73 protein-coding genes and 1 tRNA gene (2 of these 74 cut by a window edge) are annotated in these 54,025 nt (G+C 55.0%); 24 read left to right on the top strand and 50 right to left on the bottom strand.

Going from position 1 to position 54,025, the window contains the following annotated elements; all coding sequences use genetic code 11:
- Nucleotides 1-1,080: the 5' portion of an Asp-tRNA(Asn)/Glu-tRNA(Gln) amidotransferase subunit GatA gene (gene gatA, locus GCE01_RS09060; RefSeq protein ID WP_046901621.1), read on the bottom strand. 408 nt of this gene lie to the left of the window's left edge; only the first 1,080 of its 1,488 coding nucleotides appear in the window; its start codon is at nt 1,078-1,080; its stop codon lies beyond the left edge, outside the window.
- Nucleotides 1,080-1,367 carry an Asp-tRNA(Asn)/Glu-tRNA(Gln) amidotransferase subunit GatC gene (gene gatC, locus GCE01_RS09065; protein WP_064275348.1) on the bottom strand — a complete coding sequence of 96 codons (288 nt, stop codon included), beginning with the start codon at nt 1,365-1,367 and terminating at the stop codon, nt 1,080-1,082. Before gatC ends, gatA begins: the two co-directional genes overlap by 1 nt.
- Nucleotides 1,368-1,434: 67 nt before the next feature.
- On the opposite strand from gatC, the gene ruvX reads away from it, so the two are divergent.
- On the top strand, nt 1,435-1,920 hold the full coding sequence (gene ruvX, locus GCE01_RS09070; RefSeq protein ID WP_099212553.1) for a Holliday junction resolvase RuvX: 486 nt from the start codon (nt 1,435-1,437) through the stop codon (nt 1,918-1,920).
- Between the two features lie 23 nt (nt 1,921-1,943).
- Here ruvX and GCE01_RS16870 read toward each other — a convergent pair whose 3' ends face one another.
- The gene (locus GCE01_RS16870; protein WP_167386143.1) at nt 1,944-2,099 is read right to left on the bottom strand and encodes a hypothetical protein; all 156 of its coding nucleotides are present in this window, start codon (nt 2,097-2,099) and stop codon (nt 1,944-1,946) included.
- Between the two features lie 134 nt (nt 2,100-2,233).
- Complete coding sequence (locus tag GCE01_RS16680) at nt 2,234-2,455, bottom strand: hypothetical protein (RefSeq protein ID WP_145995783.1); 222 nt, start codon at nt 2,453-2,455, stop codon at nt 2,234-2,236.
- A 105-nt stretch (nt 2,456-2,560) separates the two neighbouring features.
- Here GCE01_RS16680 and GCE01_RS09075 point away from each other — a divergent pair, with 105 nt between their 5' ends.
- From GCE01_RS09075 to GCE01_RS09110, 7 genes are all read left to right on the top strand, one after another.
- Complete coding sequence (locus tag GCE01_RS09075; protein ID WP_099212554.1) at nt 2,561-2,803, top strand: hypothetical protein; 243 nt, start codon at nt 2,561-2,563, stop codon at nt 2,801-2,803.
- 142 nt (nt 2,804-2,945) lie between these two features.
- Complete coding sequence (locus GCE01_RS09080; protein ID WP_099212555.1) at nt 2,946-3,131, top strand: hypothetical protein; 186 nt, start codon at nt 2,946-2,948, stop codon at nt 3,129-3,131.
- A gap of 542 nt (nt 3,132-3,673) precedes the next feature.
- The gene (locus GCE01_RS09090; protein ID WP_086633162.1) at nt 3,674-4,216 is read left to right on the top strand and encodes an RrF2 family transcriptional regulator; all 543 of its coding nucleotides are present in this window, start codon (nt 3,674-3,676) and stop codon (nt 4,214-4,216) included.
- Between the two features lie 31 nt (nt 4,217-4,247).
- Complete coding sequence (locus GCE01_RS09095; RefSeq protein ID WP_099212557.1) at nt 4,248-4,637, top strand: cupin domain-containing protein; 390 nt, start codon at nt 4,248-4,250, stop codon at nt 4,635-4,637.
- A gap of 17 nt (nt 4,638-4,654) precedes the next feature.
- Nucleotides 4,655-5,569, top strand: coding sequence for an NAD-dependent epimerase/dehydratase family protein (locus tag GCE01_RS09100; RefSeq protein ID WP_099212558.1), 915 nt, complete (start codon nt 4,655-4,657; stop codon nt 5,567-5,569).
- A gap of 411 nt (nt 5,570-5,980) precedes the next feature.
- Nucleotides 5,981-6,145, top strand: a complete 165-nt coding sequence (locus GCE01_RS17410) for a transposase (RefSeq protein ID WP_369690488.1) — start codon at nt 5,981-5,983, stop codon at nt 6,143-6,145.
- Nucleotides 6,146-7,252: 1,107 nt separating this feature from the next.
- Nucleotides 7,253-9,073, top strand: a complete 1,821-nt coding sequence (locus tag GCE01_RS09110; protein ID WP_099212559.1) for an HAD-IIIC family phosphatase — start codon at nt 7,253-7,255, stop codon at nt 9,071-9,073.
- Between the two features lie 42 nt (nt 9,074-9,115).
- Here GCE01_RS09110 and GCE01_RS09115 read toward each other — a convergent pair whose 3' ends face one another.
- The 43 genes from GCE01_RS09115 to GCE01_RS09335 form a co-directional block, all read right to left on the bottom strand.
- Nucleotides 9,116-9,349 carry a hypothetical protein gene (locus tag GCE01_RS09115; protein WP_145995784.1) on the bottom strand — a complete coding sequence of 78 codons (234 nt, stop codon included), beginning with the start codon at nt 9,347-9,349 and terminating at the stop codon, nt 9,116-9,118.
- On the bottom strand, nt 9,324-9,554 hold the full coding sequence (locus GCE01_RS09120; protein WP_099212561.1) for a hypothetical protein: 231 nt from the start codon (nt 9,552-9,554) through the stop codon (nt 9,324-9,326). The genes GCE01_RS09115 and GCE01_RS09120 overlap by 26 nt, the downstream gene beginning before the upstream one ends.
- Nucleotides 9,551-9,820 (bottom strand): hypothetical protein, encoded by a 270-nt coding sequence (locus GCE01_RS09125; RefSeq protein ID WP_145995785.1) that lies wholly within the window; start codon nt 9,818-9,820, stop codon nt 9,551-9,553. Before GCE01_RS09125 ends, GCE01_RS09120 begins: the two co-directional genes overlap by 4 nt.
- Before the next feature lie 132 nt (nt 9,821-9,952).
- Nucleotides 9,953-10,276, bottom strand: a complete 324-nt coding sequence (locus GCE01_RS09130; protein WP_099212563.1) for a hypothetical protein — start codon at nt 10,274-10,276, stop codon at nt 9,953-9,955.
- A 73-nt stretch (nt 10,277-10,349) separates the two neighbouring features.
- A complete protein-coding gene (locus GCE01_RS09135) occupies nt 10,350-12,263 on the bottom strand; it encodes a hypothetical protein (protein ID WP_099212564.1) in 1,914 nt (637 codons plus the stop codon).
- A gap of 14 nt (nt 12,264-12,277) precedes the next feature.
- Nucleotides 12,278-12,748 (bottom strand): hypothetical protein, encoded by a 471-nt coding sequence (locus GCE01_RS09140; RefSeq protein WP_244591150.1) that lies wholly within the window; start codon nt 12,746-12,748, stop codon nt 12,278-12,280.
- 32 nt (nt 12,749-12,780) lie between these two features.
- Complete coding sequence (locus GCE01_RS09145; RefSeq protein ID WP_099212566.1) at nt 12,781-13,062, bottom strand: hypothetical protein; 282 nt, start codon at nt 13,060-13,062, stop codon at nt 12,781-12,783.
- Nucleotides 13,063-13,127: 65 nt separating this feature from the next.
- Entirely contained in the window at nt 13,128-13,901 is a 774-nt protein-coding gene (locus GCE01_RS09150) for a hypothetical protein (RefSeq protein WP_099212567.1), read from the bottom strand.
- Nucleotides 13,898-16,426 (bottom strand): SGNH/GDSL hydrolase family protein, encoded by a 2,529-nt coding sequence (locus GCE01_RS09155; protein WP_099212568.1) that lies wholly within the window; start codon nt 16,424-16,426, stop codon nt 13,898-13,900. The genes GCE01_RS09150 and GCE01_RS09155 overlap by 4 nt, the downstream gene beginning before the upstream one ends.
- Nucleotides 16,427-16,441: 15 nt before the next feature.
- On the bottom strand, nt 16,442-16,903 hold the full coding sequence (locus GCE01_RS09160) for a phage fiber-tail adaptor protein (RefSeq protein ID WP_099212569.1): 462 nt from the start codon (nt 16,901-16,903) through the stop codon (nt 16,442-16,444).
- A gap of 171 nt (nt 16,904-17,074) precedes the next feature.
- Complete coding sequence (locus GCE01_RS17470; protein WP_456303703.1) at nt 17,075-17,938, bottom strand: glycine-rich domain-containing protein; 864 nt, start codon at nt 17,936-17,938, stop codon at nt 17,075-17,077.
- Between the two features lie 11 nt (nt 17,939-17,949).
- On the bottom strand, nt 17,950-18,585 hold the full coding sequence (locus GCE01_RS09180; protein ID WP_099212572.1) for a YmfQ family protein: 636 nt from the start codon (nt 18,583-18,585) through the stop codon (nt 17,950-17,952).
- Between the two features lie 3 nt (nt 18,586-18,588).
- Nucleotides 18,589-19,704, bottom strand: coding sequence for a baseplate J/gp47 family protein (locus GCE01_RS09185; protein WP_099212573.1), 1,116 nt, complete (start codon nt 19,702-19,704; stop codon nt 18,589-18,591).
- Entirely contained in the window at nt 19,705-20,202 is a 498-nt protein-coding gene (locus GCE01_RS09190; protein ID WP_099212574.1) for a phage GP46 family protein, read from the bottom strand.
- Between the two features lie 8 nt (nt 20,203-20,210).
- The gene (locus GCE01_RS09195) at nt 20,211-20,726 is read right to left on the bottom strand and encodes a phage baseplate assembly protein domain-containing protein (RefSeq protein ID WP_099212575.1); all 516 of its coding nucleotides are present in this window, start codon (nt 20,724-20,726) and stop codon (nt 20,211-20,213) included.
- Nucleotides 20,727-20,732: 6 nt separating this feature from the next.
- Nucleotides 20,733-21,869 (bottom strand): phage baseplate assembly protein, encoded by a 1,137-nt coding sequence (locus GCE01_RS09200; protein WP_099212576.1) that lies wholly within the window; start codon nt 21,867-21,869, stop codon nt 20,733-20,735.
- Nucleotides 21,866-23,164 (bottom strand): DNA circularization protein, encoded by a 1,299-nt coding sequence (locus GCE01_RS09205; RefSeq protein ID WP_099212577.1) that lies wholly within the window; start codon nt 23,162-23,164, stop codon nt 21,866-21,868. The genes GCE01_RS09200 and GCE01_RS09205 overlap by 4 nt, the downstream gene beginning before the upstream one ends.
- Nucleotide 23,165: 1 nt before the next feature.
- Entirely contained in the window at nt 23,166-25,046 is a 1,881-nt protein-coding gene (locus GCE01_RS09210) for a phage tail tape measure protein (RefSeq protein ID WP_145995786.1), read from the bottom strand.
- 123 nt (nt 25,047-25,169) lie between these two features.
- Nucleotides 25,170-25,841 carry a phage tail assembly protein gene (locus GCE01_RS09215; protein ID WP_099212579.1) on the bottom strand — a complete coding sequence of 224 codons (672 nt, stop codon included), beginning with the start codon at nt 25,839-25,841 and terminating at the stop codon, nt 25,170-25,172.
- Nucleotides 25,838-26,221 carry a phage tail tube protein gene (locus GCE01_RS09220; protein WP_099212580.1) on the bottom strand — a complete coding sequence of 128 codons (384 nt, stop codon included), beginning with the start codon at nt 26,219-26,221 and terminating at the stop codon, nt 25,838-25,840. Before GCE01_RS09220 ends, GCE01_RS09215 begins: the two co-directional genes overlap by 4 nt.
- Nucleotides 26,222-26,230: 9 nt before the next feature.
- On the bottom strand, nt 26,231-27,709 hold the full coding sequence (locus tag GCE01_RS09225) for a phage tail sheath subtilisin-like domain-containing protein (RefSeq protein WP_099212581.1): 1,479 nt from the start codon (nt 27,707-27,709) through the stop codon (nt 26,231-26,233).
- Nucleotides 27,706-27,927, bottom strand: a complete 222-nt coding sequence (locus tag GCE01_RS09230; protein WP_099212582.1) for a DUF2635 domain-containing protein — start codon at nt 27,925-27,927, stop codon at nt 27,706-27,708. The genes GCE01_RS09225 and GCE01_RS09230 overlap by 4 nt, the downstream gene beginning before the upstream one ends.
- 5 nt (nt 27,928-27,932) lie before the next feature.
- Nucleotides 27,933-28,454, bottom strand: a complete 522-nt coding sequence (locus GCE01_RS09235) for a hypothetical protein (protein WP_145995787.1) — start codon at nt 28,452-28,454, stop codon at nt 27,933-27,935.
- Nucleotides 28,408-28,803, bottom strand: a complete 396-nt coding sequence (locus GCE01_RS09240) for a head-tail joining protein (RefSeq protein WP_099212584.1) — start codon at nt 28,801-28,803, stop codon at nt 28,408-28,410. Before GCE01_RS09240 ends, GCE01_RS09235 begins: the two co-directional genes overlap by 47 nt.
- A 24-nt stretch (nt 28,804-28,827) precedes the next feature.
- Nucleotides 28,828-29,139 carry a hypothetical protein gene (locus GCE01_RS09245; RefSeq protein WP_099212585.1) on the bottom strand — a complete coding sequence of 104 codons (312 nt, stop codon included), beginning with the start codon at nt 29,137-29,139 and terminating at the stop codon, nt 28,828-28,830.
- A 2-nt stretch (nt 29,140-29,141) separates the two neighbouring features.
- Nucleotides 29,142-30,221, bottom strand: coding sequence for a major capsid protein (locus tag GCE01_RS09250; protein ID WP_099212586.1), 1,080 nt, complete (start codon nt 30,219-30,221; stop codon nt 29,142-29,144).
- An 11-nt stretch (nt 30,222-30,232) separates the two neighbouring features.
- The gene (locus tag GCE01_RS09255; protein WP_048843726.1) at nt 30,233-30,655 is read right to left on the bottom strand and encodes a head decoration protein; all 423 of its coding nucleotides are present in this window, start codon (nt 30,653-30,655) and stop codon (nt 30,233-30,235) included.
- A 5-nt stretch (nt 30,656-30,660) separates the two neighbouring features.
- A complete protein-coding gene (locus GCE01_RS09260; RefSeq protein WP_244591152.1) occupies nt 30,661-31,332 on the bottom strand; it encodes a hypothetical protein in 672 nt (223 codons plus the stop codon).
- Nucleotides 31,333-31,383: 51 nt separating this feature from the next.
- Entirely contained in the window at nt 31,384-32,181 is a 798-nt protein-coding gene (locus GCE01_RS09265; protein ID WP_099212588.1) for a S49 family peptidase, read from the bottom strand.
- The gene (locus GCE01_RS09270) at nt 32,178-33,821 is read right to left on the bottom strand and encodes a phage portal protein (protein WP_244591153.1); all 1,644 of its coding nucleotides are present in this window, start codon (nt 33,819-33,821) and stop codon (nt 32,178-32,180) included. Before GCE01_RS09270 ends, GCE01_RS09265 begins: the two co-directional genes overlap by 4 nt.
- Before the next feature lie 41 nt (nt 33,822-33,862).
- Nucleotides 33,863-34,150: a gpW family head-tail joining protein gene (gene gpW, locus GCE01_RS09275; protein ID WP_099212590.1), complete on the bottom strand. Its 288-nt coding sequence runs from the start codon at nt 34,148-34,150 to the stop codon at nt 33,863-33,865.
- Nucleotides 34,147-34,899, bottom strand: a complete 753-nt coding sequence (locus GCE01_RS09280; protein WP_099212591.1) for a hypothetical protein — start codon at nt 34,897-34,899, stop codon at nt 34,147-34,149. The genes gpW and GCE01_RS09280 overlap by 4 nt, the downstream gene beginning before the upstream one ends.
- Before the next feature lie 10 nt (nt 34,900-34,909).
- On the bottom strand, nt 34,910-37,063 hold the full coding sequence (locus GCE01_RS09285; protein WP_099212592.1) for a phage terminase large subunit family protein: 2,154 nt from the start codon (nt 37,061-37,063) through the stop codon (nt 34,910-34,912).
- Nucleotides 37,038-37,640, bottom strand: a complete 603-nt coding sequence (locus GCE01_RS09290; protein WP_048843731.1) for a helix-turn-helix domain-containing protein — start codon at nt 37,638-37,640, stop codon at nt 37,038-37,040. Before GCE01_RS09290 ends, GCE01_RS09285 begins: the two co-directional genes overlap by 26 nt.
- Before the next feature lie 290 nt (nt 37,641-37,930).
- Nucleotides 37,931-38,410, bottom strand: a complete 480-nt coding sequence (locus GCE01_RS09295; RefSeq protein ID WP_099212593.1) for a DUF6362 family protein — start codon at nt 38,408-38,410, stop codon at nt 37,931-37,933.
- Nucleotides 38,407-39,348 (bottom strand): hypothetical protein, encoded by a 942-nt coding sequence (locus GCE01_RS09300; protein ID WP_099212594.1) that lies wholly within the window; start codon nt 39,346-39,348, stop codon nt 38,407-38,409. Before GCE01_RS09300 ends, GCE01_RS09295 begins: the two co-directional genes overlap by 4 nt.
- A 50-nt stretch (nt 39,349-39,398) precedes the next feature.
- Nucleotides 39,399-39,680 carry a hypothetical protein gene (locus GCE01_RS09305; protein ID WP_244591154.1) on the bottom strand — a complete coding sequence of 94 codons (282 nt, stop codon included), beginning with the start codon at nt 39,678-39,680 and terminating at the stop codon, nt 39,399-39,401.
- Nucleotides 39,680-41,224 (bottom strand): DnaB-like helicase C-terminal domain-containing protein, encoded by a 1,545-nt coding sequence (locus tag GCE01_RS09310; protein ID WP_099212596.1) that lies wholly within the window; start codon nt 41,222-41,224, stop codon nt 39,680-39,682. Before GCE01_RS09310 ends, GCE01_RS09305 begins: the two co-directional genes overlap by 1 nt.
- Entirely contained in the window at nt 41,221-41,658 is a 438-nt protein-coding gene (locus tag GCE01_RS09315; RefSeq protein WP_099212597.1) for a hypothetical protein, read from the bottom strand. The genes GCE01_RS09310 and GCE01_RS09315 overlap by 4 nt, the downstream gene beginning before the upstream one ends.
- Entirely contained in the window at nt 41,651-41,896 is a 246-nt protein-coding gene (locus GCE01_RS09320) for a hypothetical protein (protein ID WP_099212598.1), read from the bottom strand. Before GCE01_RS09320 ends, GCE01_RS09315 begins: the two co-directional genes overlap by 8 nt.
- On the bottom strand, nt 41,889-42,128 hold the full coding sequence (locus GCE01_RS09325) for a hypothetical protein (RefSeq protein ID WP_145995788.1): 240 nt from the start codon (nt 42,126-42,128) through the stop codon (nt 41,889-41,891). Before GCE01_RS09325 ends, GCE01_RS09320 begins: the two co-directional genes overlap by 8 nt.
- A gap of 7 nt (nt 42,129-42,135) precedes the next feature.
- The gene (locus GCE01_RS09330) at nt 42,136-42,327 is read right to left on the bottom strand and encodes a hypothetical protein (protein ID WP_099212600.1); all 192 of its coding nucleotides are present in this window, start codon (nt 42,325-42,327) and stop codon (nt 42,136-42,138) included.
- Complete coding sequence (locus GCE01_RS09335) at nt 42,324-42,659, bottom strand: hypothetical protein (protein ID WP_244591155.1); 336 nt, start codon at nt 42,657-42,659, stop codon at nt 42,324-42,326. The genes GCE01_RS09330 and GCE01_RS09335 overlap by 4 nt, the downstream gene beginning before the upstream one ends.
- A gap of 295 nt (nt 42,660-42,954) precedes the next feature.
- Here GCE01_RS09335 and GCE01_RS09345 point away from each other — a divergent pair, with 295 nt between their 5' ends.
- The 15 genes from GCE01_RS09345 (at nt 42,955) to GCE01_RS17135 (ending at nt 50,212) form a co-directional block, all read left to right on the top strand.
- Entirely contained in the window at nt 42,955-43,407 is a 453-nt protein-coding gene (locus GCE01_RS09345; protein WP_099212603.1) for a helix-turn-helix domain-containing protein, read from the top strand.
- A gap of 580 nt (nt 43,408-43,987) precedes the next feature.
- Nucleotides 43,988-44,281, top strand: a complete 294-nt coding sequence (locus GCE01_RS09355) for a hypothetical protein (RefSeq protein ID WP_099212605.1) — start codon at nt 43,988-43,990, stop codon at nt 44,279-44,281.
- A complete protein-coding gene (locus GCE01_RS09360; protein ID WP_145995789.1) occupies nt 44,278-44,697 on the top strand; it encodes a hypothetical protein in 420 nt (139 codons plus the stop codon). The genes GCE01_RS09355 and GCE01_RS09360 overlap by 4 nt, the downstream gene beginning before the upstream one ends.
- Nucleotides 44,694-44,960 (top strand): hypothetical protein, encoded by a 267-nt coding sequence (locus tag GCE01_RS09365; RefSeq protein ID WP_099212607.1) that lies wholly within the window; start codon nt 44,694-44,696, stop codon nt 44,958-44,960. Before GCE01_RS09360 ends, GCE01_RS09365 begins: the two co-directional genes overlap by 4 nt.
- Entirely contained in the window at nt 44,957-45,184 is a 228-nt protein-coding gene (locus GCE01_RS09370; RefSeq protein WP_099212608.1) for a hypothetical protein, read from the top strand. Before GCE01_RS09365 ends, GCE01_RS09370 begins: the two co-directional genes overlap by 4 nt.
- Nucleotides 45,181-45,396: a helix-turn-helix domain-containing protein gene (locus tag GCE01_RS09375; RefSeq protein ID WP_099212609.1), complete on the top strand. Its 216-nt coding sequence runs from the start codon at nt 45,181-45,183 to the stop codon at nt 45,394-45,396. Before GCE01_RS09370 ends, GCE01_RS09375 begins: the two co-directional genes overlap by 4 nt.
- Complete coding sequence (locus tag GCE01_RS09380) at nt 45,389-46,066, top strand: hypothetical protein (RefSeq protein ID WP_099212610.1); 678 nt, start codon at nt 45,389-45,391, stop codon at nt 46,064-46,066. The genes GCE01_RS09375 and GCE01_RS09380 overlap by 8 nt, the downstream gene beginning before the upstream one ends.
- On the top strand, nt 46,063-46,620 hold the full coding sequence (locus GCE01_RS09385) for a hypothetical protein (RefSeq protein ID WP_099212611.1): 558 nt from the start codon (nt 46,063-46,065) through the stop codon (nt 46,618-46,620). The genes GCE01_RS09380 and GCE01_RS09385 overlap by 4 nt, the downstream gene beginning before the upstream one ends.
- On the top strand, nt 46,617-46,826 hold the full coding sequence (locus GCE01_RS09390; RefSeq protein WP_099212612.1) for a hypothetical protein: 210 nt from the start codon (nt 46,617-46,619) through the stop codon (nt 46,824-46,826). Before GCE01_RS09385 ends, GCE01_RS09390 begins: the two co-directional genes overlap by 4 nt.
- The gene (locus tag GCE01_RS09395) at nt 46,823-47,449 is read left to right on the top strand and encodes a hypothetical protein (protein WP_099212613.1); all 627 of its coding nucleotides are present in this window, start codon (nt 46,823-46,825) and stop codon (nt 47,447-47,449) included. The genes GCE01_RS09390 and GCE01_RS09395 overlap by 4 nt, the downstream gene beginning before the upstream one ends.
- On the top strand, nt 47,449-47,634 hold the full coding sequence (locus tag GCE01_RS09400) for a hypothetical protein (protein ID WP_099212614.1): 186 nt from the start codon (nt 47,449-47,451) through the stop codon (nt 47,632-47,634). Before GCE01_RS09395 ends, GCE01_RS09400 begins: the two co-directional genes overlap by 1 nt.
- Nucleotides 47,631-47,951, top strand: coding sequence for a hypothetical protein (locus GCE01_RS09405; RefSeq protein WP_099212615.1), 321 nt, complete (start codon nt 47,631-47,633; stop codon nt 47,949-47,951). The genes GCE01_RS09400 and GCE01_RS09405 overlap by 4 nt, the downstream gene beginning before the upstream one ends.
- Complete coding sequence (locus GCE01_RS09410) at nt 47,948-48,760, top strand: hypothetical protein (RefSeq protein WP_099212616.1); 813 nt, start codon at nt 47,948-47,950, stop codon at nt 48,758-48,760. The genes GCE01_RS09405 and GCE01_RS09410 overlap by 4 nt, the downstream gene beginning before the upstream one ends.
- Nucleotides 48,757-48,918, top strand: a complete 162-nt coding sequence (locus GCE01_RS16875; protein ID WP_167386145.1) for a hypothetical protein — start codon at nt 48,757-48,759, stop codon at nt 48,916-48,918. Before GCE01_RS09410 ends, GCE01_RS16875 begins: the two co-directional genes overlap by 4 nt.
- 199 nt (nt 48,919-49,117) lie before the next feature.
- A complete protein-coding gene (locus GCE01_RS17135) occupies nt 49,118-50,212 on the top strand; it encodes a tyrosine-type recombinase/integrase (protein WP_099212617.1) in 1,095 nt (364 codons plus the stop codon).
- Between the two features lie 151 nt (nt 50,213-50,363).
- Here GCE01_RS17135 and GCE01_RS09420 read toward each other — a convergent pair.
- A tRNA-Val gene (locus tag GCE01_RS09420) sits at nt 50,364-50,438 on the bottom strand.
- Nucleotides 50,439-50,560: 122 nt separating this feature from the next.
- Here GCE01_RS09420 and GCE01_RS09425 point away from each other — a divergent pair.
- A complete protein-coding gene (locus tag GCE01_RS09425; protein ID WP_099212618.1) occupies nt 50,561-51,700 on the top strand; it encodes an acyltransferase family protein in 1,140 nt (379 codons plus the stop codon).
- A gap of 67 nt (nt 51,701-51,767) precedes the next feature.
- Here the strand turns inward: GCE01_RS09425 and GCE01_RS09430 are convergent, their stop codons facing one another.
- Complete coding sequence (locus tag GCE01_RS09430) at nt 51,768-52,724, bottom strand: glycosyltransferase family 2 protein (RefSeq protein WP_099212619.1); 957 nt, start codon at nt 52,722-52,724, stop codon at nt 51,768-51,770.
- 197 nt (nt 52,725-52,921) lie between these two features.
- Nucleotides 52,922-54,025, bottom strand: partial view of a hypothetical protein gene (locus GCE01_RS09435; protein WP_099212620.1) — the 3' portion only. 771 nt of this gene lie beyond the right edge of the window; the window shows 1,104 of its 1,875 coding nt (coding positions 772-1,875); the start codon falls outside the window, past its right edge; its stop codon occupies nt 52,922-52,924.

Consider the following 54,025-nt stretch of genomic DNA (forward strand, 5'->3'; position numbering starts at 1 on the left):
CTTCACTTCTTCACCAAAACCCGCGGCACGGGTGGCTTCGTACAGTGCATCAAGGGAATCCCCCTTCACACGTTCGCCGAAACGCACACCGTCATAGCGGGCAAGGTTTGAAGATGCTTCTGCGAGAGCTGCGATATAGTAAGTTGGAAGGCCGTACTTCGTGTGCGGAAGAGAAACTTCCACAACTTCAGCGCCAGCGGCCTTCAGCCAGTTGATACCCTGCTGCCAGAGGGCCTCGATTTCGGCTGGCATGCCCGGGGCATGATATTCCTTGGGAATACCAACGCGCAGGCCTTTGACGCCTCGCGTCAGCGCTGCTTCGTAATTCGGAACAGGCGTGTTGACGCTTGTGGAATCCCGCTCGTCAAACCCAGCCATGGATTCCAGCAGGATTGCGCAATCCTGAAGGTTGCGAGCCATCGGGCCAGCCTGATCCAGCGAGCTTGCGAAAGCGATCGTGCCGAAACGGGAGCAGCGGCCGTAGGTCGGCTTGATGCCAGCAATGCCGGTGAAGGCGGCCGGCTGGCGAATGGAGCCACCCGTATCTGTACCGGTAGCGCCCAGCACCAGACCTGCGGCTACGGCAGCGGCAGAGCCACCAGAAGAACCGCCCGGAACCAGCTTGGCGTCAGAGCCATTGCGCTTCCAGGGGTTTTCTACCGGGCCAAAGGCTGAGTTCAGATTGGCGGACCCCATAGCGAATTCATCGAGGTTCAGCTTGCCAAGGAACACGGCGCCGTCACGCAGAAGATTGGACGTCACCGTGCTTTCGTAAGGCGGGACGAAATTTCCGAGAATCTTGCTGGCGGCTGTCGTGCGGACACCGTTCGTGCAGAACAGATCCTTGATACCGAGCGGAATGCCGGTCAGTGCGCCGCCCTCACCTTTCGCCAGAATGTCGTCTGCAGCCTTCGCTGCTACGCGAGCCTGATCGGGCGTACGGGTGATGAAACTGTTGAGGCGACCATCCAGACGCTCGATGGCATCCAGGTGGGCGTTCGTCAGTTCAACCGCGGAAATCTTGCGAGCCTTGAGGGCATCCCGGGCGGAAGCCAGCGTAAAATCGTGCATGCCGGACATTATTCGACCACCTTCGGAACCGTGTAGAACGGACCTTCACGGTCCGGAGCGTTTGACAGCACGTCATCGCGGCGATTGCCGTCCGTGACGCGGTCTTCCCGCAGGCGTGGCGTGGCGAGGCCTGTGCCAATCATGGGAGGGACATCTGTGACGTCCACTTCGTTAAGCTGTTCCACCCAATCGATGATGGAACCCATGTCCTTCCCGAGAGAGTCTACCTCCCCCGGTTCGAGACCAATTCTCGCCAATCTGGCGATGCGCGTGACCGTTTTCGCGTCGAGCGACATGAACATTCCTGAAAAAGAGGAAATTATGGTAGCTTTTCAGCCGTCAGACAGATCATAACGCCGGGTTATGTCCCTGTTCAATCCACAAGACCTCCGTAATGTTCTTCAAACTGATCAGCGTATCCTTGGGCTGGACCCTGGATCGAAGACGATCGGCGTCGCCCTGACAGACGTTTCTCTCATGCTCGCCTCGCCATTTATGGGGTTAAAACGGCGGAAATTGGGGGAAAATGCCAAGGAATTGGCAGAGATCACGAAGCGCCAGAACGTTGGGGCGCTGGTGGTCGGCTTGCCCCTGTCATTGGATGGATCTTTTGGCCCCGCAGCACGCGCAGCGTCGGACTGGACAACAGCTCTTTCCGAGCGGTTGGGTATTCCTGCGTGTCTGTGGGATGAGCGGCTATCATCCAGTGCGGTCAACCGCTTCCTTATTCAGGACGCTGATATGACGCGTGGGCGACGCGCTGAAGTCGTCGATAAAATGGCGGCCGCCTATATGCTGCAAGGCTGGCTGGATGCGACGAAGGGCAAATCTGAAAAGACATTTTTGTGAAAAATGTCTCTGGTTGGTCCGAGTTATATGAAATTTAGGCCAACCAGAAGCACCAGAATGGCAATCCCAACAAAAATGCAAACCGGAAGCATAATGGTGGAGAGCAGAGATTCTCCCTCCTCCGTCGCTTCAAGAGCAATTTCGTCTTCGGTATCATCAATGTTTCTTTGGTCGGTCATACTCAAACAGTACGATATTGCCTCGTCCGAGGCGAGAAAATTATTTTATTGTTTGGGTAGGGGTTTATTTTCATAATTATTAAAAATAAATCTTCATATATAAGAAAATAATAGAAATAGCATAATAATTTTTCTTATAGGTAAATATTTTTTATCTTAATTATTTCTGCGGAAATATTTATCGTTGGAATTATATTTTGTGATGATTCTTTCCATGAAAAATTGACTTGTACTTGGCGTTTTTCTTGGAAAATCATCAGATCTGAATGTCGCGTACAGACTTCGAGCATTGCCGCATGACGGGAAATGCTTATCCGCTCATTCAGAGCATCTTTTCTCAATGAAGGGTCAGACATGAATTTGGTCCTTCCTTAATTTGGACCAAAATTATCCTATTTTTCGGGCTGTGGCAATTAATACTGTTTTCAAATAAGCTTTTCTCCTCACAGGAGGGCCCTAAAATGGCTGATGAAGAAATTGCTGGCTACCTAATTCGCCGTGAACTCGAAAACGGAGACGACGAATTCTGGAACCCCACAGAAAAGTGGGTTTCTGATCCGGGCGACTCAGAGCTCTATGAAGATGAGGACGAAGCAAACGCTGTCGCCGATCTGCTGAGCGAGAATGACTCATTGGTGATCACCGTTGAAGAAGTGTATTTCGACGACGGCGAAGAAGAAGATGAAGCCACCGACGGAGAATAAGCATCTCTCCTGAAGGAGACTGCGGCCGCGCGGCTTTTTGTAGCGCGGCCCTTTTCTTTGTTTTGTACGGCCGCTCTTAGAGCCGTCATTCGACATCTCTTGCTAACGCGCGTTAGTGCCTTACAAACCTGAGGGTTACGTCATGCAGCGGAACGATAACGACGAAGACGGTATCGGATCAGAAATCCACGAACTGATGAGTGAACTGCAAAGCGATGCGGAGCGCCTGAACATCGCAGCTGATAAATCTTCAACTCCTGATGATATCAAGCATATGATTGCTGCACTTGCTGATAAAATTGATGGACTTGCTTCCCTGGTCCGATAAGTCCTCGCAGAAACCTTATCTTCTGTGAGTAAAGATTTGTTTTTATGTTTTCGAGTATTTTTACCTACAAATTTAAAATAGACCTCTAATCATCATATAGTCTCCAGCGACTGCAATAAATATAAGTAGAAGAATGGCTGGTATGCAGAGGGTTAAAAATAGAAAACCGAAAATGACAGGTTTTTTCGGTCTGTTCGGATCTGGGTAAGGGCCGCCCAGAAGATTCATAATATATTTATAGATTATCCAGAGACCAAAATTCGCGGCCCAAATCACAGATAAAACGAAAATCATAAAGTAAAATTTCTTTTGGCTGTTTCGACGGGAGAAAGAGGAATGCGCTGTTTCACAGTATTTATGAGATGCTTCCACGTGAACCAATAGACAAAATATTTTTTCTGGTAAGGCTAATAAGCCTCATTTCCTCACGGCCTCGTGATACTTCTCCCCCTCTCTCCCAGCATATTACAATCCAAAAAATCCTAGGATTTTGGACTTAAGAAAATCTTGCGAATCAAAACGCGGATAGATATGGTCTGCGTATGTCATTTTACGGCGCTAGCACTGAATACGTCCTGCACAGCCTCCTGTGGCTTGTCGACAATCCTGAGCCTGTCAGCAGTCTCGATCTGGCGGAGCTTCAAAATATTCCGGCAGCATTTGTTGCGAAGCTTTTGCCCAAGCTGGAAAAGGCTGGTCTCCTCAATGCTGCTGAAGGGTTGAAGGGTGGCTACACGTTGGCAAAACCTGCCGACGAGATCACTGTTTTGGCCATTGTTGACGCAGTGGATGGTGAAAAGCGCCTCTTTAATTGTCAGGAAATCCGCGGACGCTGCGCCCTCTTTGACGAGAACCCACCTGGATGGGCGACGCAGGGGGTATGCGGAATTCATGCAGTTATGCTGCGAGCTGAAAAGGCGATGCGTCGGGAGTTAGCCCAAACATCCCTCGCCGATTTGGCCAAATCAGTTCGGGACAAGGCGCCCTCGCCTTTTCTTGGAGAGGCACAGACCTGGCTTGATGAGCGTGTTCAGACCCGCAGGACGAACAAGGTCCGGCAGAGGCGTCGTTCGGACAGTGCTTGAGCGGTTTCAGCTAACAAAAAGGAAATATCCCGTGCGTAAATTTACTGTCCTGGCAGTTTTAACTGCTGGCTTCTGGGCCTCTTCCCTTCACGCAGCGACAACAGTCACGCCTTTGATGAGCCATGAACTGCCAGGCCTTTCAGGAAAGGAAGGGGCCATGGTTACAGTGGACTACGGGCCAGGAGATTCCGACCCGATCCACAGGCATAACGCAGCTGTCTTCGTTTATGTTCTCAAGGGCAGCGTCATCATGCAGGTTAAGGGTGGGCAGCCAGTCACTTTGAAAGAGGGGCAAACCTTTTTTGAAGGCCCTAATGACGTGCATGTTGTAGGGCGGAATGCCAGTCAGACCGAACCGGCTAAATTCATTGCGTTTTTCGTCAAGGACAAAGCCGCCCCGTTCGTCTTTCCTGCACACTGAGCTACGGGATATTCGCTATGAAAATTTTTGTCGCCGGTGCGAGCGGAGCGCTGGGGCGCTGTCTGATTGCGCGCCTCAAAGAGGCTGGACATGACGTCTGGGGGATGGCTCATCGGGCGGAAAGCCTGACAGCTATCGAGATGTTGGGAGCTCATGCGGTCAAAGCTGATGCTCTCAATAGGGAGGCACTGTTTGCAATAATCGAGAAGCTCCGCCCTGACGTCGTGATTGATGAACTTACGTCTCTCCCGGCAAGTCCTTTTGATCTTCCAAAGCATCTCCCGATCGATCGAAAACTCCGTCTCGAAGGTGGTGGCAATCTTTTCGATGCGGCGCAAACATATGGCGTAAAGCGCTACATACAGCAGTCTTGCGGCTTTTATCTGGACGCTGGTCATGACCTGGCGACAGAAGCATCTTTTCTGAGAATTAGCGCGCCGGGGAATATCGGGGAAAGCGCTCGGATGTATGCAGCTCTGGAAGCGCGCGTCACTAGCGCTCCCACAATGGAGGGTGTCACGCTGCGATACGGCTTTTTCTACGGCCCAGGGACGTGGTACTGGCCGGATGGTGCATTTAGCGCGCATCTTGCTCGTGGTGAGGTCTCACTGATTGGTGCGGGCGCCAGCACATTCTCTTTTGTTCATGTAGATGATGCGGCACAGGCAACTGTATCAGCACTTACAGCCAAGCCTGGCGTTTACAATATCGTTGATAGTCAGCCTCTTCAGTTCGAGAATTGGCTGAAGGCGTATGCGCGATGGGTCGGGGCACCGGTGCCGCCGTGCATGACTGAAAAGGACGCTGTTCTGCTGATGGGCGAAGAAAGCGTCTATTACCAGAATAGCCTGACAGGCGCGTGCAATCGTAAGGCTATGGCTGCGCTCGGGTTTAGTCCACGAAAAGCCCCGTGGCTCAGTACTGTAGGCTAGAGCTGCCGCCGCATATTTGGATATGAGGGTACGGTATTTATCTGCGCCCGTTTGGGAAGAAAATGGGCCAGCCAATAGAACGATGCAGGCCATTCGCTCAAGTGGCGCAAACAACATCAAATATTTTCAAGGAGTTCGAATGGTGGGCGCGACAGGGATTGAACCTGTGACCCCTGCCGTGTGAAGGCAGTGCTACTCTTCGGTAAATAACTAGTTTGATTATACTTTTTTAGATGAAAGCCAAACACTTGCATGATTTTTGCAATTTAAGACTTCGATTCTAGAGCGCAGATGAACGTCGAGCATTTGTTGGGTTATGTTGACAAAAGGCTTGTCGGTTTGAGGCAAGATCTGATTCACTATTTTCCTCAGTGAAGGCAGCGCAGCAGCGCTATGGACCGAGTAGATCTGATGGATCGGGAATGGGCGATAATGATAATTGGTTCGCTTCTGCCGCCTGAACGCGGATGTTTGGTCCGACTAGACGGGGACAATCGCAGGTTTCTCAATGGCATACTGTATGTTCTGCACACTGGTTGTCCGTGGCGGGACATGCAAGAACGCTACGGCAAGTGAAACTCCGTCTATGTCAGGTTTCGCCGTTGGATATGCATGCGCAGATTATAAAAATATACGATATAGATCGGGGTTATCATTTTGTTTTTTAATTGTCTTTGGAATATAATAAGAGAATTCCCTTATTCCATTAGGGATGATTCAATATTATTAATAATAATATTATCTATAGTTTTTGTGTCTTATATTTCTTTCAATTTTATGAATGTATTGACTGATGGTTTTTTAAAGAATTCTGTCGTTATTTTTTTCATCATTATTCTTTACGTTATTTTATTTTATCTTGTTTACTGCATGGTTATATTCCTTGCGCCATATTAGGTTTTTCTTTCGGCTTGGTCGCCCGAATCTGAGTGTCAGTGAGTATTTTGCTATATCCGGTCTCTATCTCAATTTTGCCCGACCGATACCCGGCTCACGACGAGACAGGACGGAACAGAACAAGAATACTTGAGACAAAAGAATGGCGCAAAACGCTTGGAGAACCAAGTCTTTGAGACAAGATTAGATTGTATGAGAAGGAGACCTGGTGGACGAGAGTTTCTTTCATAAAATCCTATTAAGTTACTGATAGATTTATATTGTTTTCATATAGTTGATATTATCGTACCCGTGTTTATACCCGGGCTTTATCGGCATTTTCTCTAAGCAGCGTTCGTAAGCACACTTCCAGATGGAAGGCGATATTATGCAGTCACCGTCGCCCGAAGCATTGAAACACCCAAGAAAAATAGCCCCCTTATAACAATAATTTAGCCAAGAAACCAAAAATGGAATAACGATAAAATAACGATAAAATAATATCATATTGGAATCAGTACTGACTTGCGTCACTCAAAGAATCATCCGATGGTTATGCAAATGTTGAAGTCTCAAGGCCGCATTGAATGAACGTCGATATTGAATACGTAAAACAAGCACTCAAATGCCCGAATCACCACATCTCTTACGAAATAGACGACGACGGCACCTTTCTTATAAAAAATGCCTCTCATTTACCCGGCTTCAACTCACAGTCATTGGTTGATCTCGTCTTGAAAGGCTGGCTCTATAGCTACGAACATGATTCTCTTCTCAAGAGAGTTTAATGCGTTAAGGGCATAAACCATGACTGAACCTGTCCGGCTTGTTATTTGGGATCTAGATGAGACATTCTGGCCCGGCACTTTGACAGAGGGCGGTATCAACGAAGCCGAACATTTAGGGCATGTTGTAAGGGCATTAGCTGAGCGAGGAATCATTAGTTCCATCTGCTCAAAAAACGATTTTGAAGAGACAAAGTCAGTTCTGGAACGTCTAGGTGTATGGGACCTATTCGTTTTCCCAAGTATATCATGGGAGCCTAAGGGCCCTCGCGTTGCCCATATCGTCGAACAAGCCAAGCTGCGTGCGCCAACAATTATGTTCATCGACGATAATCCGATGAACTTAGCTGAAGTTTCAGGCGCGGTACCAGGGATACAGGTATCCGACGAAAAGCTTGCTCCATTCTTACTCGATAATCCTCTTTTCGTCGGTAAAGCCGATCCTGAGATGAAGCGATTGCATGATTATAAGCTTCTTGAAGTTAAGTCGGAGGCAAAGGCGAGTGCCGGTGATACCTGGCAATTCTTGCGCGAAAGCCGCATCACTGTTGAAATCTGCTATGACTTGGAGGCTAACCGCGATCGCGCGATTGAACTGATTAATAGAACAAACCAGTTAAATTTTACAAAAAAACGCCTTTCTGAAAACATTGACGAGGCGAGGAACCAATTTGACGAAATTGTTAATTCAGGAATTTTCCATCACTCAGGCTTAGTTCGCGTTCGTGATAAATACGGTGATTATGGATTTGTTGGTTTCTTCCATCAAACAAAACATAGTCAAGAAAACATTCTACACCACTTTTGTTTTTCTTGCCGTACACTAGGGATGTATGTCGAGACTTGGCTTTACAGGCAACTTGAGTGCCCAAGTATAGAAGTCGTTGGAGACGTTCTCACTAATCTGTTTGACGAAACAAATCCAGTAGACTGGATCTCTTATTATCGCGAAGAAGTCGAGGAAGGCGCCGAAGTGCACGATTATCCGAAGCTTCCTATCCAAATCTGCGGCGGCTGCGATATGGACTCCGTCCAGCATTATCTAGCGCCAGCCACAGACGATTTCAGATTATTCACTAACACTGTACGACAGCAAACCGAGATTCGACGCGACCATTCCAGCATGATCCGCCGTTCGATCGAAGGATCGACTGAAGAAGAATGGAAGATTTTGAGTGAGATCGGCTTTATTGATGCAGATTTTGATACAAAGCTTAAAGACATAAAAAGTGGATTTCTAATTTTTAGCTTCTGGGCAGATATATACTATTCAGATTATGAAATTGTCGGGTGCAAGGGACACACAACCTTTGCGATGAACCCGTTCAATTATCAAAACTTAGATAATGAGTATGAAGGAATTCTGAGGCATCAAGGGCGTTCAAAGGGCGAAATTGAGCAATTCAGAGCCGCAAAAGCAAATCTAAAATATTCTGGGAAAATGAACGAAGGTACTTTTAAGGATAATCTGAATTATATTTTCAGCAATATCTCTACAGACGTAGATATTATTCTAATAAATTCAACAACAAAATTCCACGAAACAAACCCTGAATGGGGATTGATGGACCGACATTTGAAATTAAATAAGTACCAACGAGAGATTAGCAACAACTATGATAATGTCTCAGTAGTGGAAATGGATGACTTCATCCTTTCTTCCAGTGACATCGTAAGCTCCACTCACTTTACACGCTCAACGTACCAGCGGCTTGGTACCGCCTTGAAGAAGCGAGCCGTGACGGGGATGCAAGACCGTGATAAAAATATTGAATATCTGAAGCGACGTATTTCTGAATTGCAGGCGGAGAACGATCGACTCAAATCTGGCGCAGTAGTTTGAGATAGCAATGTAAACCTGCGACACCATTTTCGTGCCGCAGGTTTACGCCTTTACGCGCCACACGCTTTCCTGACCTGTTCCATCTGGCGGGCCGCTTCGATAAGATTTGGGCAATTCTGCCGTTGCGCCCGGATCTCGGCCGCCATCCCCTTCTGGAAATCGGCCGTCCAAGGATGCAAGGCAGGACAAACCACCTTCAGTCGTGGCTGCGCACATCCGGCCAGTACCAAGCACAATAAAACAGCCCGCATTATCCTCTCCCCTTGTCGAGAGCATTCAAAAACTCATCCACAGTCTGCGGAGCCTCAGCGCCGCGCTGCTCCATTTCCTGTTGTTGCGCTACCTGGGATTGAGCGTCTTTGACGTCCTGTTCGGCCGTATCGGCTTTCTGCGATTTACCCCCGGCTTTATAGAGCCCGAGGGCCGACGCCACGCCCACAAGGAGCATGGCGCCAAGAATCGCCAGATTGGCGGTGCTCACTGGCTAGGCGCTTCCATCGCTGGCTGAACGGCCGGGCCGGCAGCGATGACACGCTCCAGTTCCGTGGCACCTTCCAGCGTTTTAGTCAGAGCAGCATCGAACGCCGTGATATCGACATGCTCGGCCAGCTTCGACATAGAGGCCGCCAGAACACCCTGGAGCACGAGACCGCCGACGCTGATGCCCTGCTGGACCGAGGGTGTATCAGCCTTGCCCAGAGACTGGTTCACAAGACCTTCAAGGGCGGTAACACTACTAAAAGCCATTGGTGTTTCTTCCATAAAAAAAGCCGCCTCGATGGGCGGCATTGCATCCGACGGTCTGACAGCGGGAGTGCTGCCTCCTTCGGAGATCTGAGGAATGAGGATAATCGAGCCGGGACCGGCTGAAGGGCTCAGTCAGGCATCAGGCTTCTTCCTGGTCAGAACATCGACACCCGCATTGGTGAGGATGTCTTTGGCGCTGTTCTTGTCCTCATAGGGCACCATCAGCCCGGTCCGGCCGCACTGAATACGATTGGCGGCTTTGCCAAAATTGGCTGCGCCATAGTTGATCGCCACGTACCAGGCCTTTTTCAGCCCATAGCGTGGCGTACCAGGCTTCGGCGGAAGCAAGCCGACTGCAATCAGATTGCACAGACCTGACAACGCCAGAAGGCCGAGAGCCACCCACAGAAGATATGCGGGAGGGACGACCAACAGCAGCAGGGAAACAGGGTCCACAGTTCAGTCTCCAGACATAAAAAAACCGCCTCAAGGGCGGTTTGCAATACGATGACGGGCATGTCGGCCCCATTCAGTACGTGAGCGGAGCACCATTCGCGAACCAGTGCTTCTGCATGGTGCAATAGGCTATCACGCCAGTTCCAGCCCCCGCAGCTTCACCTATATTCCGACCGTCCGTGACGAAAACCGACGATGCGGGAACGCAGGAGCCGTCCGGACGTAACATTGTGGAGGAGGTGTACTTGGCCAGCGAAAGCCCGCCGGACGATACAGCCAAATTCCCTTCAGTATCATTGACGAGATAGACCACCTGATTTGCACCAGCAGGATCATTTGCACCGAATGAAATGTAACTGGTACCAAACATATTTATGACACCAGGAGTCGTTGTATCATTTCCCGAAGAATCAACCGTATGACGCATGTGAATGTTTTGCTCTGAGCTTGAAATTTCTTTTGATACAGTTATTTCGTCCAGATTTTGATTGCCAAATCCAACACTCAACGTCTGATTGTTCCCGAGGCCAGACCACAGGTTATCACTCCCAAAAATCGGACCACCGGTCTCATTTTTATATCCACCAGAAGCCCAACATTTGTTATCTGAAATCAACATATTGTCTGTGACACCAGTTTTCGGGGACAGGTCAAAACAGGGTATGCTTGAACTTGGGGAAAGGCCGGTTATATTATTGCCAGTCGCGACGACGTCCCCGCCGAGTACGACTGGCGATGTCGTCTGTCCTCTCCCATACGAGTCAATCGTGTTACCAATGACCGTGCCACCAAATTGACCGAGCGCGTGGATTGCTGACCAGTTGGAAACGGCTCCGATTGATGGAGTGTCGAAGTTTGTGTTGATGATGTGGAACAGGCCAAGGTTATCCGCACTAATGCCGCCAAGATACCCTTCGAGATAGCTGTTTCGCACCTCTAAGGCTTCACTATAGTTCTGCGGGTTGCCGTTTCCGGATCCGATGGCCTGAACGCCCCATCCGCGAGCTTCCAGCGTTGAAAAATTATCCAGACGTGCGCCCTGGACTGCGTTCCCTATATAGGCGCCTGTACCATATATCACTGTCGTACCGGTTATTGTGTTATTTGCACTAAACTTGGATTGGGCCGCTGTCCAACCCGACTGCCATGTACCTTCGATATAAATACCGTATGACTTGGCGCCAGAGTCTATGGAACTATCAGCGTCGATATGCACATTGTTGATGCGCTGCTGAGACGTGTTGAGTAGGGCTATCCCAATATGGAACCCTGAAATACTGACGTTATCGATAATACCACGGAATTTTCCACCGTTGATGTTGATGGCCGTTCCAAGAAAATTATTGGCGGCTTTCATGATCGTCATATTCCGCATATCGAAACGGACACGCCCAAAATCCGTGTCAGACGGATTCTCGCCTACCAGCGTAAAGACGTCGCTATCTGCGGTATCGATAAACACTGTACTGTTTCCGATGAGGGTAAATGCCGCAGCAGAGGGCGGGACGACGATCGGTGCGGAAATCAGGCACTGGCCCCCATGAAAATTGATCGGAGATCCTAGTCGTGCTGCGACATTCACGGCCATCTGGATCGCGGCAGTGTCATCCGTTCCAGAAACAGCATGCGTTGTCGTATTCAGAGACGCATCACATTTAATTCCAAAGTCGTGACTGTTGACGATATCGGAAAAATGCTCGGCATTCGTCCGGGCCAGTGGCGCACCGTCAGCCTTAATGACAGAACCAGTCACGTCCAGTCCTGGCGCTGTACCTCCCTGGATTTCCGGATTTTGCATCTGCCCGTTGAGCGCATCCACTTTCCTGCCAATACTGGCCGCAACGTCAGGAGAGTGGACAATATCCGCCGGATTTCCGGTCTGAGTATAGGATCGCCAGTTCGGCACAAAATTGACGGGATCGGCCACTGCCTTCCCCATGCAAAGCAGCCATAAGGCAGAGACGAAAATTGTATCGGCGCGTTTCATGTCTCAGACTCTCCTCATGCCGCAATTGCTGCTTTGAAATGCAGGATATTGGCCCGTTCGTCGGCCTTGCCCCCTGCTGTATTATACACACGCTTGTGAAACGCGCTCATGCCCACCGGGTCGTTCCAGGCCGGAAGCGGCCCGCGATCACGCCAGCATTTAATGCGAGCCATGGCAAAGGCATAGGCATCATTGTTGATCATCAGATCTGCCTCCGGGGTCAGGTTACCGATGAACCCACGGATCACGTGCGCGACCTGCACTTGCTGCGAGAAATTTAGCCAGTTGGCCCAACAGTCGTCGTGCGTCGCGGGCTCCATCTGAGGTAGCCCGCGTGCTGGACCATATCCAGAGTTTGTCAGCTGCCTTTTGTAGCGCAGCTGGCTTTCTGCCATTGCAATCCCAAGCATGAGATTGATGGCGGCCAGACTTGCAAACTGGCTTCCCATGGCTGTCAGGGTGGGAATGACGGTGAAGTTTTTCACCTGTCCGGGATCTAGGCCGTAGCGGTTATCCATCACAGGTGCCCCAACATGTGGATGAGCGAGTAGATTCCAACCGCCACCCCACCACCAACACCTGAGCCCCCAGCAATAAACATAGCCCGCCTATTTCCGGCATCTGCAATTTGATTGGAAAGCCGCGTGAAACCATCAGTTACTGCCGTTTCTAAGCGTGTGACCCGATCAAATAGGGACTGAACCGTTTCCTGTCCGTGCTCCTGTTGTGTCTCCAAGCGCACAACACGCTCCAGAAGCTCTTTGATGTCGCCTTGGGTAGCGCAGTCGTCATCGGCCATCCGGCCCTCCAGATATAAAAAAACCGCCTCAAAGGGCGGTCGTCTCAGTCAAAATATTCCGGGGATCAGACGGTGATCGTCTCTGAAGCCAGATCAGCGCGGATCAGCGCAGCCATGGCATCGAGCTCTGCATCCGTCAGAGTAGTGTTCCAGAGGAATGCACGTTTGATTTCGATCGGCTGAGTTTCCCCGAACATCGGAAGATAATCAGCCCCCAGCATGATCGTCGGTGTCTCGGCAGTCTTGGAGTAAAGCGCTCCCGCCCAGTTCTGAACCTGTTCTGTTCCGGCTGTCAGCGCCTGAATAGTCGCTGCAATGCCAGTACCGCCGGACGAACTGATGCGAGCCGCGTAAAGGCCCCAAGCCCGCGCCTGGGCAGCCGTGAGGGCAGCGCCGCCATACTGCGTTGAGAGTGTGCCGTTCACGTCATTGCAGAGATAAAGCGAAGCCAGCCCTGAGCCGATGCCAAACGTCAGGCCATTCCATCCACTCAGGCTGGTGGAATTGTAGAAGTTCGCTCCCATGACGCCGATATTGCCGTTCCCGCCAACAGGCGCGTTTGGCAGTCGCGCGACAAACATCAAGGTCATATCAGCGCTTTGAGCAACAGGCGTCTGAATGGCCACAGGTGTCGGCAGACTGCGCCCCAGGGTCACCTGTCCCGCAGATGCGGCTGGAACCGACAGGAATGGAGCAGCAGAAGCGCCGCTTTCTGCCAGGTTCTCCAGCGCGGAGGAGAACCGGCTGGCATAGGCAGGCTGCTGGCTGGTCGGGAAAATGACGCCAAGCTTACCGCTGGCTGTCTGACCCGCAATGGTATGCGTCTGAACTTTGCTCATGCGTCGATATCCTGTGCGATGAATGCATTTACGGACGCCCCGGCAACCGACGCCAGCGTGCGACAAGTGGGCGGGAACGGATGGATGCTGTCTGGGTGCCAGAGCAGAGGATCATAATTCCCGGCCGCATTAACCGCGAGCGGAAGCCCGTTCAGGAACGGCGTCAGAAGCGTGATGTTCGGATGCTGGCCAGCCGGGAAATACTGCCAGAACCAGTCCATATCGCCTGTCTTGGCCTCGGAGATGACCCAGACGTGCTTGACGCCAGCCGCCAGAACAGCGGAGGCAATGGCCTGGACGTTCTGAAGCGTTGCGGCCTTGTCTTTGCCATGGCTGAAATCGTTGATCCCGAGCCAGATGGTCGCAAGGTCGTAGCCGCCTTTTCCAAGTTCCGTAATGAGACCCGGCTGCGTGTTGGGAATGAAGTCCGTCGTCTGCGACCCGGAAACAGCAAGGTTGAACACCTCCAGCGGCTGATCCAGATAGTCCCCGATCATCCCGGGCCAGTTCTGGCAGTCCGTATTGATGTAGCCAGCCGTGCGGCTGTCCCCAATGCAGAACAGGCGCGGCTTGACCTGCGGCGTGTAATTCCAGCGCAGCGTTGCCGATCGGTTCGCGCGCTGAATGTCGGTGGTCGTGGCGGCACGTTTGGCAAGAACCACACCGGTTAGAACGCCGTTGCAGGCATTTCCCAGCCCTGAAGAGCCAAGCGTAAAGCCTGCCATCGTGCCAAGCGCGGAAGCCGCGACCGTGACTGCGTTCGATGTCTCGCCAATCCACGTTGAAACCGACGTGCCACCGGCCGCACTGATGCCTACCATGGACGGATTGCACGGCTGATACTGGCTACCCTGAACGTAGGACGTGCCATCATAGACGCCGAGCTTGCCGTCTTCGTTGATGCCGCTGATTGTCGAGACGGACCCGACCGTCAGAAGCTGAATGCGCTCATCTGATGCAGCGTTCGTGCCAGCCCACCGGCCAAACGCCAGAGCCGTGAACGTGCCGGACGCAAGAGATACCGCGGTATTCTTCAAAGACCGGGCAGCCGAAGCGCCAGACGTATCGAAGGAGATGGCCGGAAAGCCGTTGACTGTGACCACACCGATTTTCGGGGCCGATCCGTAGGAGCCCGTCAGGTTATGACCGGCACCGGACTGGTCGTACAGCGTCGTGACTTCAGCTGTTGTGCCGTCATCGCGCTCGATCAGTGCTCGGGAAAGAATGCCAGCGTCATGCTTGCCGCCCGCGACAATCGGCACCGTCGTGACAACCGACGCACCCGCGACAGTCGTCGTGACATCGAAGGCAGGTCCCGTGAAACCGGCAACAACCGCATCCACGCCCCAGGCACCGACAAGGTCAGTTCCGAACACATCGCCCGGGCAAGCCGGTGCAACGTCAGGCGTCAGATCCCAGACTGCACCGCCAGCGCCGTTTCGGAGGCAGGTGTAGAGCTGCTTTCCCGCCTGCCAGATATCGTTCGGGGCGTAGCCGACGACACTATCATCGAGATAGCCAGGCGCACGTTTGGCGACATCTTTACTGATAAGCCCGCGTGTCGCATTGGCAAGACCAGGAAACGTGAGGGTCGAACGGTTATCAACGACACGCCCAGCCTGATCCAGCGTCACAACGCCAGAGCCAGACAGGGCGGACGTTGCGATTTCGGATGGTCCGATCAGAGCGGATGCACCGGGAAACTGCGGAGAGCCGTCCGCAAGAATACCGGCAATGATTCCTCCCAGGGCGTCGAGCCACGCAACCGACCAACGGGACGAGCCAGGCGTGCGGATCAGGCTGTCACCGATCGCCACGGACTGAAGCGCCGTCAGGGTCTGCGCAACCGCCGCCCATCCTGCGCGGGCAAAGTATTGCCACTTGCCACCCGTGAACCATGCCGCATCGTTTACGGCCCATGACGCATTTCCATCCAGCGCCGTACTGCCTGCAACCGATACGACATAGAGGTCACCCTCAGCGCCGGTTCCGTTCGCGAGTGCAGGGCTGTTCGTGGACGCGTTCCAGTATCCTCGATAATTCAGGGGGGCTTGGCCATTGATAGCTGCGGTCAGGAGTACCTTGGCCGCATTGGCGTCAGCCGTAACACCTGCCACGGCATTCTGAGCTGATGCAGAAACGCCTTCGATCTGCGCCTGCGCCTGCTGTGTGCCCGTGAGAATAGTCGCCGCGTCCGAAGCCGATTGCGCAGCACTTTGCGAATTCACACCGGATGCAGCGCTGGCAGCAATGGCCTTATTGGCCCCCGTCTGCGCAAGTTCCGCAGAGGCCGCAGACTGGGCTGTATATTGCCCCAGAGCCGTGCCCGAGAGGGCTGTGTTCAGGTCCTCGGTATGCACAACGCTGTCAGGTAAGCCTGCCGCCACCAGATCCGCCACCGCTCCATTAAGGACGGCACCGCCAAAAAGACCCGTGACCTTGTCCGTTGGCAGGATGGTTTTTGCCACCCCCAACGCCGAAAGCGACTGCCCGCCAGAGGCGCCAGTCGTTGTCGATCCGCTCATATGATTTCCAGTGGATTATTGGGAGAGCAAAGCGCTTCCCGCGTCGGTTGTCAGAGGCGTGCCATCGGGCAGCGTGAGAATATTCGGTGCGATTGCCTGAGGCTTCCCCGAGAGCAAAGCAGGGACCGGCAAAACAGTTATGTTAGCCGTGACAGAGACCGTTCTGCCGGTGCTGGTCAGGGCCGTAACCTCAACAGTCTGCGCCCCGGCAGTCACCCATGTGATCCAGGCTGTCGCAATTCCGGCAGTGAATGTCGGCTTTCCAGACCAGCCGAGTGTGCCCCCGGACACGGAAAATGCGACATCAGCCAATGTCTCCCCACAGCACAGAACCGCAGAGAAATCGACACTGTAATCGGCTGAGCCGTTCAAAGCGGCATTCGGCCATGATAGAAAGAGCGGCGCGTTGATTCCCCGAACCTGAAAGGACGGAGGCACATCCGCGCGCACGACGCGCTGACAGGGTGGCCACGTCATGATGCACTCGCAGTGTAGGTGCTGCCGATCGGATACTTCCGGTCAGGATCTGCAACAGCAGCTTGCCCGGATGATACCGTCGGCGTCATGGTGTTCTCGCAAACGATATTGTTGATTATGTAGCCTGCGGGGTAAGCGCTGGTGGCTGCCGTTAAATAAACGGCATAAACCTCAGTATTCATAAATCACCTCGCCTCCGACCCCTGCTCCCCCGTTCCCAACCCCGGTTCCGCCCGATCCGCCGCCGCCAGACTGCCCCGAGATGCCAACTGTATTCTGGCCGGTAACCTGCACGAAGGACTTCCCAAAAGACGCAGCCCCCACGCCTCCCCAGCCCTGACTGACACCCGCATAGATGCCATAGCCCCCGCCGGCGCCATTTTCCGAGGTGGAGCCCATCACATTCGTGATTTTCGAGGCGCCTCCAACCCCACCTGCCCCGACACCGCCTTGCGTTGCATTGGCCCCGCCAGAGCCTCCGGTAACCCGACAAACTTCGACCCCCGAGACGTAAACGATTGTGTCGCCGCCCGACGTGCCGGATGTACCATTGTTGATGCCAGCCGAGCCGCCAGCGCCGACGACCCACGACACAATGCCTCCAGGCTGAACAGAGAGGATGACTTCACACCACGCTCCAGCCCCACCACCACCACCCGCCGATACCGCGCTATCTGAATTGCCCCCTCCTGCGCCCCCCCCACCTCCGCCTGCGCGAATACGCATCTTGATTCTGTAGATGCCAGAAGGAACGACGAAATTTCCAGCTGCCTGAGTTTGTACAAGAACAGTTGGTATGCCAAATAGCATTTGAGCGGCAGTTAAGACCTGATTTGTCCGGCTTTTGTCCTGATCTTGTCCGGATTTTTCAAGAAATGCCATTAGCTCTTCTTGAATACTATTGCACCAATCGTCAGTAACTATCGTGGCGGATGAGCCTGTCGCCGGATTTCCCGATGTAAAATATCCGGGAGAGCCAATTTTATCCATTGTCGGCATTGATGCTACTGCCGTGTCATTATCAATCCTATGCATGTAACTTACTCCTAAATGATGTCTAGTCCAAAATCAGAGAGTAGGTTTTCCCCGTTTTGCGCGAAAAGAACGATGGTATGCGCCGGTAAACGGCTTCGTATTTCACATTGCAAAACTGCATTCCCCCACGCTTGCAGGGGCTGATCAACTGCGCTTTCACCAACTCTGAAATAAACAGGAGAATATCCGGGAAAAGAGACTGTCCAAGCATATGCCCAGTCTCGCCCATTCAATGGATCGCCCACCCTTAGCTTTCCCACGCAAGCGGGCGTATGCTCTAATATCGTGATCTTAAAGCCCAGAATTTCTGCAAATGCAGTAAAATATTCCACAGACGAACCACCACTATCGGTCAGCCTTGCAAGGACTTGATCACGACGCTGTTCCAGCGTCGGAGAGGTGCCAGCGCATGGATCTGGCAGGCCAGTCGAATTTTCCCATTCCTGAAGCAACTCCACCGTGGAAGCCGGAAAAGCGTCGGTGAGGAGATTTGTTGCGCGCTGCGAATTGCGCGCAAAAGTTTGCCCCCAAATACCCGCCAGCAATGAGGGTAAGTCGCCCTGATCACGAGACCAGATTGCGCCTCGAGGCAGCAATCTCAGAATTGCCTGACGAAAATCATCCGCCAGAAAAGACGGCAGGCTCATAAATCAGGACCCAAAGGTCACGTTGCCCAAGGTTGGCATGTAGCCGACCCCTGTCGCAACGATGGCAGAAGAAGGAGAGACCACACCGAACTGACTGAGCCCCAGAGCTCCCAACGCCTCACTCCAGGCATTCGGGTAAATTGTTCCGCCAGGCTCAGAAAGGCGAACAAACATATCCGCCAGAGCCGCCTTAATAGCGCTCTGATTGGCTGTCGTGTTGTTATCTCCCAGGTCGCCTACATCAAAGTCGATAGGCTGAGCTACCGGAGAAACGACAACAACAAGGGCCGTAACTGGCCTCTGGCCATAAATGGCATTGGCAACAACCAGCTGATCGCCCGTTGCGGGCAGATACCGCTTCTCTTGAGTGGCCCCGCCGTCAGCCCCCTGCGGAAATCCACCCTGAGACGCACGGACACTGTCGAGCATAATGTAGACGACGACAGAGCCAGCCCCTGCCCCTAACGGATTAACCCATGCCCGGGTAACTCCTGAGACCGCCGTCGCCCATCGAATATAATCAGCGCTACTTCCGTTTTCGCCACCTTCCTCGAAAGCAGTAAGAACACGTGTACGGAGCTCTGAATCCGTCTCCTGATCAGAACCCCCAGAAAACGCTGTCGTCACGATACCGGATGTCTGAACACCAGCCACGGGGCTCGAGAGAACCACACTGGTACCAGCAGCAAGATTAGTCGCCGCTCCGGTGGCGACCGCAGCGCACTGGATGGTTGTGGTCCCTCCGGAGGTGACACTGTCTGCCGTTGCAATGAGTGCAATATTGCCCGACGCCTGAAACTCGGTTCCCGAGGGAATGATCCCGTCAGATGAGACAGAAAAACTGAGCGCTCCCGACCCGGATGTGGCGGCCTTTCTGACTACCCCTTTCAGGGCGCCCCACGCCTCCAGATATTCTCCGGTCGCAGTCCATGGAACAGCCTGCTTGGAGATCCAGTCCAGAAAACCGTAATGCAGGTGCGAAAGCCCCGCCAGAACCATAGCCAGGACATAAAGCACGGAAAAACGGAGTAATCGCGTAACTCCGGGTATGCCCCCATTCTGAACGTCCTGCAGAGCCTGCTGTTTGAGCTCCGTGAGCGTTGGACGCGCATAAGGCATTTAGAGACCCTCCCAGGTCCACGAAAAGAGAAATGTCTGAGGTTGCGCAGCAGTTGGCTCCCACAGGGAGACCGAGAACTCAGCCGTGGAGACGTTCATCACTGACCAGGCCGTCGCGACATCGATGCTGCTGACGACCCCGTCATCAATCAGCCACTGCAGGGCCTCACGGATGATCTGTTCGAGCTCAAGTAGGATTGCCTTCTCACCAACCTTGATTGCTCTTCTGAGCTGCCAGATGCGCGATCCGATAGGGACATCAGCACCAGCATCACCCCACCACCCTCGCCTGTCCTGCCGACCGCTATTGGCTGCATTGCCAGGTGGAGTGATGCCGACCTGTCGATCACTGGCCGACGGCTGTTCCGGTGCCGTGCGGTCCGTAAACAGACTGATCATAACAGCGGACCGAAGAGGATTATCGAGGGCCAGATCACCGGACACGATGGCCCATTCGCCCCGAGCCTCGAGAACGTTCCAGTTAATCGCGATGTCCATTTCAGTCCTTATCCGGAAACCGGCTTGCCTGACGTTCCCTGCCCTGACTGCACTTCTGAAGTGAGATGGTTCTGCAAGGAAACCTCATCGGCTACGATGTCACCCGTAGCTATCATCGGGCCATCCAGCTGGAGCTCTGCGGTGATCTTCAGCACACCGGAAGCCGGAACAATTTCTATGTCTCCGTTTTCCGCCAGCAGGATCTTCGATCCCGTTCGTGGATGGTACACACAGACTTCACCGGGCTTGAGATCTGTTATTCGCCCACGCTGATCACCGGTCGCAACAGCAACACCACGCGTTCGATCACCAGCCATGAAGACCGTCAGAACATCACTTCCTGGAACAGGACGGCTATGGAAACCGTAGTGCTGGAGCAAAGGGACATCTGATCTGACTTCACCACCAGGCAACGTGACCTGAAGCGTTGGCGTATTCGCAGTTTCGTCGGTGTCCGAGCTCTGCCTCCCCAACCCAAGAGCCATGGCGACACGACGCGCCAGGCGCGTGAAAGGATCTGCCATCAGACACTAGCCTTTGAGAGCAACATTCAGCTCATTATTGAGAAGCGGATTGAGAACAGGCTGCGGCTGATAGGCGCTTGGCGGAGCCAGTGTTACATCTGCGCGCGTGCCAGACCGGGAGCGGCGGAAGACAATTTCGCCGATCAGATAGTCCGTCGAGACCCCGGCCGGGTCTGTGAATGAAGCAATCTTGTTCGGAAGCCAGAGATTTCCCTCTTTATCCCGCCAACTATCGCAGGTGAGCATAACAGTGTTAGCCCGGCCATATCGGCGATTTACTTCCCACTGCACCCGCTGCTGAGCGACTTTCTGGTCCGTATCGCCAAGTTCAACAGGTATCAGCAGAGGGCGAGTACGGTTGATCGCAGCATCCTGAGCCTTGGCACCTGAAGAAATTGCCTCCATTTCGGTGACATAATTGCTTTCCGTGGGCTCCGTGAAAAGCATCACCGTACTGGCCAGGATCGCCGTGACCGTTGAATAGCGCCCGAGATTTGATCTTACCCGGGTCCAGTCCTCTACGTTTTCGCCAACAACGAAGCCTGAGGACATCCGACCGGTGCCGACACCAGAAAGAGCAATGCTCCCGTCAGGCTGGTCATAGAACAGGACACAGGCGAGACGGCAGACCCGCTCGATGATTTCATAAGCCGTTTCGGTGAGGATCGCACTGAACTGCTGGACATCAATGTTTCCAGCCCCATTGATCGAAGCGACCTGAATGCCAGCGAAAGCAGAAACCTTCCGCGCGATCGCCAGCGCGTTGGTACTATTCATCTGATAGGTTGAAAACTCAGCTGAACAGTCTGTCAGATCGATACTCTTTGCCGTGATCTGCACGCGAAGCCCGTGACTGGACGGACCTTCACTTTCCACAACAGACAGGACATATCCGGTCAGAAGAAGATCAGACCCAATATAGAGCTGGGCTTCATCGCCAGGATTGATCGTGACGTTCGCGCCAGTAGCCGGCTGATAACTGGTCAGAGCCAGATCAGCCGTCCAGGGCATCAGTTCAAGACCAATCCTGATCTCTTCCTCTTCCCATCCGGTGATGATCTGGCCGCCTATAACGATGAGACTTTTCTCAGCCGCCGCTCCTTCATAGCCAAGGATCGACTTGATCTGCGACAAGATGCTCATGCTGAAAGAGCCTCAAATTGAAGGGGCATGAAAGCCGGGTGGACAGGGTCAGCGCGCGTAATCAATTCGTCGGATCGACCGGCATCCGCATAGAGCTGCTGGCCAAGAACAAGCGCCGGAAGTGATGCATTGCGAACGATGGTGACGATGTCCGGCAGACGCGCCGCTCTTTGCTGCAGGTCTTCGCAGATCTGGACCCTAAGCTCTCGCAAGGCTTGCCATGCGCTGTCATCCCCTTCGTCACCAGAGACCGTCTCTTCAGCTTCAAACAAGGATGTAATGGCGGAAATCATGTCCTGCGCCTGATCAGAAGACGCTGGCTCCCATTCAGAACAGGCGTTGCCGATCGATGCCAGACCTGCGCGCCGACAGAGGGCAGCAGTCTCAGTCTGAGCAGTTGCCAATGCTGCGCCGATAGGCGCTGTCGAAGCGATCACACTGGCTGAATAGGACGCGAGCGGCCAAAGAACTGCGATCTGAATTGCCGGGTCCGCAATGGATGACCGAAGCGTTTCCGTTAACGCATTGACCGCGCTGGCCAGCGCATCTTGATCGTCCACCCCGGCCATTGCCGAAACATCAGCTTCCAGAGCGTCACGCCCTGCAGTCACAGCAGCCAAAACGGACGTTATCGTGGCAGTGCCGTCCGTTTCGATGCCGCCAGTGCCGATATACCGGCCATAATTCCCGCTCAGAACCGACGCGCCGCCAGCGATAACCTGCGGTGACCGGCAGACGGACGTGATGGTTCCGGCCCAGTCTGATGCAACAGCCCTTGCGGCTGCCCCTACCGATCCGCCGACTGCCCAACTGGTACTGACACGCTTGGAATAGCTGGAACTTGAAGCCGACTGTAGCGCCAGAGACGCGACGGCAACGGCCGCATGCAAAGCCGTCACAATCAGGCTCGAGAGCAGGTCTTTCTGCTCGACAAACTCAAATTCCAGATCGATGACGTTTCTGTATCCGGCCCTCTCCTGCCATTCGTATCGCGTCACGGCGGCCTTTATGAGACCGACCGACGGATGCATGAGCAGCCCGGGACCGGCCTGTTCAGCCGCGATGATGAGCAGATCTCGCTGCGTATAGCAGAAAGCCCCTACCAGCACGCCAACGATACGATAGCGACGCGCGCGTTGCCCCATATCCTCAACCGAGATGCCATCACGGCCTGGATAGTCGTGCTCAGCCTGCTTTCGACCGTTTGACCCGCCGTTGGCAACTACAGCGAACGGAACCCCCCTGAACGAACACTGAAGATATTCAGAGGCCGTTCTGGCGAGAGTTCCGCTCATGTTAATTTCCTACGGCTGAATTGAGAGGGTCCATGGCCCTGTGCTGACGAACCGTCTGCACCTGAAGGCCCGGGCTTGTGCTTTTGACCTGAACACTGGAGCCAGGAGGCGCATTCTTGTGGTCGATTTCGACCCTGAGACCGGCCATTGTCTTGTCTGGCGCCTGAGAAGCTGATGGCGGAGGTGGAAGGACTGCTGGCCCCGGAGAAAGCTCATCAAACTTTCGTCCCCACTTTTCAGCAATATCACCCCGGATTGAGGCTTCATTGTCGCGATCCCGCGGGCTTTCGTAGAGCCGGGAGACGATAGCCGCTGCCTCCCGATCAGATCGAGCACCTCGGAGTGCCTTGCCCGCACCCGTGTAGCTGCCCTTCGTCAGTTCCCACTGAACAAAAGCCAGCTGCTCATCATCAGTGGATTGATGGATATCGTGGCCATACAGACGCTTGAACTGATCCTGCCTAGGCTGGTGCCATTGAGCGAGACCGTACGCCTCATATTGGCCTGTCTTCTTATTAAAGTCCCCGGGTCGGTTCGAAACAAATGCGCTCTCTTTGTCGAGGTTAGCGACGATCCCCGAGGCCTGTTGAGGTGACCAGCCTTGACTACGAAAATATTGCCAAGCCTTCTGCGCAGGCTCAGCGTCCCAACCAAGGAACCTCCGGACGCCCGTTGCAAACCGATTTTCTGGACCCTCCTTCGGGTCTTTAATCGATTTCCAAGTTTCGTATCCGATTACTGCCGCAGTCGCAGCGGCTGAGATTGCCGCAAACCCTGCAGCCACTGGACCTAAGGAGGCAGCCAATAGACCCAGTCCAACCAGAACCGGTGCGGCATAAATCGCAGCTATAGCCCCAAGAGCTATTTCTCCCGCTGTTTTCCAACCGCCCAGACCATGAACGACATTCAGCGCTTCGTTGTAGACGCCCTTAATGCCGCTTTGGATCTTGTCCCAACCACCATTTTTGAGCCAGCCGACAAATTGATGCACATATCCAGTGATATCTTGAGATATCCATTCCCGGTTTGCCGCGATCCACTCAGCCATCTGTTCGATAACAGGCCTAATTGCAGGCTCTACAGATTGAGCAAGTGAATACCCGAAACCCTCAACCGCCTCATTTAGCTGCGTCAGTGCATGCTGCAGTCGGGCTGCTGCTTCGACCCCCTGCTGATTCAGTAATCCGTATCGCTCAGCTTCACGAATGTTGGCTTGATATTGAGCCTCTGTCTGCTGAAGGATCGGCATCAGCCCCTGAGCAGCGCCGCCAAAGATCTTTGTAGCCGCAATAACGCGTGCGGCCGGGTCCCGGATCTGCCTCAAACGCTTTGTGATGCGCTCGAAGATCTGATCCGGGCTGGCGTTTTTCAGCTCTTCCAGGCTGATCCCGAGAGCCTTGAACTGAGTCGCAGCCTCCGGAGCATAGCCATGAAGAGCTTCCCACTTCGTCTGGGACAGGTTCTGAAGAGCCTCCCCCATAGCCTCGCCTGAGCCACCGGCAAGCCGTGCAGCATTCTGCATAGCCATCAGGCGACTTGGGGCCATCCCCATATTGCGGGCCGCCGTCCTGATATTCGTTCCGGCTTGGGCCCAGGCACTCGCCAGCTTGTAAATACCTGCGAGGGATGCCGCGCCAGTAATCGTCCCGAGTACGGGAACAATCTGAGAAAGCCTCCGGAACATACCCAACCCGGCACGGGTAACCCCCATAACGCCGCTGCGCAGTCGGGTCAGGCCCGTCACATTGGAGAACCGCCCGAAGGCTGCCATGGTTCTCCGGACAGGCGCCTGAATAGCCGCAATGCGTGCATTGATCCGCTCAAGTGTCTGCGATGCACGATCAACAGCGGAGATCGTTACCTTAACGCCCTGATTGGCCACGCTTGGCGTCCTTTTTTCGCTGTTCGGAGATCCGGGACGCTTCCCCGGCATAGTACCAGAGGTCAGCCCCGTTCAGACTCTCCAGCTCAGTCCGCGTCCATCCGGTGAAAAACTGGCCAAGCTCTACCGGGAGAGTTTCCCAGTTTGCTGGCCAGCGATAAAAAAACCCGTCAGATAATCAGCGGCTTCAACGAATTTGCTCATAGGCAAACGCAGCAAAGCGGCACGGTTCCAACCGCTGACGTCTTCGATCAGCTGCATCTGAGCTTTCAGTCCGTCCTGAACCGATCCGCCGCCCTCAACAGCTTTGAAACGCCTGTGTTCGGTCACCTGAGGTTCACGAAGGCGCATATCACTGTATTCGCGCCCACCACCTGAAATGGGAACCTTGAAAAGGATCGTCTTTTCCGGCCGGAGATCCAGGTCGGAGATCTGAAAATCTTCGGGCCGACGCACATCATCCTCGAATGCCATGACATACGACACAGCTTCATCCAGGGCACGGGTCGGAAATTGCTTTACGACTTTCTCCGGAATGTTAGCCGAGAGAGCCACAAGCTTGATCTGACTGTCGTAGATCGTGGCCAGAGTTGGCCGCTTTCCAATCACCTGAGAAGCGGACATGGCATGATACAGCGTCGGCTCAGTGAGGTTGATTCGATCATATTCTTTATCGCCCTCAGTAATCGGGTGATCCAGAACAATCAGACCATCCTCACGGGCGCCCTGATCCTCATCTACGGAAGAACCAACAATTTCAAGCAGTTCTGCATCCGGGATTTCGCGTCCATTCATGACACTACATCCACATATACACTGTCACTTTCGATGTGGATCTCGAACGTACCCTCTTGGGTATTGAGCGAGATCGTCTCGACCTGCCAGCCGTTGTCCACTGTAATGACCTTGCCGTTTGCGAGCTGGCCAATGACAGTCAGACCACTTGCTCCCTGATACTGGAAACAGTCGACGTCCCGACGGTCACGCAGAGTGGCCTGGATAAATCCCTGCCCAGGCATGGTCGCAAAACCCTCGACCGCAGACTGGCCCTTGAGCGTTTCGTTGACGTTGCCTGATGCCTGGAACTGTAGTTCGCCCACGACATTCCACACCTCACCATTGATGGTGAGGGTTGCGGCACCCGCGAGAGGGCCGCGATAAACAGAACCGGACATGCTGGCCCCTTACGATTTGGTAAACTGGACGTTGCCAGCAATGACGCGAAGCTGATTGGCGAAGTCATAGGGCAGCAGCAGCTTGACCAGGCCGTTCCCGGCATTTTCCGCAACAAGGTTTTGCGCAAAATTATCCGGGTTCTGTACCCAGAACTGTGTTGCCTGAAAGCGATAACGGGACGCCGCAGCTTTCCCGATCAGGGCAGCTGTTGTCGCCTGCGCACCAGCAGGGATTTTCGTGTTGTCAGCCACGAGAATGCACCGGCCATAGTGACTGGCCAGATATATCCGCATGTCCTGCATGCAGATTTCAGCCGTCAGCAAAGTCTCGATATCGAGATAGCTGTTGTCGGCCACACCCGACGCATTGGTCTGATATGTCGTGACCAGACGCTCAATGTAGACCGTCCCGCTATCATCAACTGTAAACGTTGCCAGACCGTCATACAGAAGGCTGTTCCGCTCATCCCGAATGAACCGGCCAGCATCAGTAGGCGGCATGACCGTCAAGGACAGCCCCGTCACCGGCAACGCAGGATTTGTGCGCATGCTGATGGCAACCTGCGCACCGATCTGAGCTGCCCAGATGAGTGGCGAGGACGGGCTGTCAGAGATCGGCATAACCGTCTCATGCGGATCATTCAGGGTCTGGCCGAATGCCGTGGCCTGTCCGTACGTGCCGCGATAGGCCGTGATAGCATGCCCATAGAGCTGAGCAGTCGGTGCCCAACGACCAGACGTTCCATCGAGCCAGTTTTTGAATGCCGTCAGAGATCCGCTATCGGTGTATGGATGCAGGATCAGATCGTAGACACGCTCACCTTGTGAGGAGAGGACCGTTGCGAGGTTGGTCGGGTTTGTCGTGCCACCCTGCATGGAAGACGCAACAACACTCAGACCCGCAGGAATGGCTTGGCCGCCTCCTGTTCCCAGAAGGGAAACACCGAGGAGGATATCATTCCCGGACTGGCCTTTATTGAGCGCCGTGAATGTGACAACTCCCGCCGCAGCTTTCGCGCTTACTGGCAACCCGGAAACATTCAGTGCGGCCGCGACAGCGTTGGCCGCCACAGTCGTCGCAGTATCGCCAGAGGCCACCCCGACACTGACCAACTGATCACCAACGTACAGAGACAGCGTCCCGGCAGAAGTAGCCGTGCCCGAGATCGTGAACGTCCCGGCTGCAGACTGCCCCGATTCCTCATCAGCAAGCGGGAGCACCCAGAGCTCGCCTTGCGTATCGATTTTGCGATACGCCTCGACCATGGCCGCGCACTGGGACGAGGCTCCATACTTGGCGACAGCGTCTGAATATCCACCAGATATAGTTGCAACGCCCGCAATGCCGATCCCAGCAACCATCTGAGCAACAATCAGGACACGCCGCGCAACACTTGCGGTATTGGCCTTTGAGTTGTCGAGATTGAAATAAAAGCCGGGGACGCGGTTGCTATCCGAATATCCCGGAACCGTCACAGTGCCGCTCATTCTGCGTGCCCCTCATTGTTTTCTGGAATTGGCTGCGCCACCGCATCAGCCTCAGGGAGGACTTCCACCTTTTGAGCTGGAGTAGCGTCCTCGACGTCACCACGGACCTTGGCCCGCAGCCAAAAGGCCGTATCCGGCACAGTTTCACCGTCTGCAGAGAGCAGACGCATGGTATCGGGACGGCGCACGGCCCTCCCCCCAACCGGTTTCACAAACATGGATTTCAGTCCGTTGGAAAATCCACCCGCATCCCCGCAAAAGCCGGGTTGTCTGGCGAGAACAACGTGGCATCTATTTCAGCCAGCGGCGTTCCCGGTGGGGGATAGGTTTCAATATATTCGAGGCCGAGGATCATCCTCAACTCGCCGATATGTTCGCTCTGGTCACTGCTCACGACGATCGAGGTCGAGAGTTCAGTCACCTGCGTTATGGCCGCCTGCAGATCAGCATCTGTCATCAGGGCCAGTTCGATCTGTTCCGCAAAGCCTTCAAGCGCAAGCTCAACATCGAATGGCGTTCCCGCCTGGAGCTTTCCACGAATTGCTAATGTCGCAACGCGCGTGAATTGAGGCTGAAAGCGGCCAGCGCTTTCCCCGCGATCATCAGGAACCTGCAAATAAATGACAGGCAGAAGATCTGCTCTTATTGGAAGAGAACGTGCAGTCAGCACGTTCTCGCCAGCGATGGTATTTGCTGCCTTAAGAGCTTCGGCAGCCAAATCCCTCAGGATACTTCGGTAGAGCATCGCTTTCCCTCGCAGCATCGTTGAGAATAAGGAGGAGACCGCCGCGCCCGTCTGGCTGCGTTTCGTGTATCCGGAATGTACGGCCTCGCACCTTGATTAAGTCGGACTGCTCAGGCTCGCATCCGTAAATCGCATACTGCGATTGCTGAACGCCGAGGACGGGCTTAGCGGAAGTGATATGCGATCCAATAATCCCATCCTCGGCCCCGATGAGATCAACGGGCAGATAGGCCTCATCATAGATCCCGGAAATATCATTCCAGACCCCAAGGCGCCCAGATTGCCACTGCGCAGGCTCAGCAAAGGCCTCCATACAAGGTGAAAGCGCCAGTTTATCAAAGTCGATCATGGCTGAGATTTCACCCGCTTGGGATTATGTCTTTTCCTGGTCTAACAGGTCCGGACTTTTTTCCGCATCTGAAGCAGGGGGATCTGTTTCGTCCGATCCGTCGGTATCCCCCTCTCCAGAAGAGTCGCCCTCCTGCGTCTTCGGATGATCCAGATCTTCATGATCCTCGCCAACGTCATCACTCTCGGATGCATACCGGCAATGTCCGGCGGCAACCATTTGAGCTGCCTCCGTGGGGGAGAGAGGCAGGTCTTTGCCCGCCCCTACGCGGCGACCATTGTGCCGGAAATGTCTTCCCGGCAGCACTGTGACCCAATGGGGTTTTTCCGTTGTCATACTCAGTCCGCCGCGGATGTGACAGTTGCAGCAAGGCACGCATTAACCCGGCTCGGGATAACAAGGGGCGCTGACTGCATCATGAGAAAACGCTGCGCAGGATCTTCCTGCATCCATGACTTTGGAGCGTACGCAGTCGCCACATAGCCGAGTGCAGGGTCTTTGATGGCACCATAAGCACGGCTACCGTTCAGCTGATCAGAAACGGCAAGCACAGTTCCGTCCGGGATCATGGGCCGTTCGACATTAGAGTCATCAACGTACCAGTCGTTATACAGCCAGACACGATACGTGCCCCAGTATCCCATCAGCACGGCGCCAGGCGCTGCCACAGGACCCTGCATGAGGCGTGTGTCCTCATTTGCGCGGATGGCAGAGTTCAGAATGGCATTCTTAACCTCATCATCCTTGATCAGAGCGTTGTAAGGAGAATTCGTGAAGATAAGGTCAGTGATCTGTGCACCGCTGGCCTTGAGCATCTGCACCGACCACTCACGAACACTGTTCGTCGGGTTTGCGATGGTGCCTGCCGCGTCCCACAGTCCAGTTCCGGTCTCTACAATGGTCAGGCCCGGGTCACGCTGGAAATCGATGGTCGAGGTTGGGAAGCCGTCTCCCGAAACAGTCAGCTTGCCCGTCACCAGAGCCTGCGCCGCCATCCATTCCTGACGACGCTTGAGCATGTCTACCTGATCAGCAAGCTCGAAAACCAGGTTGGCCTCCATTCGCTCACCGGCAGACAGCGGAGCGCCACCATTGATCAGCTCACCACCCGCGATGCGCTCACCGAGCATACGGCGAACAGGACGCATCAGGTCCGGAGCGCGCTTGTCCTTGATGTACGGCGGCTCAAAGACGTTCGTCTGAATGCGACGCGCTTCGACCAGTCGTCCTTCAACAAGCGGACTGACGAACGGCGACATACGACGCTTGCCGACATCGACGTCAATCGACACATACTGCGTGTCGCTTTCCACAATATTCGGGAAGAAACCGTCCAGCAGAAAGGTCTGGGCAACCTTGAGGTTGGCGACGACCTGAATGAGGACGTTTGTATCAAAGATGGAGATCGTTGGATTCACAACGCTGTTCCTCAGGTCGGGTCAGCCGCGCTTACGGCCGATTTCAGGTAAATATTGTTTGGACGGAAAGCTGCCTTCAGGGTTGCTGCCGTCCAGCCAGTTCCCATCGTGACGGCGTTCTCATTGAACTCGCCCGTCAGATAGACGCCCGCCCCAACCACGTCAGCACTCGTGGTGTCATAGGTATCCGCCAGGATCGCCACCGGCGTCTGACTGCCATCCGTGGCCGCCGAAAGAGATGGGATATACTTGCCAGTAGCTGTTACGAGCCCGATTGCGGTTCCACGAGCCACGATGCCATTCCCGCTTGCGAGCGTGACATTGTCAGTGACCCGGGGATAGACGCCAGCGATCAGCTGGTCGGGCTGATAGGTGGCGTCGAACATGGCAGGCGTCTGAGGATAGATGCCGTTCACGGAGTTTGTGTCGCTCATGATATTTACTTCCTGAAGGAACGGGCGCGCTGGACCATACGGGCCGCGACAGCACCGGGTGACAACGGGTCAGGACGCCCCTGCCGCTCTTCTTGAGCAGGAACCGGCGCACGGCGCGAGCGCGACATCCTTTGATCGAGGGTGCCGATCGAAGAGGCGTGGCTCTCGTCATCGAATTCTGCATCGACAGCTGCAGCGCGTGCGGGAGCCCCACTGCCAGAGGCCATCGAACCGTTCAGGATGCTGATGGCCTTGCGGCGCGGAAGATTTGTCGTAAAGGCCAACTGCGCTGCCAGTGCTGGATTTGCCGCTGCTCCAGGGGCAGAGAAAATAGCTGCTCCACGACCACGCTCACGAGCACGAGCAGACGCCTTTTCGTCGTCGTCCTCGTCTTCTGCGTCGGTCTCGTCGTCGCCCTCGTCTTCGGCGACATCATCCTGGCCATCCGCATCGTCGTTATCGTCATCTTCTGCGCGTTGAGACTTTTTGGCCTTTTTCGCTTTCTTGGCCTTCTCAGCGCGACGAGCTTTGCGGTTTTTGGGCTTTTCTTCCTCACCCTCGCCTTCACCGCCGCCATTTTCTTCTGAATTGGCGTTTTGATCGTTGGTGTTTTCATCATCTTCCGAGGCCCGAACAGGCGCGCGGAAAAGGTGGGCAAACCGGGAAGGCTTGGCCATAGACTGTCTCCCAGACATGAAAAAGGCCCCAGAGGGGCCGGTTTTTGAAGTTCAGAGCTTGAGAAAGGCGGCTATGGCCTCTTCCGGCGTGGCAATTTGGTCTGCCAGGCCGATCTCCACCCCATGCCGCCCTAAAAAGGTTCCGGCCTGGGTATTCCTGACGACATCCGCTGACATGCCGCGGTTTCGCGCGACTGTCTGGACGAAGAAATCGCCCATTTCGTCGATGTCAGCCTGAGCTCGCTCCCGAGCAGGGTCCGACATGGGCGTGGTCGGATAACCGTCCGTCTTGCGGACGCCATACTGAAACGTCGTGACCTTGATACCGGCCTTATCCAGCGCATCCGTGATATCGACATGCATGCCGACGCACCCGATTGACCCCGTTCCGCCCATTTGCGGAACCGTGATGAAATCAGCTGCTGAAGCGATGGCATAAGCTGCCGAATAGGCTGCATCGTTCAGGATCGCCCAGATCGGCTTGTCGCCGCGAGCCTGGTAAATCATCTCGGCGGTGTCGAAGCACTCGCTTACCGTTCCACCAGGCGAATTGACCATCAGGGCAATTCTGCTGACAGACGCGTCATCAAGGGCTGCGCTCAGGGCTTTGCGGACGTCCTGATAGTAAGTCGCCCCCGACCAGCTCCACCCCCGTCCCGGCAAGAGTACGCCTGATACAGGGATCAGAGCGACGCCCTGGACAACCTCATAGGATGCGGCGTCAGCCTCCCGCTCTCCAAAGAAGGCCTCAGCCCCTGCGCCTGATTCGAATGACCTCTTCAGTAACGCTGATCGCGCACTGGAGAGCATCAGTGGTCGGTTCAGGAAGAGAGATGCAGCATGTGTCATTTCGCGTCCTCCTCCTTTGGTTGGGCAGCATCTTCCGCCGCTACACCGCTAAGAGCCCACTCCGGCGGTGTAAGCCCCAGCTCTCTAAAGCGATTGACCTCGACAGCACGCTGATCGACTTTTTCTTCCCAATCTGCACCGCTGTTTTCGGCAATTTCGTCTTCCAGCGTCGTGAGACCTGCATCGATCCCCATGATCGAGCCTTTCCGCTCAGCCACAGGATCAATCCACCCTCGACCTGGACCAAGCCAGTTGCATCGCGAAAGCGGCGTCCTCAGCCGTGGGAAATACTTGGACAGGAAACCGCGAGGCGCCCCCATCGGCAGTGGGAGATCGTCGTACAGCGCAACACATTCCTCCAGCCATGCCGCCCGCATAGGAGACGCATATCCTTGAGCGAAATTTTTACGCCTGCGATCTAGTGTCTTGTATGCCTCAAGCATTGCGGCGCGAGCCGAGGAATAGTTCACGTCCGACCAGTTGTTACTCACCTGCATGGATGAGACCCCAGCTCCGGATGCAACGTTTCGAAGAACAGCGCTCTCGAAAGCGGCAAAGTTAGAATTGGGGCGAGCGGCATCAACTGTGTTGATCTTTTCTCCAGGCGCGAGCATTGGCATCCGGACCCCTCCCAGCATGACACGATTTTCCTCATGGAAGGCTGATCGGACATCCTGATAGGCCATCACACCGTCCCCTCCGCCAGCGCCGAGAGCGTCTGCGACCATTTCCTGATCGTACGGGGATTCAACGTATGCGCCGAAAATGGAGTTGACGATTGCTGCATCCAGCTCCGTGCCATCATACTTGATAAGCATTTTGAGGCGCTGAACTACCGGAGCAAGGATTCCAGCACCACCGCGATGCTGACCCGCCCTTTCTGACTGGAAGTGATGGACCATATTGGCGCGCCCCCAATCGGTCTCTCGCTCGATGTAGTCCCACTCCTGCGTCTCGGCCGCAGAGAACCAGTCTCCCTGGTGAGCACGGCGGATATGATACCCAAGAGGCGCGCCCCATTGGTCAATCTGCACACCACCCCGGCAATATTTCAGATCCCAGTTGTTTTGCGGGACCGACAGCCTATCGGGATCAATCAGGTTGAAGCAGGTGGCATATTCCGCTTTCCCCTCTCCCAGACGCTCTGGAAGCCAACAGACCTGCGCGAGGCTGTCACCATCGATGAGATCATGACGCATGGCAGTCCAGCACATCTGCGTGAATGTTAGACGCCGGCCAACATCGCAATACCGGCCGTCATCATCAGCAAAAGTCCGCCAATGGCTATCAATCGCCCTTCCCCATTCATCTGCCCAAACGGCGTCGAAGGAGAGGCCTGTCTTAACACGGAGCGCGCGGTAGTCCGGCTTGCTGATTGCGCGGAAAGAGCCGCCAATAGCGTTGTCCAGGACGCGAGTAATCGTCCCTGAGGCCCAGCCATCGTTTCGGACCAGGTCCCGGATACGGGAGACAATCCGATCACGATAAACGTTGAGCTCGACGTCCGGAGACCACAGAAGCGGGTTCCATGCTTCCATGTGTGGGCCGGTGATATCGGCAGCATCGTAAGGTGTCTGTCCCCATCCTCCAGCCAAGCCCATCGCGCGGCGACGACGAGGCAACGCAGGCGTCCGAGGCATTCCTTTTCCGTCAGGCCCCAGGATGACTGCGCTACGTTCTGTCATCGAAATACGAACCTCATTGGACGGCGTCGGGAAATCCCGAGCTGTTTCTGGAGAAGCTGAATGTATTGGGTCAGATCAGTCTTATTGGCGGCGGTGTACGTTACGGATCGCGAGCCGTTCACCTGGGAATAGGAGACCGCAACCGGCTTTCCACCAATCATCAGGTCATTATACGCTTGCTGAGCAGTCGCCAGATTGGCCTGCAATTGAGCAGTCGTGAGACCTGACAGTGTGGTTTGTGGTGGCTTCCGGACATACTGTCCGCGCCCAGATAGGGTTGTCATCGCAAACCTCTTTTACGGAAAACCTTGATGATTTCTTCGTTGACGATGCGGTCCTGCCGACGGGAAATCGTCTCATTTACGATCTCCTCCACGGGCAGCCGCGCCTTGTAATGCGGGGCAGAGACAAATCTTAAGATTTCTCCCACCTGCCCCTTGGCCAACAGCTTGAAGATTCCGCGTGGACGCCGATTACCGCGTTCGTAGCCAACGAAATATTCGCTCCGTGAACCGCGGACATTTTTGAGTTGCCTTGCGATCCGCCGAGCCGTTTTGTCGCCAATGTTAGAGGTCGGATCCTGCATAAGGCTCATACGGCTAAGGATCTGTATAATAACGCCGCGCTTGATGTTCCCATTTTCATCAAGAGGGCAGTCCTTACCTGGCACAACATACTGCCCTCCGGAGACCGACCGAAGGGCCTTTTCAAAGCGCTTCATATCTCTGTCCCCGCCGTGGATTTGCGGGCCGAGATAGGTGATCGCAGCAGTTCCTCGACGCGCATAATCTCGTGTCGCGACCCATGCTTCCAGATTTTTCCCTGTCGCAGGCCGCGTAAAGAAACCGTTCAAAGTAAACGCACTCGGCCGATCGAAGACCTCCCTCATGCGGTCGACAACCTGCAGGCGAGCCCCGGTGGCCAATCTATTAAGAGCTGATGCCGCGGCTTTCGGGATTTCTTTTTCAGCCAGAGCACTCAGATCACGCTGAAGAGCCTTGGCATCCAGGCCGACTTTAAGATCAATCGGCATCTGACTGTTCCTATCCAGGTAAACGCTTCACCAGACGCTTCAAACGCTCCTGTCTGGACTGATTGCTGCCCTCAACAGGGAGACGTTCATTTGGGGCGTTTTCACGATTAAGACCGCCGACTACCTGAGTAACTTTTGCGAGGCTCTCGGCCAGAATTTCAACCGACGACACAACGTAGCTGTTTTCATCCCAAGGGGCCGCCCAGACAGGGGGCGATCCCCAAGGCATTCTGGAAATACCGAACAGGAATGCCAGTGCATTTGTCATGACCATCAGATCGAGCGCTTCATTTCGGGCCGATGGAGTCACCTTCTCCCACTTTCCATCCGGTCGTCTTTGCTCCGCTACCAGCTGCTCAAAAAATGGATGCGGCGCTTCCTTGGCGAGCAGAGCCGCAGGAAAATGAACTCGCCACGCCCCAATGTCAGCGACCTGAAGCTGAGATGATGCATCATCCTTGAAGCGATTAGGGTTAAAGAAGCCCACTGGGATCTCACCCCTGGCCGCAGCAGCCCTGTCTTTTCTTTGCGTGTCCGGATAGGTCACGACCAGCGTTGGCGCGTTAAGGGAGCTTGCACCCTTCAAAGGCAGGATCGTCCAACCGTCACGACCATCAAAACGACCCATCCGCCGTGCTGTACGGCGTTTTCTCGCCCTTCTCCATGCTCCGTAAGCCTGAAGCGTAACGCCGTCTTGTCCGCCACTATCATACCCAATTGCAAGGATCTTCATGGCCCGGTTTGAGTCGTCGTCTAGGGGATATCTAGCCTCTTCAAGAGAGGTCAAAAGATCGTCCCAGTCCTTCTGACTTGTCGCTGGATCAGCCGTTACCTTGCGATAGTCGATAATCCAGCTCTCACCGTCGACACCCCATCCACGGACCAAAAGCTCAAACCGGTTGGACTGGACGTCCACGGCGGCCGTCAGGAAGCGAACGCCTTCCGGGACGTATCCCAGACGCAGACCAGGTTCAGCCCTGTTGGCTATCGCTTGCGAGTCCAAAGACCCGGCTGCCCGTGGTGGCTGATAAGGCAGTCCCCAACGCTTTACTGTAACGGCCCGAAGATCTTTGTCGTCTTTTGTCGTTTCATAATCACGCTGCGCCTTGACCATGTCATAGGCAAGCGAACCCATACCCCCAATAATGAAGGGCGACATGAGGCCAGTGATCCAGAATCCCGCCGTGGTGCTGGATATCAGTTCGCCGCTGACCTCCCCGTCCCGACTGATGTCCTGTCCCTTTCCGACCCAGATCCCGTCACGGTTCATGGCGCGCCGCCATTTGTCCTCGATCAGAGTCCCGCAATGTGGACACATAAGCGCCGCGCTATCCCGGATTTCATCCAAGGGGGCGTCTGCATCCCAGTGCAGCGTCATAGGTACCGACGCCGTAGGATTGGGGCTGGAGAAGCCGTTGCAGTGGGGACATGGCCACCACCAAATGCGGCGGTCGCTGTCCCGATACAGCTTCATGATTCCATTCGTCCACCGAGATGGATCACTGCCAAGCGCCGCATCAGGATGGCTCTCAGCCAGCACCATGCTCTCTTGTCCGAAGGTTTCCCGTCGGATCGATGCCAACGCGTAAGCATCACCGAGATTGGCCGGGTAGGCATCAATTTCGGTCATGATGATCCGCGGCGCGGATTTGTTAATCAGGTTGTTATAGGCGGCCGCAAGGAACTCGATCCACATGGACCTGAAGCGTTTGAATTTTAGCGAGTTGTCGACCGGCCGCGTGCCCAGCTTTTCCTTCATAGAAGGATGAGCATCGATCATCGGGGCGATTTCGCGCTTAACATAACTCTCGATGACGTCGTCTGTCTGGGCATAAACCAGAAAATCTGCGGGATCGACGTCTACGGACTGAAGCAGCCAGTTCTGGCCAATCGTCGTCTTGCCCGATCTGGCAGGGCCCACAACGGCAGTTGTGAGGAACTGCTTTTCTGTCAGGGCCTCCATTGGACCAACCAGATAAGGAGCCTCGTCGTGGCTCCAGCGACCAACAAATCCGCCGCCTCGATTGTCCAAGATGCGATATTTGGCCGCATAGTCTGCGACATTGATCTGTTCCGCAGGACGGTATGATTCAATCGCTCTGGCAATAAGCGCACGCGGATCGGCAAACAGCACTTCCTCAGGTGAGATGAAGCTGTCGCTCATGTTCAGTGTCGGTATCCTGTTTCAGCATTGCCAAGACGCTATCAACGGACTTGGCCTGCATATCTTTCATACGGCTTTCAGCCTGCCTGAGAACGGCGTCTGGCCAGCTCTGATCACGGGCGAGTTGCCGAAGAAAAGCCCCCATATCCCGTGACAACGTGGCAAATGCCGTGGCCATCATGTCCTGCATCTGATCGGCTATAACCAGCTTCGCGCACCTTTCCGCTTCTTTGCGCTTAAGGTCGCGTAATCGCCATATATCGATCTGTTCTTTGGTAGACACCAAGCTGGATCGGGCGGGCGCTTCTTCCTCTGCGAAGAGGTCATCGAACTGCAGCTGCAGCTCCATCAACTTCTCATCGCGCCCGATCGTGGCTTTTTCTTCCTCTTCCCGCTTTGACGCCAGGAAGTCGAAAACAGCATGCGGATCAAACCGCCAACTTTTCCCGTTAGTGCCGCGATGCTCCGCTGGAAAGTCAGGCCAGCGATCAATCCAGTTGGTTAGCGTGGGAAGGGAAACCTTCAGGCGCTTAGCCATCTGAGCTTTATTCAGGGTGACGGGCTCTTGCAGCTCCATTGCCGGTTCCTCTTGAGACGACAACAACAACAACACCAACCCATTCTGAAATTTACTCGAAAAGTGCCTCTTACCGGGGTGCGAATTACCCCCGGACGGCTACCCCTCCAGGAGGGACCCAAGATTAATTGGCTCATTAAATTTTCGTGGCATTTTTGTCACACCTGACCGCCCTCCGAAAGACGACGAAGGCGGCCTGAGGTTCCCCTTCAGCCGCCTTCACCACCCGCTCACCCCGAACGAGAAAGGGGACGACACCCTTGCGAGCATACGTCCCCTCATCATGCCAACTACATACGTTCAAAATGGCGATAATGGCGAGAGAAAAATTCAGGTAGGACGATTTTTCTTGCTATCACGCGGCATGCCTCGTGATGCCGGGCCTTTGCTGTCTCATGGCCGATCCCCAGTTTTCTGCCTATTTTCCGCCATGTCCATTGGTGCTGCCCCGACATGGGATGCACAATCAGCCTCATATTCACAACGGGCCGCAGTATCCGATTCTCGTCAGCAAGCAACCCTAACCATTCAAGCGAGCAATCCATGCGTTCGATTTCATCTGACGATGGAGGCGGTGGCTTCAGATCACTCTCAAGTGGCCAATCTAGGTCCTCTCGATCCGGAACCATCTCAGGCCAGTAAGCACGCAGCCCACCAGGGCGGCATCCGGACGCCGGAAGGGCAGCCAACGTGTACGCAGCGTCGTCCAGCCACTGCTCCACCTGAGCTGGAATATCCTGAGCAAGGTTGATCCGCTTGACCTTTTTCATGCTGCCACCTGCCCCACGAAGTCAGACAGCTCCGGACGACGCAGCCCCGTCTCACCACAGGCGCGACGCTGATTGTAGTCCGCCATAGCCTCTTCCCAGGCACGCTCACCCTTGATCTGATCCAATGTCTTTGGCTCTTCCGGCACATCGCCGCGAGCAATCGCCTGCGTGACGGCCTTGTGGAAATACCCGAAGCTGATGCCGTTGCCCTTGGCCCGTTCACGCGCCGAGACCTCGCGAACCACGAACAGGACCAGCCGCTCAATCTCGGCTTCCGTCAGCCCCTTGGCCAAACCATCCGCACACCACTGCCGGGCAATGCCGTAATTTCCCATGTCGCGAGCCGGATCGAGATCAGCCGCCTCATAGGCCTTGGGTCCAATGCGATTGAATGCCGCATCAAGCTTAAGCTTATCTTCTGAAGAAGATTTAAAGCTAAGCTTAGCTTCCGCGCGCGTACGTGTAGGCCGGGTTTTTTCTAGGTTTTCTTGCGCCACGTCTTTGCCTCCTGAAATGGGCAGCATGATACTGCTCTGACGATTGTCCTGAACCTTTCCTTTCTTGGCTTTTCCCGGCGGTCTACCGCCCTTTCTTCCATTTTCACGGGATGCGATCTGGCGAGCGGTCGCGCCCAGATCAGACGGCAGACTGATGGTTTTCGCCTGCTGGTCCCAGGTTATCAGTTGGGTTTCCGCGTAGGTTTTCAGGTAGGTTTCGATTAGGTTTTCGTCGCAGAAAACCTTGGTGCGGGCGAGCGCAGACAATGCACCAGGGAACGACACGTTCAGGACGCCGTCCGGGCAGTTCAGGATCAGATAGGTGCAAAGCCGCACCCATGACAGAACCATCACGGCATCAAGGGCATTCAGCGCAAGGTTCTCGACCTGCATCAGGGCGATCTTGGCGAGCTGCGTGCGATGTGTTGCGCTGACTTTCACGTCAGAAACTCCTGAACCCGCAGCAAGGGCGGGATAAAAAACCTAGAAACTCAGTAGGATTTGAGACGGAAACCGGAACCCACTGGCTCCATGACGTCGCACTGGACCAACTCACTGACAGCGGATCGGACGACATCGGTATCTGTGGCCAGATAGCGGGCATAATCCTCGACAGAGACGCCCGTGCGGCCAGGTGCTCGAACAGCAGGGACAACATCCCCGACATCCGTACTACCAAGCCACAGGGCGCGCGCCGCCAGCGACAGAAGCGGCCAGCGACGATCGGACATCACCGACCGCGCATGCTTGCCGGGACGCTGGCGACTGCTCATCAGGCGCTTGCCAGTTCACGGCCCCATGCGGGGCTGCGCGGATCTTCACTTTCGTCACGGAACCAGGTGGTCTCATCATCGAACAGCATCCGGCAACGGCCCTCCGGGCCATGACGGTTCTTGACGATATGCACGTCACCCCTGCCCCGCGCCTTGTCCAGGCGATCATTGAACTCCTGACAGCGCAGACTGAACTGCTCAGGACTTTCACGATCACGCCGTGTCAGCTCACCGGATGACGCCTCTTTCTTGAGATAATAGTGCTCACGATGAATAAGGCCGATGACGTCCGCGTCCTGTTCCAGAGCGCCGGTATCCCGAAGATCCTGCATCTGCGGACGCTTGTTTTCGCGCTTCTCTGATTCACGGTTGAGCTGCGCCAGGACAATGACCGGCACATCCAGTTCCTTCGCCAGAACCTTCAGTTCATTGCTGATTTCGGTCATTTCCTCATATCGCAGGCGACCACGCACACGAGGCGATCCGCGCATCAGCTGGACGTAATCCAGCACGATGGCATCGAGACCCTTCTTGGAGCGCTTCATGCGCCGCGCGCGCGACCGCAACATCGCAACCGACAAGCCGCCGCGCGTGTCTGTTTCCAGAGCCAGATGATAGGCCGCGTCACAGGCACGATTGAGCGCGGCCCACTGCCAGTCTTCCAGCGGTGGCTGCTCGCCCGTCATGGCTTCTTCAGGAACATCCCAACGACGCCCTGAAAAGACCGATCGCAGGTTCAACCCACTCTTGGCCGCACCACCGCGCGCGCCGAGCTGGTCAGCCGTCATCTCACCCGACCAGAACAGGACGCGGGCACCGTTGGACGCGATCCGGAGCCCGATGCCCAACCCCAGAGAGGTCTTGCCCATGGCAGGCCGCGCGCCGAGGACGTACATATTCCCGCCGACAAGACCGTTCGTCAGACGATCAAGCGACTTGTATCCCCAAGACAGACCCGCAAGCGCAGATCCACGCGCAACAGCTTCTTTTGCTTTCGTAACAGCCGTGCAAAGGGCCTCATGAAAGGTGACGTTCGGTTGGGTTTCCGTATTGCCAGAAGCCAGATGCATCAGGGCCGCTTCATGCCCTTCAAGAATCTCTTCTGCCTTCTGGTCTTCCGGCTTGCAGCACGCATCAGATGTCTGCTGACAAAGCGCCATCAGGTCACGGCGCATCGCCGTTTCCCGGATTTCCCGCGCGTAGTCATAGGCAAGCCGGTCACTGACGTAAGCGGCGGCCAGCTTGCTAATATAAACCTTGGGATCGACCTCGCCCCAGAGATCCAGATCAGGGTGCTCGAAATGACGGATGATTGTGAAGGGATCGACAGTTCGCCCTTCATTGTAAATCATCAGGGCCTTTTCATAGATCACACCATTCAGACGATCATAGAAATGCTCTGGCCGCAGAATTTCCTCCACGGCTTCCATGGTCTTCTTGGACTGCATGAGGACAGAGCCAAGAAGCGCACATTCACAGGACGTGTTGTTCGGAACTGACCGCATGGCCCCGCCGAACAGACCGGGATTAAAGTCACCACTCATGCTGCGATAGTCCGTTCTGCGCGCCGACGATAGCGAATGAGGCGACGAAATCCTGCCGCCCTGACAATCGCATCCGTGGCACTACGTTCATTATCGAGGAACTGCGCAACACTGGTCGGCGGAAGGCCATGCTTCCTGCACCAAGCGCGCATTGACCCGGACTTGCGGATCACCGTTCCCACTTCTGTAAAAAATTGGAGTGAATTGAGGAGCGGAGCCTTTTCCTCGATCCCAAGCGGGCGGTAGCATTCAACGCGATCGTAGCCAGCGGCATCGAGAAATTTCGCTGAAGGCATCAGCCGCCCGTTGATAACTGACGACACTGTCGCATTCGCTTTGCCGATACTCTCGGAATAGGCAATCTGCGATGGAAACGCCGCAATGTCTGTTCCCAGATTTGCATAAAGTCCGATCAGATCGAGAAGATCATTCATGACCCGATCCCCATTTCGCAGGCATCCGCATCGCACCACCGCGTGAGAACGTGTGGCCGGACGCCGTGCGGCGCACCTGATTGGCTAGATCGGGACGAACCCGCGCGCTCTCGCGAACCGCTTTCGCATTGAAAGGCTCAGGGAACCGGAGAAATCCAGTGCCAACTGGTACGCGCCAATGACGAACCTTGATCGGCGCTTCCTCAGATAACTCCATCACTGAGGAATAATCAGACATTCGCCCCTCCCAGGGACAGACCCATGCCGACCGGCAGCGGGCGACGAACCGGACGGCGCACAGCCTTGCGCGGCTGAACTGGCCGCACCAGGCCAAGGCGCCCGATCATGGCGTGAGCACTGCCAACAGAAATGCCCGCATGTTTTGCAATGATGCGCGCACCAGCGCCACCTGAGTGCAAACTGCGAACCATCGGCTCAATTCTGGAGTAATCGTGGGAAGGGCGAGCCATGCGATCCTCAGAGCGTTCTGATCCAGCCCTCTAGGCACCGCATCACCTTTTCGACGCGGCGCTCACGGCGCTGGAGGTTGCTGATTTCCCGCTCGACCCACCACTGAACCACATAGATGACGACAGATTTCGCCTGAAACCTGACGTAAATCACCCATTGCTCAGCAGCTGGCCCGAACAGGCAGATAATGACGTTCAAGCGGCACCTCGATCAGTGTCATGAAGACGCTCCAGCTGCTGCTGAAGATGAGATTGCCGCACTTGCAGCGCCTCAATCCGACCGCGCCGAACAGATTCCCACTCCGCCGCACCTACGAAACGGACTTCACCATGCCAGCAGGCACGGACGCGCCGTTCCGTGATTCCGTAAACGCGCGCGACCTCACGGAACGCAGCCTTGAGGCCACGCCCGCGGCGATCCTCAATCTCGTCACGAACAAGAGTTTGAAACTGATCGGTGAGCGCGTCAGACATGGCGCCACCACTTGCCTTGGGTGAAATACCCAAGCCCGCGGATGTAATACCCGACACCTCGGACTCTCCCTTCCCGTATGACTGTCCTTGCGAGGGGACATCTTGGAATTGAGGAGAGGACCGAATGATGAAGGACAGGAGCGCGGGCGATCATCACGCAGCGCGCTCCGCTTTTTCCGCTAACGTCAGCGGCTCAGGGCCGAAGACGTCTGGACGGATGATATGAACGGAAACGCCGGAAAGCTCGGAAATAACCCGGGCATGACATGGCGGGATCTTATCCCAGCCACAGACTGTCGAATGATGGCGGTGAATCACTTGGCTTACGCGAAGTGGCCCCCCAGCCTTTCGAATGATCTCTTTCGTGTTCATAGCCAATATGTGGGACATTCCCACCATTGGTGTCAATCGAAATGTGGGAAAATCCCGCCCTCGAAATCCTTTGTTCGGCCAAAATCCTTCTATGAAAACATCTAATCTGCAATCTCGATTGAGAACATTAAGAGAACAAAAAGGCTTGACGCAAGCTGCCGCTGCGGTGGAGATAGGGATATCGCGCGCCCATCTCACAAAAATAGAGACTGGAGCTGATGCACCTGGGAGAGCAACGCTCGTGGCTATTGCCAACTATTTTGATGTCTCTTTGGACTGGCTAACAAGCGGCAACGGGAACATGAAGCCCGCCCGCGCACTCAATGCTGGTGAAGCCGCATTGTTAGATGCATATCGTCGCATGCCAGAGACTGAGGCAACTGCCTTTTTGCAGTACGCATTAATCAGAACTCAGGGAGCGAATGATGCCTAGTATAACTCCTTATAATCAATTCCTACTACATACTTAGTAGCTCCATATATTGAGTATGCAGCACAATGTATCTCTCGTTTTTGTATATCGGCTCTGCAATAACCATCTGTCACATCAAGTTCTCTATTATCTACCCATAAATGTATTGCTTTCCCCTGTCCGTCTTTATCCGGAAGGTAGGTAAATCCATATATTCCGCTACTTCCTGAAAATTGGACCATCGTACGCCCACCCGAGAAATCTTTCAGAATCGCACTGTCGCAGCGAATGGGGACAGCCGTTCTCGCTAGATCGTCTTCCACGCCGCCATGTGCATAATTGGATCCTTTGAGACACGATCCATTCGACGTGATTATTCCCCCAGCGTGAGCTAAGGGGCTCAGCATCAGCATGATATCGATGCTCAGTAGAAAACTAAGTCCGCGCATAAATCCTTCCCTTTCGCAAACATGACGAAGTGCGAGAAAGGATTTCGCAACTATCAAAAATATTACTGTGGGGAATGCCCACAAAATTATCTTGACTTCATTGTGGGACAATCCCACATTCTCTCCATCGCCACCCGCGATGGAGAGATTTCATGTCGTTCGGATATACGCCCGAGCAGATCCGACTGCTCATTGGTCCTGAAACCCGTTTTGTTAAGGCTTATGACGCAGCGCTTTGGCATGTGACGCATGCTCCAGTGGCTTGTGCGCTTGCTAATCAGCTCGCGAACAAGAACGAGGCCATTGCTGCCCTTCTCGATGTCACCAGATCGCGTCACACGCGCTTTGAATGGCAGATGCGCGCTGAGCTGCACCGCGTTATCGCCACAGCTTTCCGCTGCAAATCCCCGAAATTCCAGATCGCATACGAGGGAGCCGCAGCATGAAGCGCCCCCTACCCCCAATGCTGATCTTCACGCGCACCCAGAGAGCGTTTGACCACTTCCTGTCTGAGAACATTGAGCCGGAAGCTCACAATCAGGCCCGGGATATCCAGATCCGCCTTCAGCATTGCCGCAACCTCGCTGCGAATGCCGAGCACGAGGGCGACAAGCGCATGGCCATGATCTGGGATGAAAGCGCATTCGGTCTTGAGGATCAGCTGCAACGCCTGCTGATGGCGAACCGGCTTCCGGAAGATGTCCCGGAAATTCCTGCGCCGCCCGCCCTCCGTCCGATCGCTACGGAACTCTTCAGCCAGCCTGAAATCAATCGCGCCCAGACCCTGAGCGCCTGGTGCGCAAAGCAGGTGGAGCATCTCCGGGCAATTACCGTAGGCGCAGCCATAAGGAAGTACCCATGAGCGGAAAGAGCATCCTGGCATCAGGGGCCCTCTCCGGGACCTTTGCCCTGATTGGGGTCTTCATCGGCTCACGCCTGGTCAAGCCTCCTGCTCCATTCGTCGCCCCCAAGGGAGCAGGGATTGTCGTCCCAAAAGCGAATGGAACAAAACCGATGCCTCCGCCGATACGGCGGGAGGATGTCGCACCGAAGCCGGTTCCCAGCACAGGGAGATTTTCCGACCTGTGTCTTTGGAAATCCTGCAACCGAGGTGGTGAGCTATGACCAAGGCAAAGCGCCCACCTTACGGGATTTGCGACAACAAGGGCCGCATCGTCATGCGCTATGCCACACGTCAGGGCGCAAACGTGGCCGCCTTGAGCTGGGCTCAGTGCAAGCGCGGCCCCGTGTCGATTAAGCATGGCCGGAAGGTCATCGCCAGGGCCACGCCTCACTGGCCAGATCACGCGACCCTCGACGAAGGGTTTACGCCGGATCTCCCGCTATGACCGGCCGCTCTTCCGCAAGCAATGCAGGCCGCAAGCCTAAAGTGGACCCGGAGCGCGTCCTCAAGCTGCTCGAACAAGGCATGCCCTTAAAGACGATCGGACAGCGCTTAGGCCTCTGCCCGACAACAGTGGGCTGGCGTCGAGATCAGTTCATCAAGCAGGGCCTGCTTTCCCCCGTTGCAACCTCTCACCGAGGCAAGAAAAATGGCTGACAAAACTGTTTTCGTTGAGGGTCGCGCCCTCGCCTTTGTGTCTTTTGCAACCGATCGTCGGTCCTGCCGCAGCCCCCTGCGCGGCATGCGCATCGAGCATCACAATGGCCAGACGATTTGTGCAGCGACCGATCGAAAGATCATGCTTTACGCTAGGTCCCGCGATGTAAATGAGTCGTTTGATCCGTTCTACATCGATACGCACCAGGGCGAGCGCCTGATCCATATCTGCCGCGACCGCGATATCGATCATGTGGCCTTCGAACTGACAGGCGAACTCATGATTGTCTGGCTCGCCCTGTCTGCCGACAACATCGAGATCGAGCGCGGGTTTATCCGTCTGATACGCCCGTCCGATATTCCAGAATGGGATTGGAGGTCCGCGCTCCCGTCAGAACCGTTCATGCCTGCGGAATTGCTTGAGGTGCTGAACCCCAGACCACTCAGCAGGGTCTGCCGCGCCATCGATCGCTACATTCGTGACGGGAGCGGATCTGTCAGCATCGTGTCCTGCGGCTCATTTCGCCCCGCCCTCATTTCCATCCAAAGCACCGATGACATCGGCGGCGCGATAACATCAGAGCAGACGAAATGGGCCGGGCCTCGCTGCCTGCCCGACTTCACGCGCCCGAATGCCGCGCTGCCAGATGCCCGCGAGGTGGCAGCATGAGCAAGCTTCCCATCACGAAGGCAGGCCAAAGCGCGCTTGCCGACATCATGACCAAAGCAGTCCAGAAAGCAGTGCTGGAGGGAGATGTAGATCAAGACCTGATCATCATCTGTCTGATCGCGCTTTTGATTGGAGGACGGTACACGGATCGAGATCTGTACGAGCCCATCCTGAAACATGGGTGTGTGCTGGAAACCTGCGAAATCACGGGCCTTGCGCTCCAGGTCATCGCAAGACATGCCGTGGTGGTTGCCCCACATCGTCGCACCAGTACCTCAAAAAACGATCAGAGCTATCAGATTGGCGAGATGATCGGGCGAATACTTGGAGCGGACGACTATATCGATCGGATTGATACCGCGTCAGTGCTTGAGCATTTCAACGGCAATGAGCTCTGGAAGATCGCCATTGATCAGAGGCTAGTGTCCGATCCGATTAGCGACGAAACAAAGCCTGCGAAGTATTCGGCCATCAAGCTGCGAGAGGCGATGGTCGGGAAAATGCCGAACTGGCGTCCGACCAGCTTTGCCACGTTCACGGAGGATCTGTCGTGAACGGACTTCATTCAGACATGCGCCAGCTACGCAAGCAGGCGGCGGCCCTTGGCTGGAGCGCTGGCCGCAGCAATGGCGGACATCTCAGGTGGACGCACGAAACAGGCGGGATTGTCTTCAGCTCATCCACGCCAGGCGACGTCCGATCAATCCGCAACACTCTCGCCCAGATCAAGCGCAGCACGCCGAAAGGAGCCGCGAAATGACCCAGAACACGGAACAGAACGTGCGGACTGTGCGCGAACAGGACGGCCAAGTTCAGGAAATGCACGCGGATATGGTGAAAGCCGTTTGCGGTCGTCGAAGCGATTACCCTGAAGATGTATTCCGGGCATACCTGAAGCGTCATATCGTCCTGGCCGAAGCCCGAGGCGCGGAAGAACAGCGCCGGAAGGATGCGGAGGGGGATAGGCCTGTTGCTTGGCAGGTTCGTGATATGCGCGGCGGAGCATGGCCTTGGAAACAGTGCTCCGAAAGCGCGCATGAAGAATACAAAAAGCACAGTACTGTTGAGACACGGGAGCTATTCTCCCGCCCCGCCAACGTCGCCGCGCTGGAAGCCCGCATTGCGGAGCTGACTGAAGCCGAGCAGCTTGCGCGGGCTGATGCCGAGGCGAGTAAGGCGCGTTACGCCATTCTGCACGCTGCCGCGCTCTCACTTGTCGTCTCCTGTGAACAGGACATGTGCGGTGAGGCAGTAGCGGACGAATTGGACAGCGAACCAGTTTCTTTCTTCCAGAAAGAGGACGGGACTATCGGCCATAGTATTCTGACGTTCGGACATATTCGCAACGCCCGCGCCGCCCTCACACGCGAGGGAGGGGTGTGATGGACAAAAACGTCATGGACGTCGCTACACGCGCCATCCGCATCCAGATCGCAGATGAACAGCGAGGCATGGTGCTAGCTCAGGAGCGTATCAACGCTCTCACAAAGGCAGAAATTAGAGTTGAGCAAGCTATAGCCGACTTTGAAAAAGCACAGGCACGCAAGCCCGCAGGAGACCCGGCATGAAGGCGAATGCAGTAGGAAAAGTGCGCCACAAAACCGCAACGATGCTGTCAAAAGCCTTCGAACGTGCGGGCGTAAGCGTCCTGCCATTCGATGGAAGCAATCTCGTGCCTGCAACAGGGTATTGGAAGAAAGCAGATTGTTTCCGGTGGGAAACTGTTGGTTTGAAAGCGGTCAATCCGGCTTCGGGCAACGCGATGGGACTTTCTGTAGGCTCATGGGACACTATGACTGACATTCTGAAGGCGGGGAGATTGGACCTTACTCAAGAGCGCCTCGGCGGCTGGGAAGCTCATGCGCGCGCAGGAGACCCGGCATGAGCGGGCGGACGGATACGGATCAGTACGTCATCGTGGATCTGCGCCGAGAGTGGGCACGGCGGCGGTTCCTGACATTCTGGCGCCCCAACTGCGCAGGGTACGTATACCCGCTTTCATGGGCTGGCGATTACGCCAGAGCTACAGTGATCGAGAAAGATGAGTACCTGACAAGGCGTCGATATTCTGTTGCGACCGGCAAGTACACTGGCAAATGGGAGCGCTTTGCTGTCCTGCGATCAGTCGCAGAAGCAATTGCCATCGCCCCACCACCTGGTCAGATCGATGGGAACGCAGGACCTGTCGTGGTCAACAACAAGAAGAACCGGGATCACCTGATCGCAAACCGGCTGCGGCTACCGCCGACCGAGCGCATCCGTAAGGCTTGGACAGTGCGCGTGGCCTGGTGGGATGAGGGTGATGGCTGCATCCTGTATGGACCCTCAGCCAGCAAGGTTCGCGCCAAAGTACAGAGGGATGTTGACGGCGTCTCATTTGCAGGCATCACAGTCCGGCGCTGCAAAGAAAAGGACATCACTCTCCCTGCTCCAGGTGAAGTTGCCCTGGGACTGACACCCAAAGAGCGGCATGCGCTCCTGCATGCGCATGGATCGACTTGTGGCGATGTCATGAAGGCAGGCTTCAGGGATTATTTCTACACGAGCGCAAACGATCCTGTTCTTTGCTCCCTAACGGAGAAAGGACTGATGCGGAAAACAGGAAAAGGTTGGGGAGATGAAAGCGTGTATTTCGTCACGACAGACGCGGGCAAGCACTGCGCGAACTCCCTTACGCCGGAGTACAACCCATGAACGAGCCTACAGATACGGAGCGACTGGATTGGCTGGAAAAGCAAGCAGCGTTCGCAGTTCTTGACGGCCATAGCGAATATTATCCCATTGACTGGGAATGCGCTCGCGATTCTCGAAAACGGATTGATAAAGCCATGGACGCGGAGTGGAGGCGATGAGTGATATCTCCTATCCATTGACGAGTGTATTTACCGTAAATGACGTGTTGTCTCACCTGAAAGGGCGCATCGGACGCAGGAAGCTCATGGATCACCTGCGCGCCACCCCATCTTTCCAGGGCGGACCAACCCATCTGCGATGGCCAAACAGGATCGTGTTTCGTCCCGCTGATTATGAACGTCTTTTGCTGAGCCTCGAATGTCCCTCAAAATCGTCAACCGCCATGGAACGCACCGCCTCTACATCCGCGGCACCGTCAGCGGACAAAGCATTAGCGAAAGCACGGGAACTTCTGACCCAGTCCGGGCGGAAGAATACCGCGCCAAAAGGGAAGCCGAGCTCTGGAAAGAGGCAGTCTATGGCAAGCGCGCTGTAGTCACATTTGCCCACGCTGTAGGCGCCTATCTTGAAGACTGCGAAAGATCCGAGACCACGAAATTTCATCTAAGGCGTCTTCTGGATCACTTCGGGACAACCCGTTTGATGGAGATCGCGCAACCCCAGGTCGATGAGGCCTACAAAGCTATTTTGCGAGATGGAGCCCAGGCTTCCCCCGCGACAAAAATGCGAGGAGTTTTGACTCCACTCAGGGCAATCATGGAGTTTGCAGCAATTCGCCAATGGTGCGAGAGACCCGCTTTTTCAACGCCAAAAATTCCCAAGCGCAGGACGAACTACTTACAGCCCGATGAAGTAGATCGGCTGATCAGTAGCGCCGCCCCTCACCTACGCCCGCTGATTATCTTCCTGGTCGGAACAGGCGCAAGACTATCCGAGGCCCTGGAACTCGAGTGGAAAGACGTCGACATCCGAGGGAAGCGCGCCGTTGTCTGGCAGAAGCAAGGCAACGAGCGCCGTATAGACCTGCCCCCTAGAGTGATTCGAGCGCTCCTCACCTTGGGATACCGCGACGGTCCAGTCTTCCGTCCAAGGATCAGGCGGCCTGATGCTCTTGGCGTGATCAACGACGGATATGCCAGTAAAGGACGCCTATCAGGCGGCCAGATCAAAAGTGCATGGGCCTCAGCTTGCAGAAAAGCGACGCTTCCCGGCCGGATTCGGGTTTGGACACCAATCGGCAGCAATACCCAGAAAAGCGCCTTTGTCCCCGAAATCACTCCTCATGATCTGAGACATACATGGGCAACCTGGCACTATTGTCTCCATCGAGACATCCTAAGACTGAAAGAAGATGGAGGCTGGGCAACAATTTCGATTGTCACGCGCTACGCAAAAAAGATGCCAGATGAGTACAGAAAAGATGTGGAAAACTGGCTTTCTCAGGCTGATTGAGCGTACAGAACAAAGTCAGAACAAACTGTACGGATTTTTGCCAATTCACTCCGAGTCTTGCGCGCGTTCAGGCGACAACCGGATGCACACCCAAGCAATATCCCGAATCGTGAAACCGGGAACAATATTGAGTATTTTCATGGAGTTCGAATGGTGGGCGCGACAGGGATTGAACCTGTGACCCCTGCCGTGTGAAGGCAGTGCTCTACCGCTGAGCTACGCGCCCATTCGTTGAGCGGGCTTTTAACAGTGGCGATACAGTCTGACAAGACGATTTTTTGGCCATGCCATCGCCTTTGTTTGAACTCATTGCGCCGTCAGAAATATTTTGTCTGACTGGGAGCGACAATGAAACGGAATGCAGCTTTGGATTGTCTGCGAGGAGCAGCAATTCTTTTTGTGATCAGTAATCATATTGGAATACGCATTCCCCTCTCTCATACGAGGTTGGCCAGCTTTCTGCCGCGTTGGTTCCTGGTGGGCCTGAACTATAATGGCGGTGAGGCTGTCAGCATTTTCTTCGTCTTGTCCGGCTTTCTGATTGCGTCCCGAATTACGCAGACCTTCGGTGCTTTGGATCGGATACAGCCGGTCAGGTTCCTCATTCATCGCGCCATTCGTATCCTTCCCTGCCTCGTGTTGCTTGTGAGCGTTCTGGGAGTGCTCGACTATGTCGGCTTTGAAGATTATCGCTTCTCAAAGCCGGGTCAGAGCTTCCTAGGCGCGACAATGGCAGCTTTCGGGCTGTATTTGAACGTGTGGCAGGCGCGGCATGGTTGGAGTGTTGCAGGCTGGACGATCCTTTGGTCCCTGTCGATTGAAGAGCTTTTCTATCTGCTGTTCCCGTTCCTCTGCCGATTGAATGTGTGGTTGCGTGTGGGCGTGCTCCTCCTGCTGGCTGTAACGGCACCCGTGTATCAGGTAACGCTTCAGGGCAATGAAATCTGGCGAGAGCAGGCCACCCTGACCGGTTTGGGAACCATTGCGCTGGGTGTTCTCATGGCAATCGTGGCAGCGCGGTATCGTCCTAACGGAAGCTGGCCCGTTGCGATGGGGGGCGTTGGTTTGCTGATGATGCTGTCAGAGATGTTTGGTCCGCCATCCTGGTGGCATCTGCTGTCTGACGGCTGGTTTGCCGTCCTTTATGGAGGCATTGCCATGCTGGTTTTGGCCTGTGGCTGGCGTTCATTTGAAGGTGGTCGATGGAGTTGGTGGATCCGTAGAATGGGGCAACTGTCATATGAGGTCTATCTCACTCACATGTTTGTTGTCATGGCTGCTGTTCGGATCTGGAGGCATAATCATTGGCCGCAAAGCAATGGATGGATTGTCTATCCAGTCTGCCTGATCGTGATCTGGGGGCTGGGCGAAGCTGTCTCGCGGCTCTTTACCAAGCCCGTTACCAAGTTTCTTGATCGAGCGTTGACGTCCCGGATCTATCAAAAAAGCCGAGTGACAAGTTCGGTTCAGCCGGAAGTGGGATGCTAATAGTCCGCCTCCGGCTTAGATGCTTCTTTTCAGAACGCGCGCAGTGAGTTGTCTCAGAACGCTATTTTTACTGTTCTTCCAGCAAGGGAGGTGCGGCCAGTGACAGGTAATGCATACGCTTCAACTCGCGTCGACCCAGTGTGATACTGTCCAGGATCAGGCCGCAAACCAGTGAGAGTGCTGCAAGGATCATACTGCCTGTGGCAAGGAGCGCTGTAGGAAGGCGTGGGACGAGCCCTGTGTTGAGGTAAGTCACCACGACAGGAATTCCGAGGATCAGACCGACAAGGGTAAAAAATAGTGAGAGCGCTGCGAAGAACATCAACGGGCGTTCCTGCTTCACCAGATTGATGATGGTTCTCAGGATTAGCAGTCCATCTGAGTAGGTGCGCAGCTTGGATGCTGAACCGGGCGGACGCTCGATATAAGCTGTTGGAATTTCCCCAATCGGCATGCCGAGTTCGAGGGCATGGACCGTGAATTCGGTCTCGGTCTCAAAGCCTGCAGAAAGAGCCGGGAAAGATTTTACGAAGCGCCGGGAAAATACGCGATAACCTGAGAGCATGTCACTGAGGCGACGGCCGAAGACGAGCGTTACCAGTCCTGTCAGTACCTTGTTGCCCAACACATGTCCGCGGCGATAGGCGGCTTCGCGGTCTGTTATGCGCGCACCATTTACCATGTCCAGCCCCTCTGACATGGCAGCATGAAGCATGCCGGGTGCTGCTGCAGCCTCATAGGTGGCGTCACCATCAACCAGAATATAATAGTCTGCCTCAATATCCGCGAACATCCGGCGGATAACGTGTCCCTTCCCTTTCATCCGCTCCGTACGGACAATTGCTCCCGCAGCTTTGGCGACTTCCTTTGTGCGATCTGTCGAGTTGTTATCGTAAACGTAAATATCTGCGCTCGGCAGTGCTGCACGAAAATCCTGCACAACCTTCTGAATGGTCACTTCTTCATTATAGCAGGGCACAAGAACAACCGTGCGAGAAGAAGAGAGATGCGCGTTGGAAAGCATTGAGATGGGACCAATATTCAAAATGTGTGGAATATCATCTTACAGAAGTATAAATTTATTCTGCGTAAAATTCAAAGGCCGATGGAAGCTAGTGGGTTCACTGCGGACGGACATGGTTTCGTCAGCTAGCGTAAGCCGCCGTGTTTCTTGTTGAAGAAAGGACCGTAACCCATTCCTCAACAAGAGGCCTGAAAGGTTTAGAAGCCGAACATGTGATCGAGGGAGAAGCCGCCTTCCCCGTTTTCAAGGCCATGGTACCCGAACAGGCGGCATGTGAGATCGCGGATCAGGATATATCCACCGACACCGGCTCGCTCCAGGTGGGCGCTCTCAAAAAGTTCATGGGGACGAACCATGTAGGAGCCTGATGGCTGGATGCGGATACCCGTCTCGGCCACCAGGGTGCCGTCAGCGGCATGAAGCAGCAGAACCGTTTCGGATTCATCCGTCCCCTCAATTGAGGCGGGATGAATCAGGCAACAGAAACTACGCAGATGATCATGCCCAAGCTTCAGGAAGAGACGCGTTGTCAGGCCCGGCGGTGGACCGGAGTAGGATTGCGGCTCGGAACGCCATGTCATGAGCGTGTTAAAGATGTGCGCTCCAAAGCTGGTTTCTGCCGCATGATCGGTCTCTCGGTTGCGATAGCGCATGAGCGCATGAAGCCAGCCGTCAGCTTCCCCTCCGTCTCGGAAGTCATATACCAGATCTGCATGCCCTGGCCGGTCTGTCAGGTCATGCAAGGCGATGGCTGTTGAGTGGCTGCGCGGAAGATTTCCAAGGAAGTGGGAGCCTACCGGCTGTCCGGCATCATCGAAAATATCCAGCCGCACAGGAAGCGTTTCCAGTGCCTCGGACATGGGGTTGGGTTGGATAAAGCTTTCAAATTTTGCAGGGTCCAGAATGGGAAAAGGCAGCAGAAAGCCTCGGCCTAGCGATGGTGCAAAATTTCTGATGGCTGGGTCCGGGCGAATATTGTCCCGCTCGATATTCAGGTGTGCAATGCGTGTGCGTCCACGCTGCGTTATTTCATAGCGCGGGCGAACCAGATGACGTCCTGCGCGCATTTCGAGCTGGGCAGGCCATGCGAGTTCGGGAAAGATTTTTCCAACATCGACCGCGATGGTCTCAAACGGGCCGATCGCCCGATCAACGCCACGATGTTCTTCCACGCCCATGGGGTTAAAGGTAATGCCTCCCGCCGGGATCGTGGTGGCATGGCTGTTCTGGACCCAGACGGTAAGGGTCTCATCTGCTTCCGGAGCCGGTAGCGTGGCATAACGGACAGATGGCCAGGCATT

Origin of the sequence: Gluconobacter cerinus (assembly GCF_002723935.1) — a bacterium.
Lineage (GTDB): Bacteria > Pseudomonadota > Alphaproteobacteria > Acetobacterales > Acetobacteraceae > Gluconobacter > Gluconobacter cerinus.

Coding starts and splice junctions, on each gene's coding strand:
- gatC (WP_064275348.1), bottom strand. CDS start 1,367: ATGTCGCTCGACGCGAAAACGGTCACGCGCATCGCCAGATTGGCGAGA.
- ruvX (WP_099212553.1), top strand. CDS start 1,435: ATGTCCCTGTTCAATCCACAAGACCTCCGTAATGTTCTTCAAACTGAT.
- GCE01_RS16870 (WP_167386143.1), bottom strand. CDS start 2,099: ATGACCGACCAAAGAAACATTGATGATACCGAAGACGAAATTGCTCTT.
- GCE01_RS16680 (WP_145995783.1), bottom strand. CDS start 2,455: ATGTCTGACCCTTCATTGAGAAAAGATGCTCTGAATGAGCGGATAAGC.
- GCE01_RS09075 (WP_099212554.1), top strand. CDS start 2,561: ATGGCTGATGAAGAAATTGCTGGCTACCTAATTCGCCGTGAACTCGAA.
- GCE01_RS09080 (WP_099212555.1), top strand. CDS start 2,946: ATGCAGCGGAACGATAACGACGAAGACGGTATCGGATCAGAAATCCAC.
- GCE01_RS09090 (WP_086633162.1), top strand. CDS start 3,674: ATGTCATTTTACGGCGCTAGCACTGAATACGTCCTGCACAGCCTCCTG.
- GCE01_RS09100 (WP_099212558.1), top strand. CDS start 4,655: ATGAAAATTTTTGTCGCCGGTGCGAGCGGAGCGCTGGGGCGCTGTCTG.
- GCE01_RS17410 (WP_369690488.1), top strand. CDS start 5,981: ATGGATCGGGAATGGGCGATAATGATAATTGGTTCGCTTCTGCCGCCT.
- GCE01_RS09110 (WP_099212559.1), top strand. CDS start 7,253: ATGACTGAACCTGTCCGGCTTGTTATTTGGGATCTAGATGAGACATTC.
- GCE01_RS09115 (WP_145995784.1), bottom strand. CDS start 9,349: ATGCTCTCGACAAGGGGAGAGGATAATGCGGGCTGTTTTATTGTGCTT.
- GCE01_RS09125 (WP_145995785.1), bottom strand. CDS start 9,820: ATGGCTTTTAGTAGTGTTACCGCCCTTGAAGGTCTTGTGAACCAGTCT.
- GCE01_RS09135 (WP_099212564.1), bottom strand. CDS start 12,263: ATGAAACGCGCCGATACAATTTTCGTCTCTGCCTTATGGCTGCTTTGC.
- GCE01_RS09145 (WP_099212566.1), bottom strand. CDS start 13,062: ATGGCCGATGACGACTGCGCTACCCAAGGCGACATCAAAGAGCTTCTG.
- GCE01_RS09150 (WP_099212567.1), bottom strand. CDS start 13,901: ATGAGCAAAGTTCAGACGCATACCATTGCGGGTCAGACAGCCAGCGGT.
- GCE01_RS09155 (WP_099212568.1), bottom strand. CDS start 16,426: ATGAGCGGATCGACAACGACTGGCGCCTCTGGCGGGCAGTCGCTTTCG.
- GCE01_RS09160 (WP_099212569.1), bottom strand. CDS start 16,903: ATGACGTGGCCACCCTGTCAGCGCGTCGTGCGCGCGGATGTGCCTCCG.
- GCE01_RS17470 (WP_456303703.1), bottom strand. CDS start 17,938: ATGCATAGGATTGATAATGACACGGCAGTAGCATCAATGCCGACAATG.
- GCE01_RS09180 (WP_099212572.1), bottom strand. CDS start 18,585: ATGAGCCTGCCGTCTTTTCTGGCGGATGATTTTCGTCAGGCAATTCTG.
- GCE01_RS09185 (WP_099212573.1), bottom strand. CDS start 19,704: ATGCCTTATGCGCGTCCAACGCTCACGGAGCTCAAACAGCAGGCTCTG.
- GCE01_RS09190 (WP_099212574.1), bottom strand. CDS start 20,202: ATGGACATCGCGATTAACTGGAACGTTCTCGAGGCTCGGGGCGAATGG.
- GCE01_RS09195 (WP_099212575.1), bottom strand. CDS start 20,726: ATGGCAGATCCTTTCACGCGCCTGGCGCGTCGTGTCGCCATGGCTCTT.
- GCE01_RS09200 (WP_099212576.1), bottom strand. CDS start 21,869: ATGAGCATCTTGTCGCAGATCAAGTCGATCCTTGGCTATGAAGGAGCG.
- GCE01_RS09205 (WP_099212577.1), bottom strand. CDS start 23,164: ATGAGCGGAACTCTCGCCAGAACGGCCTCTGAATATCTTCAGTGTTCG.
- GCE01_RS09215 (WP_099212579.1), bottom strand. CDS start 25,841: ATGAATGGACGCGAAATCCCGGATGCAGAACTGCTTGAAATTGTTGGT.
- GCE01_RS09220 (WP_099212580.1), bottom strand. CDS start 26,221: ATGTCCGGTTCTGTTTATCGCGGCCCTCTCGCGGGTGCCGCAACCCTC.
- GCE01_RS09225 (WP_099212581.1), bottom strand. CDS start 27,709: ATGAGCGGCACTGTGACGGTTCCGGGATATTCGGATAGCAACCGCGTC.
- GCE01_RS09230 (WP_099212582.1), bottom strand. CDS start 27,927: ATGTTTGTGAAACCGGTTGGGGGGAGGGCCGTGCGCCGTCCCGATACC.
- GCE01_RS09235 (WP_145995787.1), bottom strand. CDS start 28,454: ATGCTCTACCGAAGTATCCTGAGGGATTTGGCTGCCGAAGCTCTTAAG.
- GCE01_RS09240 (WP_099212584.1), bottom strand. CDS start 28,803: ATGATCGACTTTGATAAACTGGCGCTTTCACCTTGTATGGAGGCCTTT.
- GCE01_RS09245 (WP_099212585.1), bottom strand. CDS start 29,139: ATGACAACGGAAAAACCCCATTGGGTCACAGTGCTGCCGGGAAGACAT.
- GCE01_RS09255 (WP_048843726.1), bottom strand. CDS start 30,655: ATGAGCGACACAAACTCCGTGAACGGCATCTATCCTCAGACGCCTGCC.
- GCE01_RS09260 (WP_244591152.1), bottom strand. CDS start 31,332: ATGGCCAAGCCTTCCCGGTTTGCCCACCTTTTCCGCGCGCCTGTTCGG.
- GCE01_RS09265 (WP_099212588.1), bottom strand. CDS start 32,181: ATGACACATGCTGCATCTCTCTTCCTGAACCGACCACTGATGCTCTCC.
- GCE01_RS09270 (WP_244591153.1), bottom strand. CDS start 33,821: ATGCCTCGGACGCCTGCGTTGCCTCGTCGTCGCCGCGCGATGGGCTTG.
- gpW (WP_099212590.1), bottom strand. CDS start 34,150: ATGACAACCCTATCTGGGCGCGGACAGTATGTCCGGAAGCCACCACAA.
- GCE01_RS09280 (WP_099212591.1), bottom strand. CDS start 34,899: ATGCCGATTGATCTTAAAGTCGGCCTGGATGCCAAGGCTCTTCAGCGT.
- GCE01_RS09285 (WP_099212592.1), bottom strand. CDS start 37,063: ATGAGCGACAGCTTCATCTCACCTGAGGAAGTGCTGTTTGCCGATCCG.
- GCE01_RS09290 (WP_048843731.1), bottom strand. CDS start 37,640: ATGGAGCTGCAAGAGCCCGTCACCCTGAATAAAGCTCAGATGGCTAAG.
- GCE01_RS09295 (WP_099212593.1), bottom strand. CDS start 38,410: ATGAAAAAGGTCAAGCGGATCAACCTTGCTCAGGATATTCCAGCTCAG.
- GCE01_RS09305 (WP_244591154.1), bottom strand. CDS start 39,680: ATGAGCAGTCGCCAGCGTCCCGGCAAGCATGCGCGGTCGGTGATGTCC.
- GCE01_RS09310 (WP_099212596.1), bottom strand. CDS start 41,224: ATGAGTGGTGACTTTAATCCCGGTCTGTTCGGCGGGGCCATGCGGTCA.
- GCE01_RS09315 (WP_099212597.1), bottom strand. CDS start 41,658: ATGAATGATCTTCTCGATCTGATCGGACTTTATGCAAATCTGGGAACA.
- GCE01_RS09320 (WP_099212598.1), bottom strand. CDS start 41,896: ATGTCTGATTATTCCTCAGTGATGGAGTTATCTGAGGAAGCGCCGATC.
- GCE01_RS09325 (WP_145995788.1), bottom strand. CDS start 42,128: ATGGCTCGCCCTTCCCACGATTACTCCAGAATTGAGCCGATGGTTCGC.
- GCE01_RS09345 (WP_099212603.1), top strand. CDS start 42,955: ATGATCTCTTTCGTGTTCATAGCCAATATGTGGGACATTCCCACCATT.
- GCE01_RS09355 (WP_099212605.1), top strand. CDS start 43,988: ATGTCGTTCGGATATACGCCCGAGCAGATCCGACTGCTCATTGGTCCT.
- GCE01_RS09360 (WP_145995789.1), top strand. CDS start 44,278: ATGAAGCGCCCCCTACCCCCAATGCTGATCTTCACGCGCACCCAGAGA.
- GCE01_RS09365 (WP_099212607.1), top strand. CDS start 44,694: ATGAGCGGAAAGAGCATCCTGGCATCAGGGGCCCTCTCCGGGACCTTT.
- GCE01_RS09370 (WP_099212608.1), top strand. CDS start 44,957: ATGACCAAGGCAAAGCGCCCACCTTACGGGATTTGCGACAACAAGGGC.
- GCE01_RS09375 (WP_099212609.1), top strand. CDS start 45,181: ATGACCGGCCGCTCTTCCGCAAGCAATGCAGGCCGCAAGCCTAAAGTG.
- GCE01_RS09380 (WP_099212610.1), top strand. CDS start 45,389: ATGGCTGACAAAACTGTTTTCGTTGAGGGTCGCGCCCTCGCCTTTGTG.
- GCE01_RS09385 (WP_099212611.1), top strand. CDS start 46,063: ATGAGCAAGCTTCCCATCACGAAGGCAGGCCAAAGCGCGCTTGCCGAC.
- GCE01_RS09395 (WP_099212613.1), top strand. CDS start 46,823: ATGACCCAGAACACGGAACAGAACGTGCGGACTGTGCGCGAACAGGAC.
- GCE01_RS09400 (WP_099212614.1), top strand. CDS start 47,449: ATGGACAAAAACGTCATGGACGTCGCTACACGCGCCATCCGCATCCAG.
- GCE01_RS09405 (WP_099212615.1), top strand. CDS start 47,631: ATGAAGGCGAATGCAGTAGGAAAAGTGCGCCACAAAACCGCAACGATG.
- GCE01_RS09410 (WP_099212616.1), top strand. CDS start 47,948: ATGAGCGGGCGGACGGATACGGATCAGTACGTCATCGTGGATCTGCGC.
- GCE01_RS16875 (WP_167386145.1), top strand. CDS start 48,757: ATGAACGAGCCTACAGATACGGAGCGACTGGATTGGCTGGAAAAGCAA.
- GCE01_RS17135 (WP_099212617.1), top strand. CDS start 49,118: ATGTCCCTCAAAATCGTCAACCGCCATGGAACGCACCGCCTCTACATC.
- GCE01_RS09425 (WP_099212618.1), top strand. CDS start 50,561: ATGAAACGGAATGCAGCTTTGGATTGTCTGCGAGGAGCAGCAATTCTT.
- GCE01_RS09430 (WP_099212619.1), bottom strand. CDS start 52,724: ATGCTTTCCAACGCGCATCTCTCTTCTTCTCGCACGGTTGTTCTTGTG.